This window comes from Bartonella tribocorum (genome assembly GCF_002777915.1).
Lineage (GTDB): Bacteria > Pseudomonadota > Alphaproteobacteria > Rhizobiales > Rhizobiaceae > Bartonella > Bartonella tribocorum_A.
The window spans coordinates 115,343-173,013 of the sequence record NZ_NJGE01000001.1; the positions used below are offsets into that span (position 1 = coordinate 115,343).

Genomic DNA, 57,671 nt, shown 5'->3' on the forward strand with positions numbered 1-57,671 from the left:
TGCGTGATGCAGATCACCGTTTTTCTCGTCCGCAAGATTTAGATTGTCTAGAAACAGCCTTGAGATCTTTGATTAATCAGATTAATGCAACATAAGGGGGCCCATTTATTGATGATGAAGATAAATATATGAGCATTTCTGAAAAGCATTTTATTTTTTCTGATCACCCTATCCCTGTACGAATGCGGGAAAATAGGCATGCGCGCCGTCTTACCTTACGTATTGATGCCAGAAATCAGGAGATTTTTGTAACAATACCACCAGCGATAAATCTCTGTGCGGTTGAAAGTTTTATTGAAAAACATCGCTCTTGGATTGAAGCGCGTCTTGCTCGTGTACAAATTTCTCATGAAAATGCTTATCTCAAAGAGGGAGCAACAATTCCCTTATTGGGTGTTTCTCATACCATAAAGCATAGAAAAGGACGTGGGATAACAGAAATTGTTACGGCAGATGCGGAGCAAGGACCTGAAATTATTGTTTATGGTCAATTAGAATATCTTCCAAGACGTATTGCTGATGTTTTAAAAAAACAAGCAGCGCTTATTATAACACCTTTGGTTGCACATTATGCTCATCAGGTAGAGCGTAAAGTCAAATCCATTTGTTATAAAGATACGAGAAGTCGTTGGGGATCTTGTTCAATTGATAAACGTCTTTCTTTTTCTTGGCGCCTTATTATGGCACCAAAAGAAGTTGTTGAGTATGTTGTTGCCCATGAAGTTGCTCATCTTGTTGAAATGAATCATGGACCAAGATTTTGGGCTCTTTGTGAGAAACTTTGCCCTGATAGCAAAACATATCGTGCTTGGTTGAAAGAAAATGCTCAGAGACTGCACGCCATTAATTTTGATTCATATAAAGTATAGTTGTAAAAAACTTGCAAATGAAAGCACTATTTAACGGAACCTTTTGTTGAGTGTTTCGTTGAGTGCATGCTTCGTCATGCATGATGAGGAAGCCATTGAAGCTCTCAGCACGATTGTCCTCCCCTGCTTGGTTTGCTGAGTGTCTTCAATGTTTTTGCTTTATCTTTTTTGTTATTCAGCGTAATAACCTTAAGTTCCGATGATTTATAACAAATAGGAAGGTTTTTTTATGCCTGTTCTTACAGATCCACTTCAGCTATTACAGGCACTTATTCGTTGTCCTTCTGTTACACCTCATGAAGCAGGGGCTTTATCAGCTTTGGAACAATTTTTGAAGAAAATGGGGTTTCATGTTGAGCGCCCTATTTTTACGGATAAAAATACAGATAATGTTGAAAATCTTTATGCAAAAATGGGAAGCGAAGGACCCCATCTTGTGTTTGCGGGTCATACGGATGTTGTACCGCCAGGTGCACTGGAAGATTGGACTTATCCCCCTTTTGAGGCTGTTATAGATCAGGGAAAATTATATGGGCGGGGTGCTGTTGATATGAAAGGCGGTATTGCTTGTTTTATTGCAGCTTTAGCGCGTGTTTTTGAGAAACAATCCATTAAAGGAAGGGTAAGCCTTTTAATTACTGGTGATGAAGAGGGGCCTGCTATTAATGGGACGGTAAAACTTCTCAAATGGGCAGAAAAAAAAGGCGAAAAATGGACTGCGGCTCTTGTGGGAGAACCAACAAGCGTAAAGACTGTTGGTGATATTATCAAAATTGGTCGCCGCGGATCGATTTCTGGTATCATTACCGTGAAAGGTCGTCAAGGTCATGTTGCCTTTCCAGAGCGGGCTGCCAATCCTTTGCCTTTGGCAAGTAAGCTTATTCATGCATTGACACAAACTGCTTTAGATCAAGGAACAGAGAATTTTCAACCTAGTAATTTAGAGCTAACAACCATTGATACCGGTAATTTGGCGGTCAATGTTATTCCAGCAAAGACAACGGTTCGTTTTAATATACGCTACAATGATCTTTGGACAAAAGAGACATTGATGAGGGAAATTGAAAAGCGTCTTGCTGTGGTGCAACCAAAAAATAACAATGGTCAATATCCCTCTTATCAGCTTGAATGGATTCCAAGTTTAGGGGATGTTTTTTTGACCAAAAATGATAAACTTATTCAAGTTTTATCCAATGCTATTAAAAGTGTAACGGGGAGTTTACCAGAATGTTCCACGTCTGGTGGAACTTCAGATGCGCGATTTATTAAGGATTATTGCCCCGTGGTTGAATTTGGTTTACCGGGGCAAACGATGCATATGATTGATGAATGTGTAGAACTTGATGCAATAGAAACGCTAACAGCTATTTATGAACGTTTCATTATTGATTTTTTTGCATAAAGAAATAATTGTTTGGTTCAATAATATCTTTATCTTGTTTTGCTATAAAACCCTTTTGTTGCCACAAAACATTTTCATTTGAGGTGTTGTGGTATAAGGTAAAACTTAAATTGTATGAGGTGGTTTTAAAATACAGCATTTTTTTAAGCTGGATTGTTTCTCGTAAAGCCTTCAGTTCAGTGAGCCACATAAGTAGAAAACCAAGAGAAACCTTTTTTAGAAGTAGGACTGTTTACAGGATCGGATTGGATTAAAAATATTCGTTCTTTAAGGTGTAGGGAAGAAATTAATGTGCAATTCATATATGGAAAACAACAAATGTTAATATCACAATTGATGTGATGACAGGTTAAAGCTATAAAAACACATAAGAATATGCTGCTTTTTTAAAAATTTCCTACAACATAAATGTGCTTATTTTCACTGTATGTCTTAATATTTTCCACGCTCTTATAAAAAACAATATATCATTGCAGTGTGCATTCACGTGCTTATTCTGAAGAAACGCTTTCAATGTTTGTTACATTCAACGGTGCTTATGGATAATGTAATATAAAATCTATAGGGCATCACTTCTCTTTACGCTTATGAAAAAAGAGACCAACATAAACTTTCTAGCTCAAAATATTGCGATAGCTTTTGGCGTTTGAAATTGTTTATAAACAGCATTTTTACGCCTTTTTAAATAGTTTTTATCTCAAAACTTCCTACTTTTAGAGGGTAAGTGGATGGTTGTAATTAATGTATTATAAATAGTTTTGAAATGAAAAAATCTTACGATATTTTTAGTTTCGCTTTTGCTATAAAAAAGATAATTATCATTAAAATCAATATATTGTTATAAAAACTTTAGTTTGCAAGTTGGTTGATAATGTGATCAAGAACAATACGACCTTTGGTTGTCGCTTTTAAGCGTTGGTTATCCACCATTTCTACCAATTCTTGGTGTTGTAAATCGATAAGTTTTTCCATTGGGATGCGTTTGGGGCTTAAGGTTTCATAGCGTGTAAGTTCCAAACCTTCGCAAAGGCGTAACCCCATCAGGAGCATTTCATTTGCTTGTTGCTCAGTGGTTAATCGTTCTGTTTCAATACAGCCATGTCCTGTTTTTTCGACCAATTCAAGCCACTGTTCGGGGTGCTTTTCATTGATTGTGACATAACGTTCACGGTTTTCAAGGTGTGATAAAGATGTTTTTGGAAAGGCGGAAGAATGATTTGATATGTTCTCAATAAAACGTCCGTGTGCTCCTGGACCAAAGCCTGCATATTGATGATAACGCCAATAAAGAAGGTTATGTGCTGATTCAGCACCAGGCATGGCATGGTTTGAGATTTCATAGGCAGGAAGTCCATAAAGAGCTGTTATTTCTTGGGTAAGATGATATAGATCTGCTGCCAGCTCTGATGGGGGGAGGACAAGCCTTCCTGCATCATGAAGTCGTTTAAAGGCGGTTCCTTCTTCGATTGTCAATTGATAAAGAGAAAGATGATCTGCTGCCAAATCAATGGCTTGTACAAGTTCAGATTTCCATTGCTCAAGGGTTTGTTCGGGGCGAGCATAAATAAGATCAAAGGATAAGCGTGGAAAAATTTTCCGTGCTAAATCAATTGCGTAAAGAGCTTGTTCCACATTATGGAGTCGGCCAAGTTTGCGCAATGCTTTATCATTGAGTGCTTGTATCCCTAGAGATAAGCGGTTAACGCCTGCCGCACGGTATCCGCGGAAACGTTCTGCTTCCACACTGGATGGATTTGCTTCCAATGTAATTTCAATTTTATCATCAAGTATCCACTTTCTTGCCAGTGCTTGCAAAAGGGCATCAACGGTTTGTGGCTCCATAAGAGAGGGGGTTCCCCCACCAATAAAAATACTCGTAATATGACGTGGACCTATTTTATGGTATTGCGTTTCTATTTCGCGCTCAAAGGCGGTGACAAAACGTGGTTGATCAACACCATGGATACGAACATGTGAATTAAAGTCACAATAGGGACATTTAGCTGCACAAAAGGGCCAATGGATATAAATGCCAAAAGGTTCATTCATGAGAATGCCAAAAGGTTTTTTGCCAAAAGTTTAAAAGCCCGTGCGCGATGTGAAAGAGGGGGAATATCATTGTGTTGCCAGCTGTGTTTTTGTTCTGTTGACATTTCACCAAAGGTATTTTCATATCCATCTGGTAAAAAAATGGGATCAAAGCCAAAGCCTTTATCGCCCCGTGGAGGCCAAATGAATGTTCCTTCAATGCATCCGTGGAAATAATCTGCGTGGTTATCAGGCCATGCAATGCAAATGACGGATATAAAACGGCATTTTCGTTGGTTTTGTTCTCGCGCTCCGATTCTTTGGAGTTCATCTTCTATTTTTTGCATCGCTTTTGAAAAATTACGTGTACCATCGGCTTGAATCGCCCAATCAGCAGTATAAACGCCTGGCGCACCATCCAATGCATCCACCTCTAATCCTGAATCATCAGAAAGAGCAGGAAGTCCTGTCTTTTTTGCTGCTGCAAAAGCTTTAATATAAGCATTTTCTTCAAATGTCGTTCCCGTTTCTTTTGGTTCTGGCAAACCAAGCTCTTTTGCTGATTGTATTATTAAACCGAAAGGTGCAACCAAAGTGGTGATTTCATGTAATTTACCAGTGTTATGTGTAGCAATGACAAGTTTTTTATTTGCTATGCTTCTCATATAGATTTCTCCAAAAATGAAAGGGGAACTATTTTTGTGATAAAAACCAGCTTCAATGCTCATATATACACACATTCTGCTTGATTTTACATGATAGGATTATTTTACACGTTTTATGATATTTTATTCAAATAAAAATTTTCGTATTTTGTTAAGACAATGATTGAAAAGACATGAGAGACGATTTTTTTATGAGAGCCTTTTGTAAAAAAATAATTTTCTACTCATAATGGTTTGTAAACAGCCAAGCTTTTCTTGGTAAGCCCTTGAAGAAGATTAATATCTGTCTTAAATATCCAATCACACTCTAATAAAAACAGCTCATGCATAATTCATATACCTTGTATCCTCACTCTAAAAGATGGTGTTTTATGGAGCGATAGGATAATATAGTTTTTATACTACTTTAGATTATTTGACCAAACCTTGGCAAAACTTATATAAGAGAAGAGTGTTTTTTAAGTAGTGAAATAATTGTGATGAAGCACAAACCTATTGATAATGAACTAAGATATCTTGATGAGCGTTCGCGTGATATTTTTCGCCATATTGTTGAAGCCTATCTTAATGATGGTGAACCTGTAGGATCACGTAATCTTTCAAGACTTTTACAACAGACATTATCACCTGCGACGATTCGCAATGTGATGAGTGATCTTGAACATCTTGGTTTGATTTATGCACCGCATGTTTCAGCAGGGCGAATGCCAACCCAATCGGGTTTACGCTTTTTTGTTGATGCATTTATGGAAGCGGGTGATTTGCCAAATGAGGAGCGAGAAAATATTGAAATGCAAGTCAAAGAGGCAGGGCATGCACAATCGGTTGAACATTTTCTTGTTCAAGCAAGCCGAGTTCTTTCAGATCTCTCCCGTGGGGCAGGGCTTGTTCTTGCAACAAAACAAGAAGGAACATTAAAACATATTGAATTTGTCCGCCTTGATAGGGAACACGCTCTTGCCGTTTTGGTGACTCAACAAGGTGAGGTTGAAAATCGTATTGTTCATTTGCCAGAAGGGGTTACCCATGCACAATTGACAGAAGCAACGAATTTTCTCAATGCTCATATTCAAGGACGTACATTGAGTGAAGCTAAAGAAGAAATTGCTTGTCTGTGTGCAGAGACACGGGCTGCACTTGATGATTTATCACATCATCTTGTTGAGACGGGATTAGCTCTTTGGGGAGGAGAAGATGCTGATCATAAAATACACCTTATTGTTCGTGGACGCAGTAATTTGCTTGAAGATGTGAAAGCAGAAGAAGATTTAGAACGGTTACGCCATTTGTTTGATGATCTTGAAACACGTGAGAGTATGGCACAGCTTCTCGATTTAACGGATGAAGGTTCAGGGGTTCGAATTTTTATTGGTTCAGAAAATAAGTTATTTTCACTTTCTGGTTCTTCTTTAGTCGTAGCGCCTTATCGTGATTCACAACAAAGAGTTATTGGTGCTTTAGGCGTTATTGGTCCTACACGGCTTAATTATGCAAGGATTGTGCCGATGGTTGATTATACAGCTCAACTTGTGTCACAGTTATTGCGTTAAAACGATGCAGGTAAGTATTTGTACTATAAAAGCTCATTTTATTAATATACATCTACACCTCTTGATTTTTGTCTGTAAAATTTCGATATCGAGAATAACAAATCTTATGAAGGAATAGAATTTTTATGTCTGATGAAAAAAACAAATTTACTGACGCTTCATTTGAAAATTGCGATTTAAAAAATCCCGCTGATCGTAATACACTTAAACAAGCAGCTGATGAACTTTTAAAAACACATAAAACAGAAGCACATGGAGACGTTGCAAAAGAAAGTGATGAAGTTGATCCTTTAGCGTCTTTGCAGGATGAAAATAAAGAGCTGAAAGATCAACTTTTACGTCTTGCTGCAGATATGGAAAATCTTCGACGTCGTACTGCGCGTGATGTAGCGGATGCGAGAGCTTATTCCATTGCTAATTTTGCACGGGATATGTTATCTGTTTCTGACAATCTCAATCGCGCTTTGGAAGCGATTCCAGAAGGTGCACGGGAAAGTGATGCTGGTTTGAAATCATTGGCAGAAGGTGTTGAAATGACTGAGCGTGCCATGATGGCAGCATTAGAACGTCATGGGGTGCAGAAAATTCATCCAGATGGGCAAAAATTTGATCCTCACTTTCATCAAGCGATGTTTGAAATTCCTAATACTGATGTTCCCGATAATACTGTTCAACAAGTTGTTCAAGCCGGTTATATTATCGGGGAAAGGGTTTTACGTCCAGCTATAGTGGGTGTTGCTAAAGGAGGAACAAAAGAAGCTTCTGTTGAAACTGATTCGGCTAAAACACATCAATAACGAGCCTTCAATGTAAAATGCAGCGTTCCTTGCAATTTTGCATGCATGGGTCTTTTCTCAAAGAGCTTTAAAGGGTGTTACAAACGCCCTTTTATCTTTGAAGAAGCCAATTTCCTTTTACAATATATGGTGCATCACTTGAGGGAGAGGGTGATAAAAATAAAACAAAATGATCAACCTCAAAAGGAGGAAATGAAAAATCACCCCGAGAGGACAGATAAGGAGGAAGATCTTCGGATTTAATATCGAGCAGTCGTGCAATAGTAATATGTGGAGTAAATTCTCTTTTATCAGGCGTTAGCCTTAAATGACTACGAATATATTGCATCTTTTCGTGTAAAAGATTGAGAGTTTCACAAGGTTCAATGTGAATAACAAGAGAATGTGGAGCGTTTTCTGAACCAAAAATGTCAAAGTCCTTCATTTTTAGCATAAAAGGGGAGAGCTTTATTGTATCAAAGGCGGATATAAGTGCATCTGCTGTAGCACTTTCAACTTCACCGAAAAAAGACAAAGTGATGTGAAAGTTTTGCGGATTGATCCACTGCGCATTTGGTAAGCCATTTTGCAACGATACAAGTTGTTGTGTTGTTTGTTGAGGAATCTGAAGGGCACTAAATAGACGATCCATAATATTATCTCCGTTATAATGAAAAGATGCTATCTCAAGTGCACTGACGGATAAATTAAAAGTGAAAAATGCCACGGAAAATAAGGCAAGAATATAGAAAAAGAATGTCTAAAAATGTTTACCATAATTATGAATGTACAAAGCCTGTTTATTTTAAGAAAAGAGTTATGATATCGATAAAAATAAAATTGCGTTTTCATGATATGCATCACAATGATGGGCATTGGGAAATTCTTTATGTATTATGAAAGGCGACAACATTTGCAGAAAATAAGGAAAATTGATTGATTTCTAATTTGTAAAATTATCTTGATATTTTTTTTCGCTTAAAAGAAAGCATACTCAGTGCAAGTAAGTATTCTCTTTTCTGTAAAGATGTAAATCATACGATTGAGCTGGGAAAAAGCCATAATACGTAACAACTATTTAAATTAGCCACCAATTTATAATTTTATAATAACTGTTCCAATCTACAATGGATATGAATAGTGTCATAAAAACGGGAAAAGCAATCAAAGTCTAAGATAATAATGGAAAGTTTTTTCTCTAAGGGGGATCATCCTTGTTTATGATGAGAAAGCGCTAGTTTTCCTCTCCAAAGTTGTTATTGATGAGTTTTTCAAGAGCATTAAGAGCATCTGTTGCTTCTGGTCCTGAAACACGGATGGTGAGATTGCACCCAGATGAAGCCGCGAGCATCATAAGCCCCATAATTGATGATCCACCAACGATTTTTCCATCCTTTTCAACTTCAACAGTGGCGTTAAAATTATCAACAGTTTGTACAAATTTTGCAGAAGCCCTAGCATGCAACCCACGTTTATTACAGATATTGAAATGACGGCTTATACATGGGAGGGTATCTTTGGAGAGCATCAATATTTTATCATCCGCTATAAAATCATACTTGGTACATTAATATATTTGCGTCCTGCTTCTTGTGCTATTCTTAACGCGTCTGATAATGAGATATCAGGACATTTGCGAATAGAAATCAGTTTAATAAGCATGGGCAAATTAACCCCCGCAATCATTTCAACGCGTCCTTTTTTAATAGCAGGAATAGCTATATTTGATGGTGTTCCACCGAACACATCTGTTAATATGATGACACCATTATCTGTATTTGTATCGGTTACTGCGGCTATAATATCACCTCGGCGCTGATCTATATCGTCATCGGGATAAACGCATATTGTTGCAAACTTTTCTTGTGTTCCAACAACATGTTCCACGGCATGTAAAAATTCGACAGCCAGCTCACCGTGCGTTACAAGCACGAGTCCAATCATTTACGCAAACTCCTGTTAACTAATAAGGTCCGACCATATTGGTGGGAAGGATATTTTACAAGGCTTTGTCTTGCTGCCAAGAAAAATTTGCAAAAAAAAGGCAAAAAGTGTGATTTTTTTATCTTTAGAAAAAAATTAGACAGGTTTGTGCCATATTTTTCTAAACAAAAACGCTTCAATAGCTTGACAAATGGCGGTACAATCGGCTTCACGAAGAGAGGGAAGTTTTAAAAGAGGAATGTGCAAATTTTCAACTTGAAAAGTTTTACTTGTGGAAAAACGTTCATACTGGGGACCAAGAAAAACAACACAGTCGATAGTTGTATGATTCTGAAACTCTATCATATAAAGGCCAGCGCCACGAATCTCGATGCCACCCCGTAAATTGTCAGGCGTGTATCCGTGGAGTTTTCCATTTTCTGCACGCAGCATTGTATAATCATCACTGATAAGCTTTGCTTCACGTTTTGACCATTCAGCGCGATCGAGCAGAGAGAGTGTGAGGGTTGATTTCCCTGATCCCGATGGCCCCATAATTAAGAGCCCTTTTCCACCCAGTTGAAGGCAATTTGCGTGGACTATTTCACATTTTGTTTTCATACCTTTTACTTTGGATAAAAGATTCATTTAACGAGGGGAAGCATAATAATAAAACGTGCACCAATTTTACATTTTCCAAGTGCCGGATCAATAATATTTTCTGCTGTAATTGTTCCATTATGGGCCTCAATGATTTGCCTACTAATAGAAAGTCCAAGTCCAGAGTTTTGTCCAAAAGCATCTTCGTTTGGTCGATCAGTATAAAAACGCTCAAAAATACGTTCAATACTCTCTGAACGAATACCAGGGCCATTGTCTTCAATGGTTAGAATAAGGGTTGAAGCATGACTTTTCATAGTAATACAAATTTTGCCACAATCACGGGGAATAAAGGAACGTGCATTCTCAAGAAGATTTGAAATCACTTGCCCTAAACGGAGCTCATGTCCCAGCACAAGATAGGCTTTCCCATAAGGGCGTGGGATAATATTAAGGCTTACATCGATGGTTTGCGCATTGCGGTATACTTCCTGAACAGCATTAACAAGACTCTCCAAAAGTGGTGTCATATCAACAATCTCTGCGGTTTCTCGTGCAAGCTCTGCATCGAGCCGCGATGCATCAGAAATATCTGTAATCAACCGATCAAGACGGCGTACATCATGTTGAATAATTTCAAGCAATTTCTCCTGTGCTTCTTCATTTTTAGCCAGAGGAAGGGTTTCAACAGCACTGCGTAGAGAGGTGAGGGGATTTTTTAATTCATGGCTTACATCAGCAGCAAAGCGTTCAATGGCTTCAATACGCATATAAAGGGCATTGGTCATGTCACGGATAGAGGTTGAAAGATGACCAATTTCATCTTCACGCATTGAAAAATCAGGAATTTCTACACGCTGATTATTGCCATTACGCACTCGGTTAGCAGAGGCAGATAATTTACTTAATGGATGGGCAATCGTATGGGCTAAAAAGAGCGAAAGAACCAAAAGTACACTACCTACAACGGCAAATACTTTAAATATAACCAATCTTTCGGCCTTTACAATGTTATCAATATCGGAGCCAGTGGTTGAAAGAAGAAGGGCGCCAACCACTGCACGATAACGTTGAACAGGAACGGCAACAGAAACAATGAGTTGACCTTGTCTGTTGCGTCTTTTGGCGGTAGCAAGAGATCCGTTTAATGCTCGGTACACTTCTGGATAAGCAATACCGCGGTTTTTTGTTTGTTCTCTATCAAGAGCAATACCTTTGCCATACAATGTGTTTGAATACCACGCAGTCAAGCGATCCCACATATTTTGTTCTGTTTTAAGTGGGGGTAAATCATAGCTAAAAACTTCTCCACTAGAATAAAGAACGCGCGAATCAAGAAGTAAAGTCGCATCACGATCATAAATACGTGCTCTTGTTGTTTTAGGTGTGATGAGACGTCGTAAAAGAGGGGCAACTTGCTCAGGGTTAATGGGGAAATCCCAAGAGTCGGTTGACTGGGGGGCAGGTGTAACGCTTTCACCAGTCTGTAATTCTAAGAGTTTTTGGGGGTCAATAAGGATAGAATTTGTATCTACTGTTGCAGAAGCAGCAATAGCCCCAGCGATAATTTTTCCTTGGGTACATAAACTTTTAATTTTTGCTTCAATTAAACCATCGCGAAATTGGTTAAGGTATAAAATGCCTGTAACGAGAACAGCAAGGGCAGCAATGTTTAATATAACAATGCGGCGTGTGAGACTGGAAAAAAGCAATTGCCTAAAGAGACGTTGTGTTCGAAGATGCAAACGAGAAAACACAAGAAATGGCATTGAGAATATACCATTAGGAGCTGTTTTTTTTAAAGTTTCCAGTTGAGAATTGTTAGTCATCGATTTGATTGCCGTTCAAATTTTTGCGACAAAGCACTCTTATACCTCGTGAAAACGATAACCTACACCATAAAGTGTTTCAATCATTGCAAAATCATCATCCACTTGTTTAAATTTTTTACGCAGACGTTTAATGTGACTATCAATGGTGCGATCATCTACGTAGACTTGATCACTATAGGCAGCATCCATTAAAGCATCACGACTTTTTACAACGCCTGGTCTTTGTGCTAGGGTTTGCAGAATCAAAAATTCCGTAACAGTCAAAATAACAGGTTTATCTTTCCATGTACAGGTGTGACGTTCTTGATCCATCACAAGATCTCCACGTTTGAGGGAAGATGTGGAAGTAGTTCCTGTAGAAAGCGGTTGATTACGTGCATTGGAACGGCGTAAAATGGCTTTTACGCGCTCAATGAGAAGGCGTTGGGAGAAAGGTTTCGTAATAAAATCATCAGCTCCCATTTTAAGACCAAATAATTCATCAATTTCATCATCTTTAGAGGTGAGAAAAATAACTGGAAGATCAGATTTTTGACGTAAACGACGCAAAAGCTCCATCCCATCCATTCGAGGCATTTTAATATCAAAAATAGCTAAATGTGGGGGGTGAAGTGTGAGACCTTTGAGTGCAGATGCTCCATCTGTATAGCTTTCAACCCGATATCCTTCTGTCTCAAGCGCAAAAGATAGAGATGTCAAAATATTGCGATCATCATCAACAAGTACAATCGTTTGCGTGATTGTTGGTGTATCTTTCATGGTTTCTTAGACCTTTCTATGGCTGTGGTAGCAAATTACCCACACTTATTTATATGGGAGTTCACATTTTTTTTGCAAAACAAATATGATACAAATTGTAGCAAAGTAAAAAACCTTTTGTCATTCCTGTAAAATCTTGTTTTGCTTTCATAATTTATAATGTTTTTACGTCTCTTAAGATCCCTTCGTTTGAAAGAAAATTTGCATAAAGGCTCTTTTTATCAAAATTTATTGCAGAGTTTATTCTTATCTTTGTCTCAAAATTGAACATGTTTAGTTTTGATTGTTGAAGTTTAGAAAATCCGCCTATGTGTTTTAAGAGCAAAGACAAGAATGCGGCAATATATGCACAAAAATTTGTTTCAGCTATACGATAAGGAGGTCATAATGGGATTTTTTAATTTTATTAAAACTGTAGGGGAAAAGTTAGGTATGGGGGACCATGAACCAAAAGAAAAAGACTTTAAGGCGGCATTTGATCATTTTCAACTTGGTACAGAAAAAGTCAATATTCAAGTTGAAGACGGTAAAGCTATTTTAAGCGGTGAGGTTCCAGATAGGGAAACACTTGAAAAAGCACTTTTGGTTGTTGGCAATTCACAAGGTATCTCTTCTGTGGATGTCGAGCAATTAAAGGTCATAGATGCGACACTTGGAAAAACTTCTCGTTTTTATGAGGTTAAATCTGGTGATAATCTTTGGAAAATTGCTGAAGACATTTATGGAAAAGGACAAGGTGATAAAAATACATTTATTTTTGAAGCCAATAAACCAATGTTGAAATCTCCTGATAAAATTTATCCTGGACAAGTTTTGCGTATTCCTGAAATTGACCATATTTAACGCATCAAAGAGGATAATTTTTTGCTTATATTATGGCATTAAACAAAAAATAAGAAGCGTAAAAAATTTCACGCTTCTTCATTTGATAAAATTTGTATTTATAAAAAAGAGCTTAGTGAACGTGAGTAGAATTAGAAGATGAGGTTGTTTTCATAGCGTTTACAGAAAAATCAATATTAATGGTTCCTGCGTTTTCAAATGTCAACTCTGCGCTAATTTTATCACCTAGCTTGAATGGTTGTGAAAGCCCCATAAACATAATATGATCACCGCCTGGCTTAAGTGTGACTTCACCATTTCCTGGAATTTCAATGCCATTATGCATTTTTTCCATTTTCATAATATCATTAACAACTGCCATAGTGTGCATTTCTGTTGTTTTTACACCGTTTGTGGAAATAGAAACTAAACGGTCTGGGGTATTACTGTGATTAATAATATAGAAATAACCGCTACTCACTTTTGCACCTTTAGGTGTTTCGCGTGCCCAAGGGTTGAGAATTTCTATGTCACCAAGTTTATATTGTTGGGCACTTGCTGGTAGTGTTATACCCACAAAGAGAAGAGCACATATGATATTTGCGATAACCTTTTTATGTGAATATAGTGCATGTATTGTATTCTTAAAGATGAGATTTGTTATTGTCTTGATAATAGATATCATCATTGATTTACCCTCCTTCATAAGATGAACACTTTGAATGTTTTTTATTTTAGCAGATTTTTTATTTAAAATAAAAGCAAAGAATTTCTAAAATAAAATTGATTTAGATATGAAAATAGAAATCATAGAATCCTGGTATCTTAAAAGAATACAGTAAGCTTTACAAAGACAAAACAGCTATCAATATTTGCGTATGCATCTCAAAAAAGTATTTGTAAATATTATAAATTTATGGTCCACCACTATTTTACTGAATAAAGCTACAATACAGAAAGATCATATACTTGATAAACTCTTAGTATTGCGATGACTCTTGACGCTTTAAAGCATTTATACAGAGGTATTTTAGATATTTTCAAATTTCAGAATTATACAGTTAAGAAAAAAGTTCTTTAGATACGTTTAAAGCACAGATTTCAAATAGTAATGAATGATGAGGCTGTTGGAAGGAGAGTTTTTAAGAGGAGATTGATAGATAATATTGTTATCAATATGAGCATATGGAAAAGCACCGTTTAATATTATGAAGGAGGTTCATAGAAAATAGTTTTATAAGATATGGCGGCTATTTTATCCTCAGGAAATTTTTTAATATTTATAATATTTATGATATAAGTTATTCGCCTTTAAGCGATATTTTTAAAAAGCTTTTATGTCAGTATTTTTTATTAATGATGAGAGCTTAAGAGTGTGTGTGCAATTACTCTTTGTTATTTTTATAGACAGATATGGTTGTTGAGAATTGCGAGAAAAATATATTATTATCTTAAGTCTTTTATAAATATGGTATTTATGGGTTATTAGAGTGCCTATTTTAAAAGAATTTTTTTATTTTGGAGATGTTTCTCTCATTATTCTCTTGTAGCAATAAAATCCTGTTCTTATATACGAGGCAGCGAGGCTTGTTTCGACTTGCGGTTTATGATTATTTTACGTTGCTTGAAGCAATAAATATAAGGGCTTTGAGTGTTATGAGGAGCTATCTTAAAAAGATGCTTTATGAAGGTTGAGGTAGCTTGCTGAATGGAGATTATAATATGGCAAAAGTAATTGGTATTGATTTGGGGACGACGAACTCTTGTGTGGCTGTTATGGATGGCAAAAACGCAAAGGTTATCGAAAACTCAGAAGGAGCGCGAACAACACCTTCTGTTGTTGCCTTTACTGATGGGGGAGAGCGGCTTGTTGGACAGCCTGCTAAACGTCAGGCAGTAACAAATCCTGAAGGGACAGTTTTTGCAGTGAAACGTTTGATAGGGCGCCGTTTTGATGACCCTATGGTTGAAAAAGATAAAGCGCTTGTACCTTATAAAATCGTTAAAGGTGACAATGGCGATGCATGGGTTGAAGAAGCGGGTAAGAAATATTCTCCATCGCAAATTTCAGCGATGATTTTGCAAAAGATGAAGGAAACAGCTGAATCTTATCTTGGTGAAAAAGTTGAGCAAGCCGTTATTACTGTTCCTGCTTATTTTAATGATGCACAACGTCAAGCGACTAAAGATGCAGGTAAAATTGCTGGACTTGAAGTTTTACGGATTATTAATGAGCCGACTGCGGCTGCTTTAGCTTATGGTTTGGACAAAAAGGACGGAAAAACAATTGCTGTTTACGACCTTGGTGGTGGTACATTTGATATTTCAGTCCTTGAAATTGGAGATGGCGTTTTTGAAGTTAAATCAACCAATGGAGATACATTCTTAGGGGGTGAAGACTTTGACATGCGCTTGGTTGGTTATTTTGCTGATGAATTCAAAAAAGAGCAAGGAATTGATCTAAAAAATGATAAACTCGCTTTACAGCGCTTAAAAGAAGCGGCAGAAAAAGCAAAGATAGAGCTTTCTTCATCACAGCAAACAGAAATCAATTTACCATTTATCACGGCCGATCAATCAGGTCCCAAGCACTTAACAATGAAGTTGACTCGGGCAAAATTTGAATCTCTTGTTGACGATTTAGTGCAGCGTACCATCGAGCCTTGTAAAGCTGCGTTGAAAGATGCTGGATTAAAGGCTGGTGAGATTGACGAAGTTGTTTTAGTGGGCGGTATGACACGTATGCCCAAGATTCAACAAGTTGTGCAGACCTTCTTTGGTAAGGATCCTCACAAAGGTGTTAATCCCGATGAAGTGGTTGCAATGGGTGCTGCTATCCAAGGGGGTGTTTTGCAAGGCGATGTCAAAGATGTTTTGTTGCTCGATGTAACACCTTTATCCTTGGGTATTGAAACTTTGGGTGGGGTTTTCACACGTCTCATTGAGCGCAATACCACTATCCCGACGAAAAAATCACAAGTCTTTTCGACAGCTGATGATAACCAAAGCGCTGTAACTATTCGTGTTTTCCAAGGTGAACGGGAAATGGCAAGTGATAATAAGTTATTGGCTCAATTTGATCTTGTTGGCATTCCTCCAGCGCCCCGCGGTATACCTCAAATTGAAGTTACTTTTGATATTGATGCGAATGGTATTGTTAATGTTTCGGCTAAAGATAAGGGAACAGGTAAAGAGCATCAGATTCGTATTCAGGCATCAGGTGGTTTAAGTGATGCTGATATTGAAAAAATGGTAAAGGATGCAGAAGAGCATGCGGCTGAGGATAAAAAACGCCGTGAAGGTGTTGAAGCTAAAAATCAAGCGGAGGCTCTTATTCATTCAACTGAAAAGTCACTCAATGAATATGGCGATAAAGTATCAGCTGAAGAAAAAGGACAGATTGAAACAGCAATCTCTGATTTGAAATCTGCGCTTGAAGGCAGTGATACGGAAGAAGTAACAACAAAGATGCAAAAATTAGCAGAAGTCAGTATGAAACTTGGACAGGCCATGTATGAAGCCTCACAAGCAGCGAGCGCTGATACTGAAACAGAGACAAAGAATGATGATGTTGTCGATGCTGATTTTGAAGAAGTTAATGATAAGAAGAAATAGTGTCAGCCTATGTGTTGATTAATTGATAAACCCGGCCTTTGAAAGATAAGGCTGGGCTTTATTATCTGAGATAAGTTGCAACTTTGTTACTAAAAATATAAATTAAAAGCGATATTATCCATAAAAGTGGATGATAGAAAAACTATCAGGAATACATGATGAAGGTTGACTATTATGAAATTCTTGGCGTGACTCGTGAATGTGATGATAAAAAGTTGAAATCTGCTTTTCGTAAGTTGGCAATGCAATATCATCCTGATCGCAATGCTGGGGATAAAGAGGCGGAGCGAAAATTCAAAGAAATTGGCGAAGCCTATGAAGTTCTTAAAGATCCTCAAAAGCGTGCGGCTTATGATCGATTTGGTCATGCGGCCTTTGAAAATAGTGGTGGTCAAGGAGGAGGCAATCCCTTTAGCGGTTTTGCTGCTGGTAGTGGATTTGCTGATATTTTTGAAGACTTTTTTGGTGAGATCATGGGAGGTGCGCACCGTAAGCGTGGGGATGGTCGCGAACGTGGTGCAGATCTGAGTTATAATATGGAAGTGACTTTAGAAGAGGCATTTTCAGGAAAAACTGCAGAAATTAATATTCCTAGTTCGCTCACGTGCGATGTTTGTGAAGGTTCAGGAGCGAGAAAGGGCTCTAGACCACAAGTTTGTGGAACATGTCATGGATCTGGTCGTGTGCGTGCTGCACAAGGTTTCTTTTCTATTGAGCGCACATGTCCTACATGTCATGGACGTGGTGAAACGATTACGGATCCATGTCCTAAATGTCAGGGGACACGACGTATAGAGAAAAAACGTTCATTGAGCGTGAATATTCCAGCTGGTATTGAAGATGGGACGCGTATTCGTCTTTCTGGTGAGGGGGATGCCGGTATTCGTGGTGGTCCTAATGGTGATCTTTATATTTTTCTTTCCGTTAAACCGCATGAATTTTTTCAGCGCGAAGGAGCAGATCTTCACTGTCGCGTTCCTATTTCAATGGTAACAGCGGCTTTAGGAGGGGAGTTTGAAGTTTCTGACCTTGATGGTGTTAAAGCACGTGTTAAGATTCCAGAGGGGACACAAAATGGACGTCAATTCCGCCTTAAAGGCAAAGGTATGCCCATGTTGCGCCGTCAGCAAGAAAGGGGTGACCTTTACATCCATATCTCGATTGAAACACCGCAGAAACTCACGCAAGAGCAACGTGAACTCTTGCAAAAATTTGAAAAACTCTCAAATCATGAAAACTCACCACAATCACATGGTTTTTTTTCCCGTATGAAAGAATTTTTTGAAAATATTTCTGGTTAAAATATGTAAATGTTATTCAGAATAAATAAGAAAACATTGTTTGAGGTTATTTTCATTAAACTTTTTATTGTCTTATCACCTTTGAAAAGCATTCTTTTGGTTTAAAAAGAAAAGAGAGAAACGATTAATTTAGTGTAAGTTCCTGCTGCGGAGAGTTTTTACATTTCATGGATAAGCCTTTCCTTTGAATATCTATAACATTAAAGGGCTTATCCATATACTGATAATATTTCTAATATTAACAGTATTTATCTTGTTGTGCCGTAAAAGCTCGTCATTTAGAGCGGTGAGACAAGCCATGTAAGCCTCTTGTTGAAGTGTTTTTTAGAAATGTGTGATTATATTCATAGAGTCTTATGTGAATAAATCACATGAGCGGTCATCAGGTGGAACCCGCCCAGTAAAAACCAGATTATTTACGGACTAAATCTCTTAAGAACCTTCTTTTTTAAAGAAAAGGAAGCAGCTAAACATTCAAAATTTTGTGTTTATCTTTCTTTTCTATGATTTTTTCACCCAAAATTCCTTTTAAAGCTCTATAATAAAACTGCAAAATAACCAGCTCCTTTTGAGTAAAGCTAAAGAAGATTTTGGGCAATCTATCTTTTCCCAATGATATAATCTCTCATTCCCGATTGTATGGGTACTATTTTCATATACTCAATCATAGTCTCTTCTAAAATATAGGTTATTTTCTCGGATAACGGTAAATTATGATTATAAACCAGTTTCTTATAATTCTCTAAAGCGCGCATTTTCATAAATTATTCAATTGATATTTTTGAATGTTCAATTTTAGATAAGATGTAAATCAAGCAATTGAGCGATTTCTATGTCGGTGACATGTTAATTTTATTATTATCTTACAAAATCAATGGTTGTATATATTCCTATTCATTGTTAAGTATCCATAAGGGTAAACTAATGAGTTGATTGCGCGGCGTAGCTTAAAAGTTTTACTCTTTGATTTTATACATAAGATCATAAAGTAATGATGTTTTTTGCGCTTATTTTTTTAATTTTTCGCTGTTAACTTTTTAAGAAAGTTGTTTTCTTGTTTCATCTCGTTATTACTTTTTCGTAATTTGAAGGAAAATTGACGGTTTTCAGGGGGATGGATAGAGTAAAGCTTTGTTTTATTGTTTTCACTTTTCCTAAATTTCACTAAGAGATAGTAAAAAGTGATGAGGAGGCTCTATTAATGGATGATGCTAAAGACAGTGCTGTCGATGTTTTGGAAAAACAAGCAGCATTTTTATCGTCTGCTTTACCTTATATGCAAAAATACGAAAATGAAACGGTTGTGGTAAAATATGGCGGTCATGCCATGGGKGATCCTGCTTTGGGACGAGCATTTGCGCGTGATATTGCTCTATTAAAGCAATCGGGGATTAATCCTGTTGTTGTTCATGGTGGTGGGCCTCAAATTGCTGAAATCTTGATGAAAATGGGGATTGAATCACGATTTGAAAACGGTCTACGGGTAACCGATGAGCGGATTGTTGAAGTGGTTGAAATGGTTTTAGCGGGTTCCATCAATAAGGAAATAGTTGCTCTTATCAATGCTGAGGGTGAATGGGCAATAGGGCTGTGTGGCAAGGATGGCAATATGGTTTTTGCCGAAAAGGCTTACAGAACTGTCATTGATCCTGATTCGCATATTGAACGTGTTTTAGATTTGGGGTTTGTTGGTGAGCCTATTGAAGTTGATCGTACATTGTTGGATCTTTTAGCTTGTTCTGAAATGATACCGGTTCTTGCTCCTGTGGCTCCAGGTCGAGATGGTAAAACTTATAATATTAATGCTGATATTTTTGCTGGAGCTATTGCGGGTGCATTAGAGGCCAAACGTCTTTTATTTCTTACCGATGTTCCTGGTGTTTTGGATAAACAAGGCAAACTTTTAAAAGAATTGACAGTTTCTGAAGCTGAGAAACTTATCAAAAATGGAACAATTTCAGGAGGCATGATTCCAAAAGTAGAGACTTGTGTGAAAGCCCTTCAAAATGGTGTAGAAGGTGTTGTTATTTTAAATGGAAAAACCCCTCATTCTGTTTTACTAGAGCTGTTTACCGAACAGGGAGTTGGAACGCTTATTGTTTCATAAATTTTACGGAACATTGGAGGAGAAGGCCTTTCATGACAAATATAAAACAGTTTAAATATCCTTTATTAAGTAAACCAGAATTGGCAATATTTGCTGCAACAATATTGTGGGGGATTACATTTTTAGTCATTCACATTGCGGTACGCTATAGCGGTCCTTTGTTTTTTGTTGGATTTCGTTTTATTGTTGCATCCTTTATATGTGGAGCAATTTTTTGGCGCTCTATAAAAGGTATAACTGTTTATGAAGTTTTTGCTGGGATGACAATTGGTTTATCCATGTTTTTTGGGTATGCTTTTCAAGCTGCAGGACTGCAAACGATTATTAGTAGTCAGTCGGCTTTTATCACAGCGCTTTATGTTCCGATGGTTCCAATCTTGCAATGGATTGTTTTTAAAAAACCTCCTCGTTTTGCCTGTTGGGTTGGTATTGTTTTCGCTTTTATTGGGCTTGTCCTTGTTTCAGGACAAAAGCCGGGAAGTTTTGATTTTTCAAAAGGTGAAATTTTGACCTTGTTGGGTGCTTTAGCGATTGCTGGAGAAGTCATACTCATCGGAATTTTTGCCAACAAGGTTGATAGTCGGCGTGTAACCATTATCCAGTTATTCTTTAGTGGTTTTTTTTCATTTGCTTGTATGCCTTTGATGGGTGAAAGCATTCCTGAATTTTCGTGGGTATGGTTTAGTATTGGTATGGGATTGGCATTAATGAGTGCTATTATTCAATTGGCTATGAATTGGGCACAAAAGTCTATTTCCCCTACGCGTGCAACACTCATTTACGCAGGTGAACCGGTATGGGCTGGTATCGTTGGGCGTTTGGCTGGAGAGCATTTATCTCCTTTAGCTTTATTGGGTGGTTTGCTTATTCTGATTGGGATCATTGTTGCTGAATTACAACCTTCACAATGGCGTAAAAAAAATAAAGCAATTGAAAAAATCGGTTAGCGATACATTTTTTCTACGATGATTGTATTACATGCGTTTTTTGCTTGCAGAGTTTTCATTTTTGAGACTTTTTTTAATATAAAGATGATGAAGAGGCTTTATAAGCTGTTCCTGCTTTTGTATGCGAAATTGGAGCAAGAGTATTTATTTTTTTTCTGATTTCTGAGACGGGAAGATCACCTTCATGGGATTAAAATATGAAGGGATAAAGATAAAAATCAGCTCTCATCTTTATTATTATTTTTAAATTTTTCTTTACAACCAAAAAACATCCAAGATAATACCTATAATGGGGATTTTGCATTGGTGCCATGTTATTTCTTTTGTTCCTTTTATGGGATTAGGCTTGCCAAGCAAAATAGAACGCTCAAAGCGGTCCCCCGTAATGTTATATATTACCGCGCTTTTTAAAAAGACAATTTTCCCAATATATATCATACTCATTGGCAGTCCACGTGAAGTTTATAAAAACCACAGAGCATCATTTCAAATCTTTTTCACAGTGAAATTAATCCAAATCACTTGTTGCTACACCATGTAAGTGGGTGGTCCATGTGGTTAAGAACGGTACAAAAAAGGCATGCCTCCTATAAATTCTTTCAAGAGTCAAAACTGTCGCAACTGTAGGTTGGCAAAGCGTGTGATGATACCGGCTTATCCGGTCTTATCAATCATCAAACAAGATGTGAAAAGATCATTTTAGTTCCTTTGGTCTTTAATTGAGTAAACAAAAGCCTTATTTTTTAGACTATGAGAAGTTGTGTTTTGAGAAAATCTTTTGATTAATATTCTTTTGAAAGGTTCTCAAAAGGACATAATTGGTCTTTGCGTTTTGTATTATTCTTTGCTAAATCGCCTTATATGACAATAGATCGTAATTATATTCGTAATTTTTCCATCGTGGCGCATATTGATCACGGCAAGTCCACTTTAGCGGATCGTTTGATTCAAATAACAGGGGGGCTTGATACACGTGAGATGAAGGAACAAGTGCTCGATTCCATGGATATTGAGCGTGAACGTGGAATTACGATTAAAGCACAAACAGTCCGTTTACACTATAAGGCAAAGAATGGTGAAACTTATATTTTAAATCTTATGGACACACCTGGACATGTGGATTTTGCTTATGAGGTTTCGCGTTCGTTGGCAGCTTGTGAAGGTTCTCTATTGGTGGTGGATGCAAGCCAAGGTGTCGAGGCGCAGACTTTGGCAAATGTTTATCAAGCCATTGATAATTCCCATGAGTTGGTCGTTGTGCTCAATAAAGTTGACCTTCCAGCAGCAGAGCCTGAGCGTGTTAAAGAACAAATTGAAGATGTGATCGGCATTGATACATCTCAAGCGGTAGAAATATCAGCAAAAACAGGTTTGGGTGTTCCAGATGTTTTGGAGGCAATTGTTACACAATTACCGCCTCCACGCACCGGCGATATTGCAAATCCCCTGAAGGCAATGTTGGTTGATAGCTGGTATGATGCATATCTTGGCGTCATTGTTTTGGTAAGGGTGATAGATGGTATTTTAAAAAAAGGTCAAACCATTCGTATGATGGGTACGGGGGCAAAATATCCCGTTGAGCGCGTTGGTGTTTTTACACCTAAAATGGTCCAGGTTGATGAGTTAGGACCAGGTGAAATTGGTTTTATCACTGCTTCTATCAAAGAGGTTGCTGATACACGTGTTGGGGATACGATTACGGAAGAGCGTCGTCCTTGTGAAAACGCTTTACCTGGTTTTAAGCCTGCGCAACCGGTTGTCTTTTGTGGACTTTTTCCAATTGATGCTGCTGATTTTGAAGATTTGCGTGCAGCCATGGGCAAATTGCGCTTAAATGATGCAAGTTTTTCTTTTGAAATGGAAACATCAGCGGCTTTGGGGTTTGGTTTTCGGTGTGGCTTTTTGGGGCTTCTTCATCTTGAAATTATTCAAGAACGGTTAGAGCGTGAGTTTAATTTAGATTTAATCGCGACAGCACCGTCAGTTGTTTATCGCATGAATATGAATGATGGTTCTGTTAAAGAATTACACAATCCAGCAGATATGCCTGATGTGGTCAAAATTTCTTCTATCGAGGAACCGTGGATCCGAGCGACAATCATGACTCCTGATAATTATCTTGGGTCAATTTTAGAACTGTGCCAAGAGCGACGTGGGATACAGGTTGATTTATCCTATGTTGGAACGCGTGCTATGGTGACGTATGATTTACCCCTGAATGAAGTTGTTTTTGATTTTTATGATCGCTTAAAATCAATCTCAAAGGGTTATGCTTCTTTTGATTATCAGATGACAGATTATGTAGAAGGGGACTTAGTTAAAATGTCTATTTTGGTGAATGGAGAGCCTATAGACGCATTGTCGATGCTTGTGCACCGTACGATTGCAGAAAAGCGCGGGCGTTCCATGTGCGAAAAGCTGAAAGATCTTATTCCCCAGCATATGTTTCAGATTCCAGTTCAAGCAGCAATTGGTGGTAAAGTTATAGCGCGTGAAACGATTCGCGCTTTGCGTAAAGATGTAACAGCAAAATGTTACGGGGGCGATGTAACACGGAAGCGCAAACTTTTGGAAAAGCAAAAAGAAGGTAAAAAACGGATGCGTCAATTTGGAAAGGTAGAAATTCCTCAGTCAGCTTTTATTCAAGCGCTTAAAATGAATAAATAATGAAAAAAACAACATTTTCCTTCATTAATTGCACTTTTGCTTTTGTCGATTGGTTCAGTTTTTAAAGAGTGCTTTTTAATGGAAATTGCGCAGTACCTATATTTTTAGGTAAAATGCTTTTTTCATTGTATCACGTTGCACACGTAAACGTAAAACGGAATGCTTTAAACAAAATATATTTATGTTGCATATTAGCGTGTTTATTTTAAAGAAATATCTCTCAGTGTACCCGACCTCATTTCACAATGGTGTTCGTAAAAAGTATAACGGTAAAGTCTTCGTGAATGACATAAAGACCTATTTGACATAATCTCTTTATATGTCATAAAAATGCATGATGCTATCATAACACTCTTTGGCGTTCAAAATGTTATGATAGCTCTTGGTGTTTAAAAACGTTCATTAAAGACATTTTTACTCTTTTTATTGAGGTGTGTCTTACGCATACACTAACGGCGTTTGTAATGCGCAAGGAAATGAGAGCGATTGCTTCAATATGAAAGGATACAATCCCTGTATTTTGGAGATGTTATTCGAGTTGAAAAACAATGAATGATCATTATAAATCAACAGTGTGTCTCATCACGTAAAAGATCGTTAATAGATGTCTTCTCTCGTGTTTTTTGATCAACCCGTTTTACGATAACAGCACAATAAAGGTTTGGACCTGCTTCACCATTTGGGAGTGGTTTTCCAGGGAGAGACCCTGGTACAACAACCGAATAGGCTGGTACTTCACCGATAAAAACTTCTCCTGTTGTACGATCAATAATTTTGGTGGATTGTCCAATAAAAACGCCCATTCCCAAAACAGCGCCTTCACGAATAATGCAGCCTTCAACAACTTCAGAGCGTGCACCAATAAAGCAGTGATCTTCAATAATGGTTGGATTTGCTTGCAGTGGTTCTAAAACACCTCCGATGCCAACACCGCCAGAAAGATGAACATGTTTGCCAATTTGTGCGCAAGAACCAACGGTTGTCCATGTATCAACCATTGTACCCTCATCGACAAAAGCACCAAGATTGATAAAGGATGGCATGAGTATGACGTTTGGTGCAACATAAGCAGAATGGCGTACAATCGCTCCAGGAACGGAACGAAACCCGGCTTTTTGAAAATCATCTTCTTTCCAACCAGAAAATTTCGAAGGAACTTTATCCCACCAATGTGTTCCATTGACACCACCAGCAATAATTTGCATAGGATTAAGCCTAAAAGAGAGTAAAACAGCTTTTTTCAACCATTGATGAACATGCCATTGCCCATTTTTTTGTCGTTCTGCAACACGAATTTCACCTTTATCAAGAAGGTTCAGTGCGTGTTCGACACTCTCACGGATTTCGCCTTTTGTGGTAGTATTGATAGAATCGCGATCATCAAATGCTTTTTCGATAATAATTTCAAGTTGTGTGAGATGTGTCATGACGAGAGTTCCGTTAAACAAGTTGAAAGCTTCAAGATTTATTCTCTATGACCTACGCGAAGAAATGTTTTCAGTCAATAAAGCGATGAGAAAGTAGGACATGTGCATGAAAAAAGGCTGTAAGGAAAAAAGAAAAGAAGAACGAGAAAATTGGACACCACTTCTTCATACGAAGGAAGCTCTACAACAGATCCATAAAGTCTCTAATTCAGCACAAATGCGTTCGCCAACTTATCGTTTAGCTTATATCGATCAAGATTTTATGATGCGTCCAGAGCTGCGCTCACAGCGTATTGGTCTTGAATTTTTAAAGCCTGAAATAACTCTTCAAGAATATGATATTCAATCAACAGTGGTTTTGTTTGGTGGTGCACGTATTCCTGAACCTAGGCAAGCAGCGTGGGCCGCAAAAAATGAAACACAAAAGAAAAATTTGTGCGCTATGTCACATTATTACGATGAAGCGAGAGAATTTGCACGTTTGTGCTCTCTCTATTCGGAAAAAACACAATACCGTGAATTTGTGGTTGTCACAGGAGGCGGACCAGGGATCATGGAAGCAGGCAATCGTGGCGCTTGTGATGTGGGAGCTCCAACGATTGGCTTGAATATTATTTTACCCCATGAACAGGAGCCTAATTCATATGTATCTCCGCATTTGTGTTTCAATTTTCACTATTTGGGGATGCGAAAAATGCATTTTTTACTACGCGCGAAAGCATTAGCTATTTTTCCTGGAGGATTTGGGACTCTGGATGAGTTGTTTGAGACGTTAACTTTAATACAAACAGGACGTATGAAGCAGGTACCAATTTTATTGTTTGGCAAAGAATTTTGGAACAATGCTATCAATTTTGAATATTTAGCTTCGCAAGGTACAATCTCTCCTAGTGATGTTAATTTGGTAAAATTTGTCAATACAGCAGCAGAAGCTTTCAAAGAAATTCGTTCTTTTTATAAACTGCCTTAATTGCTTTTGAAAAAGTCATTTTTATGAGACAGTTAATATTCTACTTTAGTCAAATAAAGTCCTGAAGGGGGAGCAACAACACCACAACGTTTACGATCTTTAGCATGAAGAGCTGCTTCAAGATCGTGAGCTGTCCAACGTCCAATACCCACTTCCATGAGGCTTCCTGCGAATGAACGGATTTGATGATGAAGAAAAGAGCGGGCTTTCGCATAGATAAAGATTTCTTCTCCTTCTCTTTGAACATCGAGGCGTTCAAGGGTCCGAATAGGGCTTTTGGCTTGGCAATGTGCTGAACGGAAAGTTGTAAAATCATGTTGTCCTACAAGCTTTTGAGCCGCTTCATGCATAGTTTCAACATTAAGAGGTTTTGGCAACCACCACACGCGTTTAGCATTTAAAGCTGGTGGCGAGCGACGATTGAGAATTTTAAAAAGATAATGACGTTTTATAGCGGAAAATCGTGCATCAAAGTCATCAGGAACATTTTCTACATTTAAGATTGAAATTGCTTCCCCCTGTTGACGTAAAAGAGCATTGAGCGCATCCCGTACAGTATGGGAAGGCCAGTTTTTTATGAAATCAACATGGGCAACTTGTCCCGTAGCATGCACTCCTGCATCCGTTCGACCCGCTGTTGTAATGGTTAATTGTTGTCCGCTAAAGCGAAAAATTACCTGCTCAAGAGCTCCTTGTATCGTGTGAAGCGCTACTTGACGTTGCCAACCAGCATAATTTGAACCATCATATTCAAGAGTGAGTTTAAAGCGTGACATTTTAAAAAACAGTAGAAATATGAGCACCTCGCAAAAAGGTTGCGCTATCAAGAATTTTACCGCCAGATCTTTGGAGAGAAGTTATTTCTATCCGTCCTTGTCCGCAATGGATAATCAAAGAATTTGGTTCTATTCGGCCAATTTCAAGAGAAGTTCCGGTTGCTAAGCGACTATCAAGAATTTTTATGCGTTCTTCTCGTCCACTGATATTCATATTGCACCAGCAACCAGGAGAGGGAGAAAGCGCACGGATATGCCTATGAATAAACTCTGCTGGCTTTGTCCAATCAATGCGGGTTTCTTCTTTTTTTATTTTGGCAGCATAGGTTATACCTTCTTCTGATTGTGGGGTCAGTTTGAGTTGTCCTTTTTCTAGATTTGATAGAGCTTCTATCATAAGTTTTGCACCAATATGTGAAAGTTTGTTTGAAAGCTCAGAAGTAGTGGTGCTATCAGTGATGGGAATGGAGCGTGAGAGAGCGATAGATCCTGTATCAAGTCCTTCGTCCATTTTCATGATCATTATCCCTGTTTCCTTATCACCAGCCATAATTGCTCTCTGGATAGGCGCAGCACCCCGCCACCGTGGTAAGAGTGAGGCGTGGATATTAAAACAACCAAAACGCGGTGTTTCAAGAATAGCTTTGGGTAACAGGAGTCCATAAGCCACGACAATAGCAGCATCAACACAAAGTGCTGCAAATTGGGCTTGTTGTTCGGCTGTTTTGAGTGTTTGGGGTGTAAAGGTAGGAATAGATTTTTCTTCTGCTGCATTTTGCACAGGCGAGGGAATAAGTTTAAGCCCCCGACGTCCTGCTGGACGCGGAGGTTGGCTATAAACGGCAACAACATCATGACCAGCATTCAATAAAGCATGTAAAATGGGAACAGAAAAATCTGGTGTTCCCATAAAACTCAACCGTAATGCCATTACAAAACTGCTTCCTGCGTCATTTTTTCTTTTGCGCGTTTTTTAAATTTTCGTATCACCATATCACGTTTGATTTTTGAAATATGATCGATAAACAGACGGCCATCTAAATGATCAATTTCATGCTGCAAGCAAGTTGCCAACAGATCATCTGCTTCAATTTCTTTTTGTTGTCCTTCACGGTTCTGATAGCGAATACGCAGGCGTTTAGGGCGTTCAACTTCCGCAAAATAGTCAGGAATAGAAAGACAACCTTCTTTATAAATATTGCGCTCATCTGAAAGCCATAAAATCTCAGGGTTGATAATAACAAGTGGTTTTTTCTGCTCATCTTCGCAATTACCAGAGACATCTATAACCAACATGCGCAGCGGTATTCCAATTTGAATAGCAGCAAGACCAATGCCTTTAGCATGATACATGGTTTCCAACATATCATCCGCAAGCTTTTGGAGAGCAGTATCGACCTGTTCAACAGGTTTGGATATTTCCCGTAAAATCGGATCTGGTAAAGTAACTAAAGATCTCATTGGCATGGAGAAGAGATTAATCAATGGTTTGTTATTGGTCAATATTGAATAACGGATTCTTGCGCTTTTTTACGATAAGAGCTTTATATTACTGTTTATGTTTGATTCGTTTTTTTCTATACTCGCTGGTGAGCTTTTTTCCAAACTAATGCTGTTGCTTTTATTTATACTTGTCTGTTTGGCATTTTTTATGCTGATACATTCTCATCGAAAAAAAGCACTTTTGGAAAATGAGATTGCTGAACGCACGCGTGAGGCACAAATTCAGATGGCTACTTTGCTGAAGACACAAGCTGAAATGCAAGGGCGCATGCAAACGATGGCTGAAATTTTTGGTCAAAGACAGGCTGAATTGAATAAGTCACTCAGTGAGCAACTCAATGGCATGACAGCCAATATAGGTCAAACACTTCAGGTACAGACCAAATCCACTTATGAGAATTTGAATCGTTTGCAAGAGCGTTTAGCCGTCATTGATGCAGCACAAAATAATATTCAATCGCTTACGGGACAAGTTGTGCAATTGCAATCCATTTTAAGCAATAAGCAGACACGAGGTACTTTTGGTCAGGGGCGGATGGAAGCAATTATTGCTGATGCCTTACCAGCAAATGCTTATGCTTTTCAGGCTGCTCTTTCAAATGGAAAGCGGCCAGATTGTCTCATTCACATGCCAAATAAAGCACCTTCTCTTGTTGTAGATGCTAAATTTCCTCTGGAATCTTGGAATAGCATGCGTAAAGCAACAACAGCTCAAGAACGTCAAGAGGCAGAACGCCAATTTCGCACCAATATGGAAGTTCATATCCATGATATTGCGCAAAAATACTTAATTCCTGGAGAAACCCATGACACCGCTTTTCTTTTTGTACCATCGGAATCGATTTTTGCAACAATTTATGAGGACTTTGAGCCATTGGTACAAAAAGCCAATAGAGCCCATGTCATTATTGTTTCACCGTCTTTGTTGATGCTTTCTGTTCAAGTTGTACAAACTATTATGAAAGATGCGCGGATGCGTGAACAAGCGCATTTAATTCAATCAGAAGTGGCAAAATTGATGGCAGACTTTGGACGAATGGATGCGCGTGTTCGCGCACTACAGAAACATTTTCACAAAGCAGGTGAAGATATAGAGGGAATTTTAATATCGTCCTCAAAAATTATGAAACGAGCAAATCGCATTGAAACAGTCGAATTAAAAGAAAATTACTCTGAACCAGCAAAAATAACAACACCGGCTCAGTCGCAAACATTGCGTTTGGTTGATGAAGAATAAAGTGAAGCAAGATTCTTAATGATCACAAGTTAAGATTAAAATCGTGTTCTTTATTGATTGGTAATAATTTTTTAGTATCTTTATCTTGTTTTATTTCTTAAACGAGAGGGATAGGGAATATGCGACACCTTTTGTTTTTAGGGGCACTGGTGTTTCTGCTAGGGGGCTGTGCAACAACCGCTCCCATCCATACAAACAATGCTTGCGCTATTTTAGCACAAAAAAATGGTTTTTTTGATAATTGGGGTAGGGCGTCTCAAAGAGCAGAAATGCGCTATGGAATTCCTATGCCGATTATTCTTGCAACCATTAATATGGAATCGAGCTTTCGTCATAATGCACGTCCTCCACGCAAAAAACTACTTGGTTTTATTCCATGGAAGCGTCGGTCGACAGCTTATGGTTATTCTCAAGCACTTGATAGTACGTGGGCAATGTATCTTCGCTCTACAGGAAAATCTTTTGCATGGCGTACGAATTTTGCAGATGCTGCTGATTTTGTTGCTTGGTATCATCGCCAAAGTGTTCAACGCAATGGGGTAAGGTTTGATGATGCCTATAGCCTTTATTTAAATTATCATATGGGGCATGGTGCTTATGCACGTAGTGGCGGGCATGTCAGTGCTTCGCTTTCACAGGCAGCACAGCGCATGGCAAGGATGTCTAGGCTCTATGAACAACAATTAAAGAGATGTGGATGGCGTTAAGAAGAATTCTAAAAGTTTCAACTAGGGAATTGGTGGGATAAAACTGATTTGGGAGCAAAGTTTCTCATAATGTGATAAGACAGAGTCGTTCTTCCGATTGTCCAATGAAATAAATTGTTATTTTTTTTAAATAAACTCAAACGGCAGAAAGCTTTTGCAATACACAATATATTTGAAAATATTCTCGATATTTTTATCCTCTTTGTTCAAAGAATTTATATCTATTCAAAAAAATTACAATGGATACTATCTTCCATTGGACGCTAGCATTTAACTCTGGTTGAAATACTAGAGATAAATTTTTAAAATTTTTAGAACATTTAATACGACTAAAAACACTCGAAAAAAGTTCTGATTCGCAATAATTGAGAAATATATCCTGTTCCCAAGTCTTTATTTAAGTAGCACGCGCCTTTTAAAAAAATATCGATAATCAGCATATTATGATTTTACAGAAATTTTGTAGCGGGGGGAGCTAAGATTTTGTTTTTTAAAATAATTGCGTAGGCTAAACAGTGCACTTTTTATTTCTGTACAAAGCATAAAAGACGTCACTTACGTTTCATTACTATGACAGTAAAATTTGACAATCCAACAAACAATTAGAAATCTATTATAGTGCTGAAAGAAGCGTGCATGAATAGATTTATAGTTACAGAACACATAACCTTTTTAAATTGGTCACACATTCTCCGCTATAAACTGATTTCTTGATTGAATAGTTTGTTCCTTTGGTGGAGCTAAGCGGGATCGAACCGCTGACCTCTTGCATGCCATGCAAGCGCTCTCCCAGCTGAGCTATAGCCCCTATAAAAACAAATTTTCCCCAAAAGGACAGTCTATAATTTCAACTTTTTTAAAACGAGAAAAATTGAAGATCAAGAAGAATTTACATTCAACGGAAAAGATGCCTTCTTTTAAGCATCGTCATCATTAGAAACGCCGCCTCCGAGAATATCAGTAACATCATCATCTTCATCGTCATCGTCGTGAGATAAAAACGTATCATCGTCATCACCAAGATCGACATCACCATCTTCCAAATCAGGAAGATCGTCATCTTTAGAACCGTCATCATCCTCTTCAAGAAGCATAAAAGCAGATTTTTCAAGCGCTGTATCAAGCTCTTCGGTATCCACTTCTTCTTCATTATTTGCTTCAGCTGCCGCAACCTCAAAATAAGAACGCGGATAAGAAATTCCTGTATAGGGTGACACAATCGGATCGCGATTTAGATCGTAAAACTTTTTTCCTGTTTCTGGATCAACACGTTTTGTTCCAAGTTCTTGTTTTGCCATAAACCGTGCCTCTTTGATTAACTACATTCCATTAAAAGATAAATTTTATGGTGCTTAATCGAAAAATAATACCTTTGTCAAAGATAAATACACTGTTCCACGTAGATTTTTTCATGACGTCCTTTAAAGCATGTGCTAAAGGAAGCATAATTTCATAAAAGTTAGATAAAATTAAATAGAATTTCCATGCAAAAAGCAATCCCTATAACTGCCTATAAATCGAGTAGTCTCTCTGGAAAAATTCGAATACCAGGAGATAAATCAATCTCTCATCGCTCTCTTATATTGGGAGGGTTAGCAAATGGAGAAACATATATCCATGGATTACTTGAAAGTGCTGATGTACTCAATACAGCTGCTGCTATGCAAGCTATGGGTGCTTGTATGATTAAGAAAGATGATTTCTGGATTGTACGAGGAACAGGAAATGGTTGCCTTTTAGCCGCACAAGAACCTTTAGACTTTGGGAATGCTGGAACAGGTGCTCGTTTGGTTATGGGCATGGTTGGCCCTTATCATATGAAAACAACTTTTGTTGGTGATGCGTCTCTCTCTAAACGTCCTATGGGACGTATCCTTGATCCCTTACGTCTTATGGGGGTGGAAATTGAGGCAACACACGGCGGTCATCTTCCTTTAACGCTTTATGGCCCCAAAATGGCTAATCCGATTCGCTACCGTGTTCCAATAGCTTCCTCTCAAGTTAAATCAGCGGTTCTACTTGCTGGACTCAATACCGCCGGCATTACAACGGTTATTGAACCGGTTCTAACACGCGATCATACGGAAAAAATGTTAAAAGCTTTCGGGGCTAAACTTGAAATAGAAAGAGATAAAGAAGGTGCGCGTTTAATTCATCTTTATGGTCAACCCCATCTGACTGGACAAACGATTCATATTCCAGGTGATCCTTCTTCTGCTGCTTTTCCAATTATCGCAGCTCTTCTTGTAGAAGATTCTGATATCACCATTGAAAATGTTCTAATAAACAATTCTCGAATAGGGTTTATTGAAACATTGTGGGAAATGGGCGCTCACATTGAATTTTTGAATCAACGCCAAACAGGTGGAGAGGATGTAGCTGATTTACGGATAAAGTCATCGATCCTGAAAGGTGTTACTGTGCCTAAAGAACGTGCTCCATCGATGATTGATGAATACCCTGCTTTGGCGGTCGCAGCAGCCTTTGCAGAAGGTAAAACAGTTATGCTAGGAATTGAGGAATTGCGTGTTAAAGAATCAGATCGACTGTCTGCTGTTGCCCAAGGATTGAAGATTAATTGTGTAGAGTGTGAAGAAGGTCAAGATTTTCTTGTTGTTTATGGGAAAGGTTCTGCCAAAGATTTGGGTGGTGGACATGTTACCACACATCTTGATCATCGCATTGCTATGTGCTTTCTCATCTTTGGGCTTGTATCAGAAAAACCTGTTACCATTGATGATAAAAGAATGATTGCTACGAGCTTTCCAGAATTTATACCTTTTATAAAACAACTTGGGGGAAAAATCGTTTGAAGCCTTTTGTTATTGCCATTGATGGACCTGCAGCATCAGGCAAAGGAACCTTAGCCCGCAAAATTGCGGCACATTATCATCTTCATCATCTGGATACAGGGCTTACTTATCGAGGTGTTGCTCATGCGCTTTTACAACACAATTTAGCTCTTGATGATGAAAAAAATGCTATCACTTATGCTCAAGAACTTGATTTTAATACCTTAAATCTTACTCTTCTTTCTTCTCATGAACTTGGTGAAGCGGCTTCAAAAATAGCACTTAATCCTGCTATACGCAAAATTCTTGTCGAAAAACAACGTAGTTTTGCCAAAACTTTACCTGGAAGCGTGCTCGATGGACGAGATATTGGCACTATCGTTTGTCCTGATGCCGATATCAAGTTTTATGTTCTAGCCAATGTTCAAACACGTGCCAAACGTCGCTACCAAGAGATCTTAAAAACGGGGAGGCAAGCAAATTATCATGAAATCCTTAGCGATCTTGAACAGCGAGACAGTCGCGATATAACGCGCAAACAAAGCCCCCTAAAACCAGCAAAAAACGCCCACTTGCTTGATACGTCAGAATTGAGTATAGAAGCAACATTTGCAATTGCATGTAGTTTTATTGATCCACGCATAAAAATGCATATAATTGGATAAATTCGTTAAGGTAACTTCCAGCCTAGCGCTAACTTTTGTTCCTTATATTCAAGGAAAAAGGCGGGTGGTTGCCCATGTTAACACTAACCTAGCGCTCATACCTTATAGAATAAGGTATATATTAGGAGTTCTTATGTCACAATACAATCCCACAACAGCGGATTTTGAAGCCCTTTTAACAGAATCTTTTCAAACCAATGATCTTAATGAAGGATCTGTTGTTAAAGGTCGTGTTATTGCAATCGAAAAAGACATGGCCATTATTGATGCTGGACTTAAAGTCGAAGGACGTATTCCTCTCAAAGAATTTGGAGCTAAAGCAAAAGATGGTTCTTTGCAAGTTGGCGATGAAGTTGAGGTTTATATTGAACGCATTGAAAATGCGATGGGTGAAGCTGTTTTATCGCGTGAAAAAGCACGGCGTGAGGAAAGTTGGGTCCGTTTAGAGGAAAAATTCAATGCTGGTGCACGCGTTGAGGGCGTTATCTTTAGCCAAGTAAAAGGTGGTTTTACAGTTGATCTTGATGGTGCTGTTGCTTTCTTGCCGCGCAGCCAAGTTGATATTCGTCCCATTCGTGATGTTTCACCTCTCATGCATAATGCACAATCCTTTGAAATTTTGAAGATGGATCGTCGTCGTGGCAATATTGTGGTCTCACGTCGTACTGTCTTAGAAGAAAGCCGCGCTGAGCAACGTTCAGAAATCGTACAAAATCTTGAAGAAAACCAAATCGTTGAAGGTGTGGTGAAAAATATCACAGATTATGGTGCTTTTGTTGATCTTGGTGGGATTGATGGTCTCTTACACGTTACAGATATGGCATGGCGGCGTGTTAATCATCCATCTGAAGTGCTCACAATTGGTCAAACGATTAAAGTTCAGATTATTCGTATCAATCAAGATACACACCGTATTTCTCTTGGAATGAAACAGCTTGAAAGTGATCCTTGGGAAAGCATCAGTGTCCGCTATCCAATTGGTAAAAAAATTACGGGTGCTGTTACCAATATTACCGATTACGGTGGTTTTGTTGAAATTGAACCAGGAATTGAAGGATTGATCCATGTTTCTGAAATGAGCTGGACAAAGAAAAATGTTCATCCTGGAAAAATTCTATCTACATCACAAGAAGTAGAAGTGGTTGTTCTTGAAATTGATCCTTCTAAACGGCGTATTTCTCTTGGCTTAAAGCAAACATTTGAAAATCCATGGGAAGCTTTTGCCAATAAATTTCCTGTCAATTCACAAATTGAGGGAGAGGTTAAAAATAAAACAGAATTTGGTCTGTTTATTGGGCTTGAAGGCGATGTTGATGGTATGGTTCATCTCTCTGATCTTGATTGGAACCGTCCTGGTGAACAAGTCATTGATACATACAATAAAGGCGATATCGTTAAAGCCGTGGTTTTGGATGTTGACATTGAAAAAGAGCGTATTTCTCTTGGAATTAAGCAACTTTCCAGCGATAAAGTTGGAGAAGCGGCCGCTTCTGGCGAATTGCGAAAAGGTGCTGTTGTAACCTGTGAAGTGATTGCTGTTAACGACAATGACATTGATGTGAAATTGATTGACCACAATCTTGAGACAGCTATTCGGCGTGCTGACTTAGCGCGTGATCGTGATGAACAACGGCCTGAGCGTTTTGCAATTGGGCAAAAGGTTGATGCGCGCATCACAGCATTTGATAAAAAAACACGTAAAATTTCAGTATCGATCAAAGCATTAGAAATTGCTGAGGAAAAAGAAGCTGTTGCCCAATATGGTTCAAGAGACTCAGGGGCTTCTCTTGGCGATATTCTCGGTGCAGCTTTGAAAAAACAAGAACAAGATTAATCATCAATCATTAAAATTGACGGTGTTATTAAGGTCACTCATTTTAGGAGTGACCTTTTTATTTTCTAAAGAAATTCTTTTCTTAATTTTTAATTATTGCATTAAAAATTATTATAAATGTTTGCAAATAAAAACAAAAAGTTTGTTTTTTATCTATCAACGGTTCACTATTTAGATAAAATGCTTACAATTTAAACAAAAAACGATGTAATTGAATAACAATGGGACGTTATGGCGTGCACAATACCTTTCATAAAGTACTTTTTTTCTCAAAAAAAGGAAAAAGATCATCTTATTAATACGGACTTTCCTCTTCGTGCAATGCATAAAGTACAGGAAGACCTTTATAACTTAGGGCATGATATAGCTTCTGGCAAAGAAATATTACTTCCTGAATATGAAGGAGTAGAAGATTTTCGCAAGAGATTGAATGAAAATGCTAAACTTATCCTTCATGCCTTTCATACCAGTTATTTTGCTGCTCAAAATGATGAAACGATTGCACCGTCTGCTCAATGGCTCATTGATAATCATTACACCATTGATAAAACCATACAACAACTACGTCGTAGCCTTCCAAAATCCTTCATAAAGCAACTTCCTCTTTCTACACAAAAAGCAGGAATGCCACGAATTTTTACTTTAACTTGGCTTTATATTGCGCATACCGATAGCAGCTTCTCACAAGAAACATTCACAGCTATGATCAATGGGTTTCAAGAAATTTGTGCGCTTACAATTGGTGAATTGTGGGCTCTTCCTTCTGTTATGCAAATGCTGCTCATTGAAAATGTTCGTCGTCTTTCAGTGCGTATCGAAAAAGCGCGGCATATGCGCAATCTTGCTAATCAAGTAGCGGATAAAATTTCTCTTGTAGACAATCAAACAAATCTAAACTCTCTTTTTACACAGTACAAATCATTTACTGCCGACCCAACTTTTTCGGCGCATTTATTCTATCGCTTACGCAGTGCATCTGTTGATTCAACGGTACTATTAACTTGGCTTGAAAAGCAATTGGAAAGTCATGGCAGTAGCTTAGAAAGTGCAACAGCCGATGAACACACTCGACAAGCCGCAGATGGTGTGACCATGGGCAATATTATCCGTGCTCTTAAAGCTATAGATGATGTTGATTGGACTGTATGGTTTGAAACGGTCAGTTGTGTTGATGCTATTTTGCGTAAAAATAGTGATTTTTCTGAAATTGATTCTCATTCACGCAGTGTTTATCGACAGGTCATTGAAAAAATTGCACGTTTTTCACCTCTTAGCGAGCTAGAAATTTCCCATAAAGCTTTAGAAATGGCCAATACCACCCTTGAAGATAGTCCTCATTATTCTTCTATTGGATGGTATCTTGTCGATGATGGTCGTGACGCCTTTGAAAAGGCTTGTGGGTATACGCCGCCTTCTCTCATAAAATGGGCACGCACTTTTTATTGCTTAAAACTGAGAGTCATTGCCATTCCTGTTTCTTTTCTAACACTTGCTCTTTTGCTTGCAGTTTACATCCTTTTACAAATATCTAGCATGACATCATGGATGTCTCTTTGTTTTACTGTATTGGCGCTTTTCCCTGCTATGGATGCGGCTTATGCTTTATTCAATACGGTTATTTCGTGGTTTGTTCCATCAAGACAGCTTATTGGTTATGAATATAAAGAAGGTATTCCAAGACACGCACGTACAATGGTCGTTGTGCCTACTTTGATAACATCACGCGATGATATTGATGCGCAAGTGCATAATCTTGAAGTACACTATCTTTCCAATCCTAAAGGTGCCATTCATTTTGCGCTCATTACAGATTGGGTTGATTCCTCCTTCGAGCAGACACAAGATGATCTTGATTTGTTGCACTATGCGCAAAAAAGCATTGATAAACTCAATAGTCGTTATCATCGTGATGAGCTTCCTGTTTTTTTCCTTTTACATCGCCGACGTCTTTATAATAGTGGCGAAAAATGTTGGATGGGATGGGAACGAAAGCGGGGAAAACTTCATGAACTCAATCGGCTTTTAAGAGGCGATAAAAACACAAGCTTTTACCCCACCAATCCACACCTTCCTATGGATTGCCGTTTTGTTATGACGCTGGATGCCGATACACGTCTTACTCCTGAGTGCGTCACAAAACTTGTTGGAAAGCTTAACCATCCGCTCAATCACCCTATTTTTGATCCGCAAAGTGGAAAAGTTGTCAAAGGCTATAGCATTTTGCAACCACGTATTATTCCTTCTCTGACAACAGGAAAAAAAACATCAATTTTCCAAAGGGTTTTTTCTACCAACCGTGGTATTGATCCTTATGTTTTTGCTGTTTCTGATACTTATCAAGATCTTTTAGGAGAAGGTAGTTTTATCGGTAAAGGTCTTTATAATATTGATGCATTTGAACAAGCCCTGAATGGCAAAGTGAAAGAAAATACGGTTCTCAGTCATGATCTTTTAGAAGGAGGATATGCCCGCACTTCTTTGGTAAGTAGCGTAGCAGTCATTGAGGACTACCCAACGGCTTATAATATTGATGTTATGCGTTATCATCGCTGGATTCGCGGTGATTGGCAACTTTTGCCCTATCTTTTTTTACCTCGTCAAATAAGCTTCGTGACGCGTTGGAAAATGCAGGATAATTTGCGTCGTTCTCTCACTCCATTGATGTGGTTAATCGCAGCATTTGCAGGATGGGCTCTCTTGCCATTAAAGAGTGCAATCATTTGGCAGATATTTTTGCTGCTTAGCGCTTTCATTGCACCCATTTTATGTGTATTAAAAACGCTTATTCCGTCCAATATAGATCATTCTTTGCATGGACATTTTCAATTAATTTGGAATAAAACTGCTCTTACAAGCGCTGGTATATTTCTTAAAGTGACGTTTCTTGCTTATTCGGCATATTTTATGACCGATGCGATTTTTCGTACACTCTATCGTATGATGATTTCAAAACAGCATCTTCTTGAATGGAAAACTTTTGTTACAACAAAATCAATGTCCAATAGTTTGCGTTCCTATGTGCTTACGATGGTACCAGCATCGCTTATTGGTGCTCTTGCTCTAACACTCCCTCTTTTTTTTGATAGTTTTGCAAGCTTTATTGCTTTGCCTTTTGGGATAGCATGGTTTTTTTCACCTTTCATTGCTTGGCTTGTGAGTCGACCTTCAACATTTCAAGATAGCCTTGATCTTTCTTTAAAAGATGAACAAATTCTCCGCTCTATTGCACGGCGGACGTGGCTTTATTATGCAACCTTTGTTAATGTACAAAACAACTACTTGCCCCCAGATAATTTTCAAGAAGATCCTGAACCTCTTGTTGCTCAGCGTACATCTCCTACGAATATAGGGGTTTATCTTCTTTCTATTATTGCTGCACGTGATTTTGGCTGGATTGGTTTTGAAGAGACAATCACCCGTATTGAATGTACATTACGCTCTCTTAAAAAAATGGAAAAATTCCGTGGTCATTTCTATAATTGGTATGAAACCGATACACTCAGACCTCTTTTACCCACTTATGTATCAACCGTTGATTCAGGAAATCTTGCTGGTCATTTGATCACGCTCTCTTCTGCTTTAAGGGAATGGGCTGAAAAACCGCCTCTTCTTTTTCAAAGTGATCGAGAAGGCTTATCGGATGTTCTTGCTATTCTCGAAGAAACGATTAAAGAAATTCCAGATCATCAACCAAGTTTACGTCCCTTACGCCGAAAAATCGAAGAAAAGATCGCTCGTTTTCATCACTCTGTTTGTACTTTTGTAGAACAAGAAAATACGATCCCTTCTCACATTAGGGATCTTTCACGTGCAGCCCACGATATTGTACATTTAGTCGATGAACTCGACCAAAAAATTCAAACGACAGAATCGGCTCATGCACTTTCTTGGGTTAAATGCCTTATCGAAACCTGCGACGCTTATCATCATGATGCAACGGCTCATGGTGACACTGAAAAGTTATGCAAGAAACTAAACAAGTTGGCTACAGCAGCACGGCAAATCGCCTTTGATATGCAATTTGATTTTTTAGAACAGCCTAAACGGCATCTCTTATCGATAGGATATCGTGTTCAAGAAAACAAACTCGATGAAAATTGTTATGATCTACTTGCTTCAGAGGCGCGTCTTGCAAGCTTTTTTGCCATCGCAAAAGGGGATATAAAACTTAAACATTGGTTTCATCTTAGTCGACTTCTCATCCCCATAGGTTGGAAAGGTGCACTTTTATCATGGTCTGGTTCCATGTTTGAATATCTTATGCCCTCTCTTGTAATGTATGAACCTTTAGGATCTCTCTTGGATCAAACAAATAGATTGATTATTCGTTGCCAAATACAATATGCTCATACACGGGGATTGCCATGGGGTATTTCAGAGGCCGCATTTAACGCGCGCGATCATTTAATGAATTACCAATATGCTCATTTTGGTGTTCCAAGCCTTGGACTCCAACGTGGTCTTTCTCGCAATGCTGTCGTTGCTCCCTATGCCAGCCTTCTAGCGGCACAATATGCTCCTTCTTACGCTGTTGCCAATTTAAAAAGACTCCGTGATCTTGGAGCTTTAGGAACATACGGTTATTATGACTCTGTTGATTTTACCCCTTCACGCGTAAAAACAGGGGAAAAATACGCCATTGTACGCAATTATTATGCGCACCATCATGGTATGTCTATCCTTGCTCTTAACAATGTTATTTTTCAGGGGCGAATGCGTGATCGTTTTCATCGTGATCCCGTTATTGAAGTAATGCAATTGCTTTTACAAGAGCGCGCTCCCCATCTTATTCCTATTATTCACACCAAAGCTATTAAGCGTATGCGCAATAAATCTCAAGCATTGGATGCCGCTCCTTTGCGCATTATTACAAACCCGCTGCTTAAACCACGGGAAACTTTGCTTTTGTCTAATGGCTCTTATTCTATCATGTTAACAGCAAATGGTTCTGGCTATAGCCGTTGGCACGATTATGCGATTACGCGTTTTATTCCTGATGCAACAGAAGATCAACAAGGGATTTTATTCTTCCTACGCGATACTTATAGTGGACGGTGGTGGTCTGTGACCAGTGAACCAACACGCGTTATTGAAGAAGAAGCTGTCAGCATTTTTACGGATGAAAAGGCTGAATATACAAAAATGGTTGATGGGATAAAATCAACACTTGAATGCCTTATTGCATCTGAAGGATGCGGTGAAGGTAGACGTATTCAGCTGATGAATACAACAAACAAAGACTGTCTTATTGAAGTTACCTCGTATGGTGAACTCGCGCTCGCAACAATGGATATGGACCAAGCTCATCCTGTTTTTTCACGAATGTTTATAGAGACAGAAATTACTGAGGAAGGCAAAACAATTTTTGCCAAAAGGCGCAAACGCTCACCTAACGATCCTGAAGTTTATATTGCTCATTTTGTCTCCAGTACAACAGATACTCTCCAAAAGACAGAAGCTGAAACAGATCGCTCTCTGTTTATTGGTCGGGGGCGATCCATTCATCGGCCTGCTGCATTTGACCGAAATGCTCGTTTGAGTAACAGTCAAGGTTGTGTTCTTGATCCTATTATGTCATTGCGATGTCGTATAAAAATTCCAGCCCAAGGAAAAGTAGAACTTATTTTTTGGACTTTTGCTGCTCATACAAAAGATGCGCTACATAATCATATAAAACATTATCGACAACCCGAAATGTTTCAAAAAGAACTTTCAATGGCATGGACACGTTCACAAGTTGCACTGTATCAGAGTGGGACCCAGCTTAAAGAAGCTATTGTCTATCAAAAATATGCAACGCCACTTATCTATCTTGATCGAACATGGCGTCTTCCTTCTGAAATATTAGCAAAAACGCTTGGAAAACAGTCTGATCTTTGGCCCATGTCCATCTCAGGAGACAATCCGATCTGTCTTCTTAGATTAAATAACGAGGGAAATATAACTGTATTGCGTGAACTCCTTAAAGCACATGAATATTGGCGTACGCGCGGACTCATTGTTGATTTGGTCATTCTCAATGAACAAGCATTTTCCTATATACAAAATACACAACGCGCTCTTGAATGGGTATGCGAATCTTATCGACATCACACGCAAGAAACAGATGAACGCCAACATATTTTTACACTTCGGCGTGATCAAATAAATGAACAAAGTTTTAAAACGCTTCTTGCATCAGCTCGCATTATTCTTGATGCTCAAAACGGCTCTTTATCTGAACAGCTTAAACGACTTGATGAGAATAATTTTGATTTCTCAATTCGTAAAAATTATCAAGGATTTCACGATCAATTAGACTCCCCCCAATATAACACAGGCAGGCAAGTTACAACACAAACTGAACAAAATCTTTTTGCTTCCATTGGTCTTGCAAGCCAACAAAAACCATCGTCTCCCCCCCTTAATGGAGAAGATCTAAAATATTGGAATGGTTATGGTGGTTTTAATCAGCATAATCATTATGTCATACGTCTTCATGGGCGTACTACAACACCACATCCTTGGATTAACGTCATTGCTCATCATGGATTTGGTTTTCATGTTTCTGCTGAAGGTACAATTTTTACTTGGGCTCACAATAGTCGCGATTATCAATTAACCCCTTGGGCGAATGATCCAACGTCTAACCGGCCAGGCGAAGCACTTTATCTGGTTGATCGCCAGTCTTTAAAACGTTTTTCACCTGTTTCTGCTGTAGAATGTGATGAAAATGTTTTTTATGAGGCTTGTCATGGTTTTGGATTCTCAACTTTTAAATCGACACATTCAGAAATCGCATTAGAACTGACTCATACACTCGACATAGAGAAACCTATTCGCTTTTCACGCCTTATCCTCACGAATGAAGGGGAAAAACCACGCAGTTTACGCCTTTATAATTATGTTGAATGGGTTTTGGGAAATGCCCGTACAAAATATGCTCCCTTTATTGTTCCCTCTTATGAGGCTAAAAGAGGGGCACATTTCATTAAAAATCCTTATCATAGTGAAAAATCTCAACAAGTCACATTTTTATCAGCATCTAAAATGCCAACCAGCACCACAACCAATCGCAGCGAATTTATCGGTGCAACGGGAAGCGTAACACATCCAAATGCGCTCCGTAAAGCCAGAGCACTTTCCAATACCATTGAAGCAGGATGTGATCCTTGTTCAGCATTTGCTTATGATATTGAGCTTCTTCCAGGACAAACAAAAGAAATCATTTTTTATCTTGGCAGTGCTGAAAATAGAAAAGAAGCTGAAAAATTACTCAATCAAGCCCGTGCAAGTGATTTTGAAACTTTGCTTAAAAAACAAAAACAATATTGGAGTGATTTTGTTTCCCCACTCCAAGTAAAAACATCGGACCCCTCTTTCGATATTATGGTCAACCATTGGCTTCCCTATCAAATTTATGCATGCCGCATTATGGCGCGCGCTGCCTTTTATCAAGCAAGTGGAGCATTTGGTTTCCGTGACCAGTTACAAGATAGTTTGTCTTTGTTATTGCTGAAACCACAATTAGCCCATGAACAATTGTTAAATGCTGCAGCGCACCAATTTCTTGAAGGGGATGTGCAACATTGGTGGTTGCCTGATACAAATGCTGGTGTTCGCACACATATTTCTGATGATATCGTTTGGCTTGCCTATGCAACAGCTCTTTATGTCAATACCATGGGCGATGACGCTTTTCTTGATACGCTCATACCTTTTATTGAAGGTGATGTTCTCAAAAGTGGGCAACAGGATGCTTATTTTCAACCTACCCAATCCTCAAAGGTCGCAACAGTTTATGAACATTGTGTTTTAGCTTTAGACCTTGCCATTAAACGCTGTGGCCCCCACGGACTTCCTCTTATTTTAGGTGGTGATTGGAATGATGGCATGAATCTGGTAGGTTTCCAAGGAAAAGGCGAAAGCATTTGGTTAGGATGGTTTCTTGGGTACACACTACAAGCATTTATTCCTTTGGCCCAAAAACGTGGTGACAACAGCCATATGCAAATATGGAGTACGCACCTTGAACGCTTGAAAAAATCCCTAGAAGAAAACGGTTGGGATGGCGCTTGGTATCGACGTGGTTATTTTGATGATGGAACACCTCTTGGTTCTAAAAACAATGATGAATGCCAAATTGATACCATTGCCCAATCTTGGGCTGTTATTTCTCAAATGGCACCGCTTGAACGTCAAAAACAAGCTATGGACTCAATGCTTGAACATCTCTATGATAAACAAGGAAAACTTCTACGTCTTTTCTGGCCTCCTTTTGATCAAACAACTCTCGAACCTGGTTATATAAAAGGTTATCCTCCAGGCACTCGAGAAAATGGGGGGCAATATACCCATGGCGCTATTTGGAGTATTTTAGCGCTTGCACAAATAGATGAAAGCGATCAAGCTTATCGTTTATTTTCCGCGATTAACCCTATTAATCATGGACAAAATCCTGAAACCTATCGTGTTGAACCTTATGTGATGGCGGCAGATATTTATGCTGTTGAACCACGGTGTGGTCAAGGTGGTTGGACATGGTATACAGGATCAGCTGGGTGGTTTTATCGTGCTGCAACACAAGCGATTCTTGGCATTCATCGTCAAGGAGATCGATTGTTTTTACATCCACACTTGCCTTCCTTCTGGCCCGAATATGAAGCAAAAATGAAATTTTATGAAGCTATTTATACCATTAAAGTGAAATGGGGATCTGAAAATACACTCAGAGTTAATGGAAAAGAATATGCTCATGTTCAAACAGGGATAAAGTTGGAAAAAACCGGAAAACATGAAATCATATGCACACTTAAATCCTCAAAACAGAAAAGCTAAAAGGCTTTTTTATTCTTGCTCAAAATCTTAGAGTTGTTATAGTTTCTCTCATTCCTATATGGATCTTATTGGAGCGCAATAACTTTAAATTCTATAAAACGGAAAGAAAGAGGATTATGAATCATCCAGACATCGCAAGGCGTGTTTACGATCATACTTGGAAACTTGATCCCATTATTCGTTCACTTCTTGATACGGATTTTTATAAGCTTCTTATGGTACAGATGATTTGGGGGCTTTATCCTACTGTCAATGTTACTTTTTCCCTCATAAATCGCTCTAAAACAATACGTCTTGCCGATGATATTGATGAGGGTGAATTGCGTGCCCAACTTGATCATGCTCTTAGTTTGCGCTTTACGAAAAAAGAAATGATCTGGCTTGCTGGTAATACATTTTATGGACGTAAACAAATTTTTGAACCGGATTTTCTTCAGTGGCTTGAGAATTTTCAATTACCAGAATATGAACTAACCCGTAAAGATAGCCAATATATTCTTCATTTTCATGGTCCGTGGGCTCATAGCTCTATGTGGGAAATTCCAGCTCTTGCTATTGTCAGTGAATTACGTTCACGTGCTGCTATGAAAAAACTGGATCGTTTTGCTCTTGATGTACTTTATGCACGGGCTAAAGCAAAGATGTGGCGTAAAGTTGAACGCCTTAAAAAATTGCCTGATATTAAAATATCCGACTTTGGGACAAGGCGGCGCCATTCTTTTTTATGGCAGCGCTGGTGTGTTGAAGCATTAAAAGAAGGCATTGGGAGTTCTTTTACGGGAACTTCTAATGTTCTTCTCGCCATGGATACCGATTTAGAGGCTCTTGGAACTAATGCGCATGAATTGCCTATGGTCATTGCAGCTCTTAGCAACAGTGATGATGAATTACGCAGAGCTCCGTATCAAGTTTTGCAAGATTGGAATCGCTATTATGGTGGAAATCTTCTCATTGTTTTACCTGATACTTTTGGTACAGAAGCATTTTTATGTGATGCCCCAGATTGGGTAGCAGATTGGACGGGCTTTAGACCGGATAGTGCCCCTCCTATTGAAGGTGGAGAGCGTATTATTCGGTGGTGGAAAGAAAAAGGAAAAGATCCACGTGAAAAACTTTTAATTTTTTCTGATGCACTTGATGTCGATACGATTGAAAAAACCTATCATCATTTCCATGGGAAAGTGCGCATGAGTTTTGGATGGGGCACAGATCTTACCAATGACTTTACAGGCTGTGCCCCTCAAGAAATAGCAACCCTTGATGCTCTTTCCCTTGTTTGTAAGGTGACCCATGCCAATGGTCGACCAGCCGTAAAACTTTCAGATAATCCTGAGAAGACGATCGGTAATTCAAAAGAAGTACAACGTTATCTCAATTTTTTTGGTAATAAAAAGCGCATTGCTAGACCTATCAAGATGTAGTTTTCAGCTCTTTAAACGGATATATTAACGCATCATATTGTTTATAAGGTTAACCTTTTCCTCACCCTGAGGACGGAGATTCTTAACCCTTACGGGGGCTGTAAATAGTTCGGCTTCTCGTTGAACAGATTCCACTTATCTTCCCACACAGTCAGTTTATTGACATAAGGCTCGATGAGCAAAGCTTAAAAATATGCACGATGCACTTAAGAAAACTTAATGTACCAAGGAAGTTTAGCTAAGGAAGCTTATATGTTTTATATTATTGTTATAGATAAAGGTATTTTACGGCATAACAGGATACTATCATTATGCATGTTGAGTGAGAATTCTTGAAGCTCATAAAAAACAGAGAATGCGATAATATTTTTATTTCGAATCAGCTTTATGCAAAGTCAGAAAATTTATTTACGCACATATCATCACAAGAATACGATGTTCTCATTAAGATATATGAAAACAGACAAAAGATTTTGTTAGAAAAAAGATATAATATCAATGCGTTTTAAACCGGAGATGTATATAGAGATTCGCGTGAGCATGCTTTAAAAAATAAAATCTCTTCATGAATATGATTTATCATTGTTGACAAAGAAACTTTTTATGCCTTTTAAGGGCTTTGTTCATAATTTTCTTTGCTCATGAAACTTATTTCACAAATAGATCATTGACTAATTACTTTTAAAAAGTTCCTTATTTCATATGCATTTTGAATATGGAGAGGTTATATCTAAAATTTGAGGGAAAAGTTTCCCTTATTATCTTAACAAATAAGTCAAAGCTAAAAAAGCATCTCATAAAGTCTTTTATGTCATTATGAAGATGGACGGGTTACGATATAAATAGCAATCAACAATAATATAACGGCAACGAGTAAAGAAATCCATAAAGGAGGGTGTACCATCACGAAAAAAGATAATCCTCCCCCTGTCATACTCATCACTGCAAAAATTTTAACAAATGGAGAAATAGCTCTTCTGTCTTCCCATTTTTTAAGAGGAGGACCAAAAATACGATGATTATTCAACCACTGATGAAAACGTGGAGAAGAACGCGTAAAACACCATGAGGCAACCAACAAAAAAGGCACAGTCGGCATAATAGGTAAGACCACACCGATAATACCTAAGATAACCATTGCCCAACCTGCTATGTAATAGCAGAGGCGCAAAGGGTGTGATATCTTGCAATATTTTTTCATTCTCTCGTATTGTTCTCCTCCACGTAAAATTTTACGCAAAAAATTATATTTATTTAACGGTTTATATGTTTGAGTGGATAAGGGTTTATATGTTTGAGTGGATAAGTCCTCTCCATTATTTCTCCTCTCCACACATTTCTATGTGTAAGTGTCTTTACGCTTATAAGTTCCCTCAAGATATACTCAATAGTTTTGCAACATGATAATCATTTTAAATGGTTTCAAGAAATAAGAAGAGATTTTAGAAAAGTAAAAAAATAAAAAGGCTGCATAACAAATCAATGCAGCCTCTTAATTAAGAATGCAGCGTTGGGGGGGGAGAATATGCACTGCATTCAATTGCTAGACATTAGGAGGAAAAATAACCTAGCGACTCAACCTCTAATTAAAATAAGCACGAGAAACAATATATAAAAATGCATGGCTGATATGCATGAATTTTATCACCGTCAAGTTTCTTGAATTATGTTTCGACGAAAGAAAGTCATCATGAAAATGGCAATAAAAATCAATGTCAAAATTAACACTATTGTGGAGGCAGAATCAGAGCCGATAAATAAGCTAAGATAAATCCCTAAAAAACCAGAGAAAGCGGCAATAAGTATCGCGATCATTAACATACAAGAAAACCGTTTTGTGACAAGATAGGCAATAGCTCCTGGTGCTATCAGTAAAGAAATAACAAGCACAATTCCAACCGCTTTTAAAGCCGCAACAATTGTGAGAGAAATCATAGTGAGAAGGGTATAGTGGAGCAGTGATATTTGCAATCCCATTGCACGACCTTGTACTGAATCAAAAATATACAGCATAAAATCACGCCATTTGGCTCCTAAAATAAAAGTAACAATGGCAGAAATGATCGCTGTCTGGGTAATATCAAGCCAATTAACGCCTAACAGATTCCCAAATAGAATATGATTTAAATCTAAGCTACTATAGATAGATGTTGCCAAAACAAGCCCTAAACCAAACATCGATGAAAAAACAACCCCCATTACTGTATCCTGTTTGATACGACTATTGCTCCCCAAAAAACCTGTTGTAAGCGCACAAACCATACCCGCAACAAAAGCACCGCAAGTAATCAAAGTCATTGTAATATTTTCTGGGCGCATATGCTGGAACCAAGCAAATGGCAAAGAAGCTAAAAATGCTATGACCCACGGTGTTGTCATATAACCAACAACAACACCTGGAAAAACTGCATGGGAAATAGCATCGCCTAACAGCGCCCATCCTTTCAAAATAAGGAAACAAGAAAGCATTGCCATTGGAATAGAAAGGATCATAACAATAAGCATGCCTTTCAGCATAAAAGAAAATTGAAAAGGAAGGAGCAATTGATCAATCATGATAACACCACCCCTTTTTTTGCTGCATTTATCCGTAAACGCGCGGCAATATATCCGTGTTTAGGAGCAAAAATAAAAGCTAACATAAATAAGAATGCTTGAAAGAGTACGACAACACCCCCGGTTTGTGCATTCAAAAAATAACTCACATAAACACCTAATACGCTTGTGAATGTCCCAATTATAACTGCAATCACCAAGATATTCACAAAACGATCACTTAAAAGATAAGCAGTTGCCCCAGGCGTTACAACCAAACAAATAACCAAAAATGCTCCAACCGTTTGCATTGCAGCAACAGTACAAGCAGCAAGCAGTGTGAAAAAGAGAATCTTTAAAAACTTTACGTTCAATCCAATGGCATGTGCATGTGTTTCATCAAATAAAGAAACAAGGAGATCTTTCCATTTCAAAAGCAATATAAATAAAGAGAAAAAACCAATAAAAGCCAATTGTATAATATCTGATGAACTAACGGCTAAAATATTTCCTAAAACAATCGTATCAATATTAACAGCCATTGGTTTTAATGATTTGAGAAATAACCCAAAAGCAAAAAAGGAAGAAAAAATGAGACCAATAATGGTATCTTCTTTCAGTTTTGTTCGCTGATTAAAAAATAGCATTGCTGCTGCCGCAAGACCACCAGAAAAAAAAGCGCCAAGTGAAAAAGGTAACCCTAAAAGGTAAGCGCCTGCGACACCAGGAACAATTGAATGGGATAGCGCATCACCAATCAACGACCAACCTTTTAACATCAAAAAAGCCGAAAGAAAGGCACAAACACACCCAACCAATCCAGAAACCCACATTGCATTCACCATATATTGATAGCTTAGTGGTTCAAGCAACCAAGAAATCATGCAACATGCTCCACTCTTTCAATATTTCCACGAACTGCAGACTGTTTTCTTCCCATGAAAACATCATTTTTCTTCGTGCCTTGAAGATCAAAAATATGGTGGTGCAAAGAGCCTCCGAAAGTTTTTTCCAGATTTTCTTTTGTAAAGATTTTTTCTGTTAACCCAGAAGCTAAAACGGTTCCTTTTATTAAAACTGTATGATCACAAAATTCCGGAACAGAGCCTAAATTATGGGTAGAGACCAAGATGACTGCTCCTTCTTTACGAAGATCTTGTAACAAAGCAATGATTTTATCTTCTGTTGTAACATCAACCCCTGTAAACGGCTCATCTAATAAAATAGCTTTTGCTTTCTGTGCCAGAGCACGCGCTAGAAAAACGCGCTTTTTTTGCCCACCAGAAAGTTCTCCAATCTGGCGTTTGGCAAAAGGCAACATATCCACGCGTTCCAAGGCAACACGAACGGCTTCATAATCTCGCGCCCGTGCATAACGAAAGAAATTCATGTGACCGTAACGTCCCATCAAGACAACATCTTCAACCAGAACAGGAAAATTCCAATCAACATCTTCACTTTGAGGAACATAAGCAATAAGGTTTTTTTTCAAAGCTGTATCAACGGGCAAGTCAAACATGCGAATTTTTCCCTTTGAGGGGCGTACAAAACCCATAATCGCTTTAAATAATGTCGACTTACCGGACCCATTAACGCCAACCAATGCTGTAATAGATCCCTTTGGACTTTCAAAATTTACTTCGCGTAAAGCTGTATGTCCATTACGATAAGTTACCGTTACGCCTTGGGCAAATATTCCACATTCCGTCATTGGCTTTTTACTCCCTCTAATAAGGCTTTGCTAATACGATCACTCGTGACACGTAATAAGTCAATATAAGTGGGGACTTCACCATTTTTTTCACTCAGAGAATCAACATAAAGAACACCACCGTATTTAGCTCCTGTTTCCCTTGCCACTTGTTTAGCTGGTGCTGGAGAAATTGTGCTTTCAGAAAAAACTGCTTGGATATTGTATTTGCGAACCATATCAACAACATGCTTAACCTGTTGTGGTGTTCCTTGCTGGTCAGCATTGATTGGCCATAAATAAAGTTCCTTCAGATCAAAATCACGTGCCAAATAACTAAATGCACCTTCACTCGTTACAAGCCAACGCTTGTCTTGAGGAACTGCTGATAATTCAGCTCTGATTGGATCAATGGTGGCGCGAATCTTTTGTTTATAAATTTCAGCATTTTCTTTATAAACAGCAGCATGCTCAGGATCGTACTTTACAAAAGCATCACGAATATTATCAACGTAAATCAGAGCAGAAGTTGGTGACATCCAAGCATGAGGATTGGGTTTACCACTAAAGGGCCCTTCACCAATTGTAATTGGCTCAACACCTTCTGAAACTACGACACTTGGAACATCCTTAATATTTTGAAAAAACTTTTCAAACCAAAGCTCTAATTCTAATCCATTCCACAAGATAAGATTTGCGCCTTGCGCACGCATAAGATCACGAGGGGTGGGTTGATATTCGTGAATTTCAGCACCTGGTTTTGTGATTGATTCAACATCAGCGGCATCACCCGCCACATTTCGCGCCATATCAGCAATAATGGTGAATGTCGTAACAGCTTTAAATTTACCAGCACATACCGCTAAATCTGGAGTAAAAAAGATAAGACTTCCCAGAATTAGAGCAAAAATTTTCTTTATATTCATTAATTTTCTCTTTGTTTTATTGCGAATGATTTGCATTATCATTTAGCAATAACAGTTATTTTTTGCATTTGCAATGAAGGATTTTCACAAAAATTAACTTTTCAAGCCTTTTAAAAACAATTCTTTCTCATCTTAAAAATTCATCTTGAAAAAACGGATGATTTTAAGAAAAAATTGCTTTGTTGTTTTTCAAAGCATTTTATAAAAGCTGAGATATCTTTCTCATTCTTTACTGTTAAGCTTATGTTTTATGGCACTTATTTATCTCATAAAGCCTGTGTCTTTTTTTGTTGCTGATCAATCAACAGCTAATCACAATGATAACATATTAATTTATAAGGATAATATATTATTTTATTAAGTTAACGACCCGAATATCATAGTTTTTTTGATTTTAAGCCCTTTTATGATGAATCAATCATTACCTTTTACTTGCCCATTTCAAGTGGAATGAGTCTGTGAATAAAAACGATAAAAAGGAGTAAAATCTTTCTTTATGGCCTTCCGCAAATATAAGTTCTTGTCGGCTACATGGAAGTTAGAAAAGAGAGTATGATGGAGCCAATTTTTCGTTTACGAAGCATAAAGAAAGTCATGCAGAATAAAACTTTAATCATATATCCTTCATAGACCTGTTTTAACAAAACATCTTATACTCATCTCATGGCAATACCTCTAAGGCACATATCTCAAAGGGGATGAGGTCCATTGAGCACTATCATTGATTTTACAAAATGCGGTACTATTTTTACTTTTTCAATCCCAATGTTGCATGATCAATTCCTCATATTGGCATTTGAGAGCTAGTATAAGAAGAATTTTAATTCCTTTTTATGGTTTCTACATAACCACTTCACTTTAAGGTATGAAAATAAAAAATTTTGATTCATTCAAAGAGGATTTTGAAATGATAAGTCCTATAATCTTGCAGCCTTTATTTAATATGAAAAAATTATCATTATAAATGAATGGCTTGTAGTAAAATTATCTTGCAAAAGAATTCTAAAGATCTCAAACCCTTTAAAAAATAAAGGAGCACTCAAAAGCGCTCCTGTTTTTATAAAAGGAATCCGAAGATACTCAACGACGAAGATAAGCGCCTGTCATTTTAGTAACATTTTCTATGACTTTTGCAGCAATTTCTTCTAGGTCCTTATCTGTCAAAGTGCGTTCAATCGGTTGAATAACAATCTCAATGGCAACAGATTTTTTATCTTCACCAAGGCTTTGATCTTCAAAAAGATCAAAAACTTGTACAGAATGAATAAGTTTTTTATCGGCTCCCTGAGCAGCACGAACAATAAGAGAAGAAGCAATTGTTTTATCAACGATAAATGCAAAATCACGCCGCACCATTTGAAAAGGCGATAATTTCAAAGGAGAACGGTTCTTTGTTGCTTTTTTCTTTGGTTCTGGAATTTGATCGAGAAAAATTTCAAAACCGCATAAAGGACCACTGATATCTAATTTTTCTAAAGTCGCTGGATGAAGAACACCAAAAAAACCAAGAATAATCTTTGATCCAAGTTTTATGACTCCTGAACGACCTGGATGATACCAATCGGGGGCTCCAACTTCAATCTGTATTTTTCCAACATCTATATCGCATGCTTCTAAAACGGCTAAAGCATCTGCTTTGGCATCAAAAACATCAACGGCGGCTGCATTTCCATTCCAAAAACGCCCAGCGCCTTCAAATTGCTCCGTACCACGACGAATCCCACTCACAACACGTCGTTGTTTATCAGGGGTATCGCCTTCATAAATGCTGGAAACTTCAAACAAAGCAAGATCAGAAAAACCACGATCAGCATTTCTCTGCGCTGCCATAAGCAAACCAGGTAAAAGAGAAGGACGCATCACTGACATATCAGTGGCAATAGGATTGACCAATTTAAGCTCCGCTTGACCTCCCCCAAAAGCAAGAGCCTGATTTTCAGAGATAAAAGACCAGGTTACCGCTTCTTTCATACCGCGATGTGCTAGAGCCAAACGGGTAGCGCGTGAACGAATTTGCACGCATGTTAAAACATGATCTTTTTCTTCTGCGAAGTTTTCCAAAGGAATAGGCTTAATTTTATCTAACCCATAAATCCTCATAACTTCTTCGACCAAATCGGCTTTACCCATAATATCAGGGCGCCACGATGGCACTTTTACTGTAACGATATCTCCTTTTCCCTCAATGCAAAATCCAAGTTTCGTTAAAATAGAAATGACTTTTGCAGGCTCTATGTCCAAATGTGTCAAACGTTTAATTTCAGAAAAAGGAAAAGCGATCTGTTTTGTTTCTTGTTGCTGATAGCCAACAGTTTTCGCCTTAGAGACTTCACCACCACAAAGACGTAAGACCAATTCTGTTGCAATCTCAAGCCCTGTTTCCATAAAAGCTGGATCAACACCGCGTTCAAATCGATAACGTGCATCACTGATAAGACCTAATGTTCGCCCTGTTTGTGCGATGCTTTGTGCATTCCAAAGCGCCGATTCAATAATAACGCGCCGTGTTGTTTCATCACAACTCGTTCTTTCACCACCCATAATACCGGCAATCGAAACAACACCTTCTTCATCTGCAATAACACAATCTTGAACGCCCAAATGATAGATTTTTCCATTAAGTGCTTGAAGCTGTTCCCCTTCACGACCACAACGTACATACAAATTGCCTTTAATCTTATCCGCATCAAAAACATGGAGCGGACGACCAAGGTCAAAACAGATATAATTGGTTATATCAACAAGTGCATTAATCGGTCTCAAACCAATTGCATTCAAACGTTGTTGCATCCATTGCGGTGATGCGCCATTTTGAACATTACACACCTCGCGCCAAGAAAAGCCTAAACATAACGATGAAGTTTGCGAAAAATCTAATGAAACGTTGAGAGGGGTATCAAAGGAAGCTGCAAATTTTGGTAAAGACAATTCTTTTAATTGTCCCATTCCAGCAGCAGCAAGATCACGGGCAATACCACGAACACCTGTGCAATCAGAGCGATTGGGGGTCAAACCAATATCAATGATTGGATCATCGAGACCAGCATAAGCTGCAAATGAAACCCCAATAGGACTGTCTTCTGGAAGTTCGATAATGCCATCGTGCTCATTTGATAATTCAAGCTCAGCTTGTGAACACATCATCCCAAAACTCTCAACACCGCGGATTTTTCCTACAGATAATGTCACATCGAGTCCTGGAATATAGGTGCCTGGTCGTGCAAGGACACCAACAAGCCCAGCACGTGCATTGGGCGCACCACAGACAACTTGAACAGGTGTAGCAGTTCCCGTATCTACTGAGAGAATCTGAAGTTTATCTGCATCAGGATGTTTTATCGCTGTTAAAACTTTTGCAATCACAAAGTTTTTTAAAGAAGAGCGATCATCAACGTGATCAATCTCAAGACCGATAGCTGTTAATTTCTCGCAAATTTCATCTAAAGATGCATCTGTCTCTAAGTGATCTTTTAACCACGACAAAGTAAATTTCATTTTAAAACCTCACAGGAAAGCGATGATAAGATCACACATTATCTATTAGGAAAAAAAGCAGGCATATCAAAGCAACGAAAGCCATAATGGTCTAACCAGCGCAGGTCAGCATCAAAAAAAGCCCGTAAATCAGGCATACCGTATTTCAACATGGCAATACGATCAATGCCCATTCCCCATGCAAAGCCTTGATATTCATCGGGATCTAAACCAACATTTTTTAACACATGAGGATGCACCATTCCGCATCCTAGAATTTCCAACCAATCCTGTCCTTCGCCAAACTTTACTTCTGAACCAGAACGATCACATTGAATATCCACTTCCATAGACGGTTCAGTAAAAGGGAAAAAAGAGGGACGAAAACGCATTTTTACCGAAGAAACTTCAAAAAATTCTTTACAAAAGGTTTCATGCAGCCACATCATGTGGGCAATGGTGGAGGTTTTATCAATGACAAGACCTTCAACCTGATGAAACATGGGCGAATGCGTTGCATCTGAATCCATGCGGTAAGTTTTTCCAGGAATAATGATCCGTATCGGCGCTTTTTGTTTTTCCAGCGTGCGAATTTGTACGGGTGATGTATGGGTCCGCAATAATTTGCGTTTTCCCATTTTATCAACATCAAAAAAGAAGGTGTCATGCATTTCACGTGCTGGATGCCCTTCAGGAAAATTCAATGCGGTAAAGTTATAATAATCTGTTTCAATATCTGGGCCCTCTGCAAGGGAAAAGCCCATTTTTGTATAAATGGCGATAATTTCTTCAATTACTTGTGAAATAGGATGAATACGCCCCCGTTCCATAGGCGAAGAGCGAACAGGCAAGGTAATATCAACCGTTTCATGAGAAAGGCGTGCATCCATTGTTTGTTTTTTTAGCAGATCACGCTTTTGTGTCCATAATTCTAAAATATGATTTTTTAATCCATTAAGGACTGGTCCAGCTTTTTGGCGCTCGCTAGCCTCCATTTTTCCTAATGCTTTTAATTTTTCAGAGATGCTTCCCTTTTTACCTAATGCTGCAATACGCACTGCTTCAAGTGCCTGTTCATCACTAGCGGCCTCTAAAGCTAAACAAATTTCTTGTTCCAGACGCTCAATATCGTTCATATTTTTGCCTATTTTTTTAATAAAGAAAAACCCGCACTCGCCATAGCCAGTACGGGACCTCGAATAAATAAACGCTTTAAGAGAACACGACTGGCTTACTTGACAGCGCCTTCAAAAGCATTAGGTGTTGTCTCTTTTAAATATTCTAAAGCTTTTTTTGCTGAAGCAACTAAAGCAGAAAATGCTTCCGCCTCATAGATTGCTATATCTGAAAGAACTTTACGATCAACTTCAATACCGGCTTTTGATAGACCATCAATAAAACGTCCATAAGTTAAACCTTCTGCACGAACAGCCGCATTAATTCTCTGAATCCACAAAGCACGGAAAGTACGTTTTCTATTTTTGCGATCACGATAAGCATACTGTTTTGAACGATCAACGGCTGCCTTAGCTGCACGAATGGTATTTTTACGACGACCGTAAAAACCTTCAGCTTGTTTTAGAACTTTTTTGTGCTTAGCGTGCGCTGTCACACCTCTTTTCACACGTGCCATATTATATTCTCCTCAAAATCAAAAGCGTAAGGTTTAAAGACCATTTGGCAAATAATGCTGAACAACTTTTTTGGCATCTTGTTCACACAAAACCATCGTTCCACGCGCATCACGAATAAATTTATTCGAACGCTTAATCATGCCATGGCGCTTACCAGCAGCTGCTACTTTAATTTTGCCTGACGCAGTGATTTTAAACCGCTTTTTAGCGGATGATTTGGTCTTCATCTTGGGCATTTTGCTACTCCATACATTAATTGATTCAATCAAACATCCTATCTATTCAAGCGGACCAACGCTTGAATAAGCATTTAAGCAGCCACGGCATGCCCTGCCGGGCGGCTCTCCAAAAATGCTTTCATAAGCTAGTCTATACAAAATAGCAAGAGCGTATTACAAAAAAATCGGCGCTCCATTGCCTTGAATTTCAACCAAAGGTGCCGGAATAGCATTTGTTTTGCTTGCGGCTTTACATAAGTCGGCAATAATACATTGCGTACATTGTGCTTTACGTGCTTGACAAATATAGCGTCCATGTAAAATAAGCCAATGATGTGCATGACGAAGATAGTGAACCGGTATAATTTTTAATAATTTTTTCTCAACAATCTCTGGTGTTTTTCCAGGTGCCAAACCAAGGCGATTGCTTAAGCGAAAAATGTGGGTATCAACCGCCAATGTAGGCTGACAAAAGGCAATATTTAAGACAACATTCGCTGTTTTGCGTCCCACGCCTGGAAGGGCCATAAGTGCTTCACGCTTATCAGGGACTTGACCGCCATATTGATCAATTAAACAGTTAGAAAGTGCATAAACATTGTGTGCTTTTGCACGCCAAAGACCAATCGAACGGATATGATGCGCGATTTCTTCTTCTCCTAATGCAACCATTTTTTCCGGTTGATCAGCAAGGCGAAAGAGTTCTTTTGTCGCTTTATTAACGCTTACATCTGTCGCTTGAGCTGAAAGAACAACGGCAACCAAAAGCGTAAAAGTATTTATATAGTTAAGATCACTCCTAGGGGTTGGGCGTTGCACAGAAAAACGGCGAAATATTTCTGCAATTTCATCTTCATGATAGAATATACCAGATAAATTTCGCATCTTTGACACATTTATGGTATTTCGAGGTATTTTTATGTTACTTTGAGGCATTGAAATCTCTTAATCTTCTCTCTTGAAGTTGTCATTCGTGCTCGCCATATGAGAAGAATGCAGCGAACACTTCATATAGAGTTTGGTCAAGTAAAGTCGCTTTAAAGAGGATACTCATGAATGACTGTGACACCTTTCTCCAATCCTTTTCTTTTAGGATTTGAAACTGTAGAAAAAATATTACAACGTATCGGTAAAGCTGATGAGGCTTACCCAGCCTATAATATTGAACGTTTACATAAAAAC

General features: G+C 38.3%; 44 protein-coding genes and 1 tRNA gene (2 of these 45 running past the window's edge). 20 read left to right on the top strand and 25 right to left on the bottom strand.

The genetic code is table 11. The annotated features are described in order from the left end of the window. From CER18_RS00445 to dapE, 3 genes are all read left to right on the top strand, one after another. Positions 1 to 95, top strand: partial view of an alpha/beta hydrolase gene (locus CER18_RS00445; RefSeq protein ID WP_100128150.1) — the end only. The gene continues 685 nt to the left of window position 1, outside the view; 95 of the gene's 780 nt are visible here — the last part of the coding sequence; its start codon lies beyond the left edge, outside the window; the stop codon is at positions 93 to 95. Between the two features lie 33 nt (positions 96 to 128). Further along, the gene (locus CER18_RS00450) at positions 129 to 869 is read left to right on the top strand and encodes a M48 family metallopeptidase (protein ID WP_100128151.1); all 741 of its coding nucleotides are present in this window, start codon (positions 129 to 131) and stop codon (positions 867 to 869) included. A gap of 229 nt (positions 870 to 1,098) precedes the next feature. After that, positions 1,099 to 2,271 (top strand): succinyl-diaminopimelate desuccinylase, encoded by a 1,173-nt coding sequence (gene dapE, locus CER18_RS00455; RefSeq protein WP_100128152.1) that lies wholly within the window; start codon positions 1,099 to 1,101, stop codon positions 2,269 to 2,271. Between the two features lie 849 nt (positions 2,272 to 3,120). Here dapE and hemW read toward each other — a convergent pair. Further along, positions 3,121 to 4,320, bottom strand: coding sequence for a radical SAM family heme chaperone HemW (gene hemW / locus CER18_RS00465; RefSeq protein ID WP_100128154.1), 1,200 nt, complete (start codon positions 4,318 to 4,320; stop codon positions 3,121 to 3,123). Continuing rightward, positions 4,317 to 4,964, bottom strand: coding sequence for an RdgB/HAM1 family non-canonical purine NTP pyrophosphatase (gene rdgB / locus CER18_RS00470; protein WP_100128245.1), 648 nt, complete (start codon positions 4,962 to 4,964; stop codon positions 4,317 to 4,319). Before rdgB ends, hemW begins: the two co-directional genes overlap by 4 nt. A 479-nt stretch (positions 4,965 to 5,443) precedes the next feature. Here rdgB and hrcA point away from each other — a divergent pair, with 479 nt between their 5' ends. Then, positions 5,444 to 6,514, top strand: coding sequence for a heat-inducible transcriptional repressor HrcA (hrcA, locus tag CER18_RS00475; protein WP_100128155.1), 1,071 nt, complete (start codon positions 5,444 to 5,446; stop codon positions 6,512 to 6,514). A gap of 125 nt (positions 6,515 to 6,639) precedes the next feature. After that, positions 6,640 to 7,311 carry a nucleotide exchange factor GrpE gene (grpE, locus tag CER18_RS00480; protein ID WP_100128156.1) on the top strand — a complete coding sequence of 224 codons (672 nt, stop codon included), beginning with the start codon at positions 6,640 to 6,642 and terminating at the stop codon, positions 7,309 to 7,311. Positions 7,312 to 7,402: 91 nt separating this feature from the next. Here grpE and thpR read toward each other — a convergent pair whose 3' ends face one another. The 6 genes from thpR to CER18_RS00510 form a co-directional block, all read right to left on the bottom strand. After that, positions 7,403 to 7,942: an RNA 2',3'-cyclic phosphodiesterase gene (gene thpR, locus CER18_RS00485; protein WP_100128157.1), complete on the bottom strand. Its 540-nt coding sequence runs from the start codon at positions 7,940 to 7,942 to the stop codon at positions 7,403 to 7,405. 582 nt (positions 7,943 to 8,524) lie between these two features. Further along, the gene (locus tag CER18_RS00490) at positions 8,525 to 8,818 is read right to left on the bottom strand and encodes an HPr family phosphocarrier protein (RefSeq protein WP_100128158.1); all 294 of its coding nucleotides are present in this window, start codon (positions 8,816 to 8,818) and stop codon (positions 8,525 to 8,527) included. 17 nt (positions 8,819 to 8,835) lie between these two features. Continuing rightward, entirely contained in the window at positions 8,836 to 9,234 is a 399-nt protein-coding gene (locus CER18_RS00495; protein ID WP_100128159.1) for a PTS sugar transporter subunit IIA, read from the bottom strand. A 135-nt stretch (positions 9,235 to 9,369) separates the two neighbouring features. After that, positions 9,370 to 9,834, bottom strand: coding sequence for an HPr kinase/phosphatase C-terminal domain-containing protein (locus tag CER18_RS00500; protein WP_100128246.1), 465 nt, complete (start codon positions 9,832 to 9,834; stop codon positions 9,370 to 9,372). 23 nt (positions 9,835 to 9,857) lie between these two features. Then, positions 9,858 to 11,642, bottom strand: coding sequence for a sensor histidine kinase (locus CER18_RS00505; RefSeq protein WP_100128160.1), 1,785 nt, complete (start codon positions 11,640 to 11,642; stop codon positions 9,858 to 9,860). 39 nt (positions 11,643 to 11,681) lie between these two features. Continuing rightward, the gene (locus tag CER18_RS00510) at positions 11,682 to 12,404 is read right to left on the bottom strand and encodes a response regulator transcription factor (RefSeq protein WP_100128161.1); all 723 of its coding nucleotides are present in this window, start codon (positions 12,402 to 12,404) and stop codon (positions 11,682 to 11,684) included. A 387-nt stretch (positions 12,405 to 12,791) separates the two neighbouring features. On the opposite strand from CER18_RS00510, the gene lysM reads away from it, so the two are divergent. After that, positions 12,792 to 13,247, top strand: coding sequence for a peptidoglycan-binding protein LysM (gene lysM, locus CER18_RS00515; protein ID WP_100128162.1), 456 nt, complete (start codon positions 12,792 to 12,794; stop codon positions 13,245 to 13,247). A 112-nt stretch (positions 13,248 to 13,359) separates the two neighbouring features. Here the strand turns inward: lysM and CER18_RS00520 are convergent, their stop codons facing one another. Beyond that, on the bottom strand, positions 13,360 to 13,914 hold the full coding sequence (locus tag CER18_RS00520) for a copper chaperone PCu(A)C (RefSeq protein WP_100128163.1): 555 nt from the start codon (positions 13,912 to 13,914) through the stop codon (positions 13,360 to 13,362). A gap of 1,034 nt (positions 13,915 to 14,948) precedes the next feature. On the opposite strand from CER18_RS00520, the gene dnaK reads away from it, so the two are divergent. The 5 genes from dnaK to lepA all read left to right on the top strand — a co-directional run bounded on the left by dnaK (position 14,949) and on the right by lepA (position 23,863). Next, a complete protein-coding gene (gene dnaK / locus CER18_RS00525; protein ID WP_100128164.1) occupies positions 14,949 to 16,841 on the top strand; it encodes a molecular chaperone DnaK in 1,893 nt (630 codons plus the stop codon). 158 nt (positions 16,842 to 16,999) lie between these two features. Further along, positions 17,000 to 18,142, top strand: coding sequence for a molecular chaperone DnaJ (gene dnaJ / locus CER18_RS00530; protein ID WP_100128165.1), 1,143 nt, complete (start codon positions 17,000 to 17,002; stop codon positions 18,140 to 18,142). Between the two features lie 1,201 nt (positions 18,143 to 19,343). Next, entirely contained in the window at positions 19,344 to 20,249 is a 906-nt protein-coding gene (gene argB / locus CER18_RS00535) for an acetylglutamate kinase (protein WP_100128166.1), read from the top strand. 32 nt (positions 20,250 to 20,281) lie between these two features. Continuing rightward, complete coding sequence (locus CER18_RS00540; RefSeq protein ID WP_100128167.1) at positions 20,282 to 21,196, top strand: DMT family transporter; 915 nt, start codon at positions 20,282 to 20,284, stop codon at positions 21,194 to 21,196. An 861-nt stretch (positions 21,197 to 22,057) separates the two neighbouring features. Beyond that, entirely contained in the window at positions 22,058 to 23,863 is a 1,806-nt protein-coding gene (gene lepA, locus CER18_RS00550) for a translation elongation factor 4 (protein ID WP_100128247.1), read from the top strand. 566 nt (positions 23,864 to 24,429) lie between these two features. Here the strand turns inward: lepA and dapD are convergent. Continuing rightward, entirely contained in the window at positions 24,430 to 25,290 is an 861-nt protein-coding gene (dapD, locus tag CER18_RS00555) for a 2,3,4,5-tetrahydropyridine-2,6-dicarboxylate N-succinyltransferase (RefSeq protein ID WP_100128169.1), read from the bottom strand. Between the two features lie 106 nt (positions 25,291 to 25,396). Between dapD and CER18_RS00560 the strand changes: the two genes are divergently transcribed. Further along, positions 25,397 to 26,260, top strand: a complete 864-nt coding sequence (locus tag CER18_RS00560; RefSeq protein ID WP_100128170.1) for an LOG family protein — start codon at positions 25,397 to 25,399, stop codon at positions 26,258 to 26,260. A 32-nt stretch (positions 26,261 to 26,292) separates the two neighbouring features. On the opposite strand, the gene truA is transcribed toward CER18_RS00560, so the two are convergent. The 3 genes from truA to def are packed head-to-tail and all read right to left on the bottom strand — an operon-like array spanning position 26,293 to position 28,503. Continuing rightward, entirely contained in the window at positions 26,293 to 27,036 is a 744-nt protein-coding gene (gene truA, locus CER18_RS00565) for a tRNA pseudouridine(38-40) synthase TruA (RefSeq protein WP_100128171.1), read from the bottom strand. 1 nt (position 27,037) lies between these two features. Continuing rightward, positions 27,038 to 27,967 (bottom strand): methionyl-tRNA formyltransferase, encoded by a 930-nt coding sequence (gene fmt / locus CER18_RS00570; protein ID WP_100128172.1) that lies wholly within the window; start codon positions 27,965 to 27,967, stop codon positions 27,038 to 27,040. Then, positions 27,967 to 28,503, bottom strand: a complete 537-nt coding sequence (gene def, locus CER18_RS00575; RefSeq protein ID WP_100128173.1) for a peptide deformylase — start codon at positions 28,501 to 28,503, stop codon at positions 27,967 to 27,969. The genes fmt and def overlap by 1 nt, the downstream gene beginning before the upstream one ends. Positions 28,504 to 28,594: 91 nt before the next feature. On the opposite strand from def, the gene CER18_RS00580 reads away from it, so the two are divergent. Next, positions 28,595 to 29,776 (top strand): DNA recombination protein RmuC, encoded by a 1,182-nt coding sequence (locus CER18_RS00580; protein WP_100128174.1) that lies wholly within the window; start codon positions 28,595 to 28,597, stop codon positions 29,774 to 29,776. Positions 29,777 to 29,895: 119 nt separating this feature from the next. Continuing rightward, positions 29,896 to 30,483 carry a hypothetical protein gene (locus tag CER18_RS00585; protein WP_100128175.1) on the top strand — a complete coding sequence of 196 codons (588 nt, stop codon included), beginning with the start codon at positions 29,896 to 29,898 and terminating at the stop codon, positions 30,481 to 30,483. Between the two features lie 732 nt (positions 30,484 to 31,215). On the opposite strand, the gene CER18_RS00590 is transcribed toward CER18_RS00585, so the two are convergent. Together CER18_RS00590 and CER18_RS00595 are read right to left on the bottom strand one after the other, a co-directional pair. Beyond that, positions 31,216 to 31,291 (bottom strand) — tRNA-Ala (locus CER18_RS00590). Between the two features lie 109 nt (positions 31,292 to 31,400). Further along, positions 31,401 to 31,781: a TIGR02300 family protein gene (locus tag CER18_RS00595; protein ID WP_100128176.1), complete on the bottom strand. Its 381-nt coding sequence runs from the start codon at positions 31,779 to 31,781 to the stop codon at positions 31,401 to 31,403. 186 nt (positions 31,782 to 31,967) lie between these two features. On the opposite strand from CER18_RS00595, the gene aroA reads away from it, so the two are divergent. The 5 genes from aroA to pncB all read left to right on the top strand — a co-directional run bounded on the left by aroA (position 31,968) and on the right by pncB (position 46,012). Continuing rightward, complete coding sequence (gene aroA, locus CER18_RS00600; RefSeq protein ID WP_100128177.1) at positions 31,968 to 33,296, top strand: 3-phosphoshikimate 1-carboxyvinyltransferase; 1,329 nt, start codon at positions 31,968 to 31,970, stop codon at positions 33,294 to 33,296. After that, positions 33,293 to 33,940, top strand: a complete 648-nt coding sequence (cmk, locus tag CER18_RS00605) for a (d)CMP kinase (RefSeq protein WP_100128178.1) — start codon at positions 33,293 to 33,295, stop codon at positions 33,938 to 33,940. Before aroA ends, cmk begins: the two co-directional genes overlap by 4 nt. Positions 33,941 to 34,073: 133 nt before the next feature. Continuing rightward, positions 34,074 to 35,774: a 30S ribosomal protein S1 gene (gene rpsA / locus CER18_RS00610; protein WP_100128179.1), complete on the top strand. Its 1,701-nt coding sequence runs from the start codon at positions 34,074 to 34,076 to the stop codon at positions 35,772 to 35,774. Between the two features lie 231 nt (positions 35,775 to 36,005). Further along, positions 36,006 to 44,591: a GH36-type glycosyl hydrolase domain-containing protein gene (locus CER18_RS00615; protein ID WP_100128180.1), complete on the top strand. Its 8,586-nt coding sequence runs from the start codon at positions 36,006 to 36,008 to the stop codon at positions 44,589 to 44,591. Between the two features lie 116 nt (positions 44,592 to 44,707). Beyond that, positions 44,708 to 46,012, top strand: a complete 1,305-nt coding sequence (gene pncB / locus CER18_RS00620) for a nicotinate phosphoribosyltransferase (RefSeq protein WP_100128181.1) — start codon at positions 44,708 to 44,710, stop codon at positions 46,010 to 46,012. An 814-nt stretch (positions 46,013 to 46,826) separates the two neighbouring features. Here the strand turns inward: pncB and CER18_RS00625 are convergent. The 10 genes from CER18_RS00625 to nth form a co-directional block, all read right to left on the bottom strand. Further along, positions 46,827 to 47,213, bottom strand: coding sequence for a YbaN family protein (locus tag CER18_RS00625; protein ID WP_100128182.1), 387 nt, complete (start codon positions 47,211 to 47,213; stop codon positions 46,827 to 46,829). Positions 47,214 to 47,662: 449 nt separating this feature from the next. Further along, positions 47,663 to 48,568, bottom strand: coding sequence for a metal ABC transporter permease (locus CER18_RS00630; RefSeq protein ID WP_100128183.1), 906 nt, complete (start codon positions 48,566 to 48,568; stop codon positions 47,663 to 47,665). Next, positions 48,565 to 49,431: a metal ABC transporter permease gene (locus CER18_RS00635; protein WP_100128184.1), complete on the bottom strand. Its 867-nt coding sequence runs from the start codon at positions 49,429 to 49,431 to the stop codon at positions 48,565 to 48,567. The genes CER18_RS00630 and CER18_RS00635 overlap by 4 nt, the downstream gene beginning before the upstream one ends. Next, positions 49,428 to 50,258 carry a manganese/iron ABC transporter ATP-binding protein gene (locus CER18_RS00640; RefSeq protein ID WP_100128185.1) on the bottom strand — a complete coding sequence of 277 codons (831 nt, stop codon included), beginning with the start codon at positions 50,256 to 50,258 and terminating at the stop codon, positions 49,428 to 49,430. Before CER18_RS00640 ends, CER18_RS00635 begins: the two co-directional genes overlap by 4 nt. After that, positions 50,255 to 51,163 carry a metal ABC transporter substrate-binding protein gene (locus CER18_RS00645; RefSeq protein WP_100128186.1) on the bottom strand — a complete coding sequence of 303 codons (909 nt, stop codon included), beginning with the start codon at positions 51,161 to 51,163 and terminating at the stop codon, positions 50,255 to 50,257. The genes CER18_RS00640 and CER18_RS00645 overlap by 4 nt, the downstream gene beginning before the upstream one ends. Positions 51,164 to 52,243: 1,080 nt before the next feature. Further along, a complete protein-coding gene (pheT, locus tag CER18_RS00650; protein WP_100128187.1) occupies positions 52,244 to 54,658 on the bottom strand; it encodes a phenylalanine--tRNA ligase subunit beta in 2,415 nt (804 codons plus the stop codon). Between the two features lie 38 nt (positions 54,659 to 54,696). Next, a complete protein-coding gene (pheS, locus tag CER18_RS00655; RefSeq protein ID WP_100128188.1) occupies positions 54,697 to 55,773 on the bottom strand; it encodes a phenylalanine--tRNA ligase subunit alpha in 1,077 nt (358 codons plus the stop codon). Between the two features lie 95 nt (positions 55,774 to 55,868). Beyond that, positions 55,869 to 56,270 (bottom strand): 50S ribosomal protein L20, encoded by a 402-nt coding sequence (gene rplT, locus CER18_RS00660; RefSeq protein ID WP_100128189.1) that lies wholly within the window; start codon positions 56,268 to 56,270, stop codon positions 55,869 to 55,871. 33 nt (positions 56,271 to 56,303) lie between these two features. Beyond that, positions 56,304 to 56,507: a 50S ribosomal protein L35 gene (gene rpmI, locus CER18_RS00665; RefSeq protein ID WP_100128190.1), complete on the bottom strand. Its 204-nt coding sequence runs from the start codon at positions 56,505 to 56,507 to the stop codon at positions 56,304 to 56,306. Positions 56,508 to 56,663: 156 nt separating this feature from the next. Then, positions 56,664 to 57,374 carry an endonuclease III gene (nth, locus tag CER18_RS00670; RefSeq protein WP_245410021.1) on the bottom strand — a complete coding sequence of 237 codons (711 nt, stop codon included), beginning with the start codon at positions 57,372 to 57,374 and terminating at the stop codon, positions 56,664 to 56,666. Positions 57,375 to 57,545: 171 nt separating this feature from the next. Between nth and CER18_RS00675 the strand changes: the two genes are divergently transcribed. Further along, positions 57,546 to 57,671: the beginning of an Hsp20 family protein gene (locus tag CER18_RS00675; RefSeq protein WP_100128191.1), read on the top strand. It continues 303 nt past the right edge of the window; 126 of the gene's 429 nt are visible here — the first part of the coding sequence; its start codon is at positions 57,546 to 57,548; its stop codon lies beyond the right edge, outside the window.

What these genes read in the sequence shown, in the direction of transcription:
- CER18_RS00450 (WP_100128151.1), top strand. Translation starts at nt 129, where the DNA reads ATGAGCATTTCTGAAAAGCATTTTATTTTTTCTGATCACCCTATCCCT.
- dapE (WP_100128152.1), top strand. Translation starts at nt 1,099, where the DNA reads ATGCCTGTTCTTACAGATCCACTTCAGCTATTACAGGCACTTATTCGT.
- hemW (WP_100128154.1), bottom strand. Translation starts at nt 4,320, where the DNA reads ATGAATGAACCTTTTGGCATTTATATCCATTGGCCCTTTTGTGCAGCT.
- rdgB (WP_100128245.1), bottom strand. Translation starts at nt 4,964, where the DNA reads ATGAGAAGCATAGCAAATAAAAAACTTGTCATTGCTACACATAACACT.
- hrcA (WP_100128155.1), top strand. Translation starts at nt 5,444, where the DNA reads ATGAAGCACAAACCTATTGATAATGAACTAAGATATCTTGATGAGCGT.
- grpE (WP_100128156.1), top strand. Translation starts at nt 6,640, where the DNA reads ATGTCTGATGAAAAAAACAAATTTACTGACGCTTCATTTGAAAATTGC.
- thpR (WP_100128157.1), bottom strand. Translation starts at nt 7,942, where the DNA reads ATGGATCGTCTATTTAGTGCCCTTCAGATTCCTCAACAAACAACACAA.
- CER18_RS00490 (WP_100128158.1), bottom strand. Translation starts at nt 8,818, where the DNA reads ATGCTCTCCAAAGATACCCTCCCATGTATAAGCCGTCATTTCAATATC.
- CER18_RS00495 (WP_100128159.1), bottom strand. Translation starts at nt 9,234, where the DNA reads ATGATTGGACTCGTGCTTGTAACGCACGGTGAGCTGGCTGTCGAATTT.
- CER18_RS00500 (WP_100128246.1), bottom strand. Translation starts at nt 9,834, where the DNA reads ATGAAAACAAAATGTGAAATAGTCCACGCAAATTGCCTTCAACTGGGT.
- CER18_RS00505 (WP_100128160.1), bottom strand. Translation starts at nt 11,642, where the DNA reads ATGACTAACAATTCTCAACTGGAAACTTTAAAAAAAACAGCTCCTAAT.
- CER18_RS00510 (WP_100128161.1), bottom strand. Translation starts at nt 12,404, where the DNA reads ATGAAAGATACACCAACAATCACGCAAACGATTGTACTTGTTGATGAT.
- lysM (WP_100128162.1), top strand. Translation starts at nt 12,792, where the DNA reads ATGGGATTTTTTAATTTTATTAAAACTGTAGGGGAAAAGTTAGGTATG.
- CER18_RS00520 (WP_100128163.1), bottom strand. Translation starts at nt 13,914, where the DNA reads ATGATGATATCTATTATCAAGACAATAACAAATCTCATCTTTAAGAAT.
- dnaK (WP_100128164.1), top strand. Translation starts at nt 14,949, where the DNA reads ATGGCAAAAGTAATTGGTATTGATTTGGGGACGACGAACTCTTGTGTG.
- dnaJ (WP_100128165.1), top strand. Translation starts at nt 17,000, where the DNA reads ATGAAGGTTGACTATTATGAAATTCTTGGCGTGACTCGTGAATGTGAT.
- CER18_RS00540 (WP_100128167.1), top strand. Translation starts at nt 20,282, where the DNA reads ATGACAAATATAAAACAGTTTAAATATCCTTTATTAAGTAAACCAGAA.
- lepA (WP_100128247.1), top strand. Translation starts at nt 22,058, where the DNA reads ATGACAATAGATCGTAATTATATTCGTAATTTTTCCATCGTGGCGCAT.
- dapD (WP_100128169.1), bottom strand. Translation starts at nt 25,290, where the DNA reads ATGACACATCTCACACAACTTGAAATTATTATCGAAAAAGCATTTGAT.
- CER18_RS00560 (WP_100128170.1), top strand. Translation starts at nt 25,397, where the DNA reads ATGAAAAAAGGCTGTAAGGAAAAAAGAAAAGAAGAACGAGAAAATTGG.
- truA (WP_100128171.1), bottom strand. Translation starts at nt 27,036, where the DNA reads ATGTCACGCTTTAAACTCACTCTTGAATATGATGGTTCAAATTATGCT.
- fmt (WP_100128172.1), bottom strand. Translation starts at nt 27,967, where the DNA reads ATGGCATTACGGTTGAGTTTTATGGGAACACCAGATTTTTCTGTTCCC.
- def (WP_100128173.1), bottom strand. Translation starts at nt 28,503, where the DNA reads ATGCCAATGAGATCTTTAGTTACTTTACCAGATCCGATTTTACGGGAA.
- CER18_RS00580 (WP_100128174.1), top strand. Translation starts at nt 28,595, where the DNA reads ATGTTTGATTCGTTTTTTTCTATACTCGCTGGTGAGCTTTTTTCCAAA.
- CER18_RS00585 (WP_100128175.1), top strand. Translation starts at nt 29,896, where the DNA reads ATGCGACACCTTTTGTTTTTAGGGGCACTGGTGTTTCTGCTAGGGGGC.
- CER18_RS00595 (WP_100128176.1), bottom strand. Translation starts at nt 31,781, where the DNA reads ATGGCAAAACAAGAACTTGGAACAAAACGTGTTGATCCAGAAACAGGA.
- aroA (WP_100128177.1), top strand. Translation starts at nt 31,968, where the DNA reads ATGCAAAAAGCAATCCCTATAACTGCCTATAAATCGAGTAGTCTCTCT.
- rpsA (WP_100128179.1), top strand. Translation starts at nt 34,074, where the DNA reads ATGTCACAATACAATCCCACAACAGCGGATTTTGAAGCCCTTTTAACA.
- CER18_RS00615 (WP_100128180.1), top strand. Translation starts at nt 36,006, where the DNA reads ATGGCGTGCACAATACCTTTCATAAAGTACTTTTTTTCTCAAAAAAAG.
- pncB (WP_100128181.1), top strand. Translation starts at nt 44,708, where the DNA reads ATGAATCATCCAGACATCGCAAGGCGTGTTTACGATCATACTTGGAAA.
- CER18_RS00625 (WP_100128182.1), bottom strand. Translation starts at nt 47,213, where the DNA reads ATGAAAAAATATTGCAAGATATCACACCCTTTGCGCCTCTGCTATTAC.
- CER18_RS00630 (WP_100128183.1), bottom strand. Translation starts at nt 48,568, where the DNA reads ATGATTGATCAATTGCTCCTTCCTTTTCAATTTTCTTTTATGCTGAAA.
- CER18_RS00635 (WP_100128184.1), bottom strand. Translation starts at nt 49,431, where the DNA reads ATGATTTCTTGGTTGCTTGAACCACTAAGCTATCAATATATGGTGAAT.
- CER18_RS00640 (WP_100128185.1), bottom strand. Translation starts at nt 50,258, where the DNA reads ATGACGGAATGTGGAATATTTGCCCAAGGCGTAACGGTAACTTATCGT.
- CER18_RS00645 (WP_100128186.1), bottom strand. Translation starts at nt 51,163, where the DNA reads ATGAATATAAAGAAAATTTTTGCTCTAATTCTGGGAAGTCTTATCTTT.
- pheT (WP_100128187.1), bottom strand. Translation starts at nt 54,658, where the DNA reads ATGAAATTTACTTTGTCGTGGTTAAAAGATCACTTAGAGACAGATGCA.
- pheS (WP_100128188.1), bottom strand. Translation starts at nt 55,773, where the DNA reads ATGAACGATATTGAGCGTCTGGAACAAGAAATTTGTTTAGCTTTAGAG.
- rplT (WP_100128189.1), bottom strand. Translation starts at nt 56,270, where the DNA reads ATGGCACGTGTGAAAAGAGGTGTGACAGCGCACGCTAAGCACAAAAAA.
- rpmI (WP_100128190.1), bottom strand. Translation starts at nt 56,507, where the DNA reads ATGCCCAAGATGAAGACCAAATCATCCGCTAAAAAGCGGTTTAAAATC.
- nth (WP_245410021.1), bottom strand. Translation starts at nt 57,374, where the DNA reads ATGCGAAATTTATCTGGTATATTCTATCATGAAGATGAAATTGCAGAA.